Raw genomic sequence first — 57,671 nt, 5'->3', positions numbered from 1 at the left:
GTTACTCCTAAGCCAGATATGGCAAGGGCTCCTATATCCTTAATAGATCCTATAAAAGCTCTATCTACAGTGTTATATAAGGAAGTTACCATCATAGATAGTATAGCTGGTAGTGAATATTTTAAAAGTAATCTCCCTATTTTTTCATTCTTTAGTTCATATTGATTTTTCATAATAATGTCCCTATTCCTAATGTCCTATATTTCTTATGATGAATAATCATTTCATTTGTTATTAATAATTATTATCAAGTCTTGTTTATTATAGCATCTACTTATTCTTAGTCAATATTTTCTGTGCATAGTTTTAAAAATATTAAATATTTCTTCCATAACTTAAAAACAATAAATATGATTATAGGGATGGTTTGTTATAAACTTAAAATATCTTTCCTTATTTAAGAAAGGTTTAAACGCTCCTTAAGTTAAATATTTTCAAAATTACAACTCACTTAAAATATATCCTAAAATTAAAATAACCTACAAAAATCTATAAAAAGACTTTTGTAGGTTACAAGATAAAATCTATTCTACTTTTTCAATATACTTGCAATTTAAATATATGTGATTTAGAAAAACTAATAGTCTTTCATAAAGAGGATGTACTTTTTCACCAAACCTAGCCTCTAAAGCTTCACCAATTTCCTTAACGGTATTAGTTCCATTGATTTGTAAAAACACTTCACTACCATATTCATCTAAAGAAGTTCTTTTATACATTGGAATCTTAAATTTCAATTTTCTAAAAAACCTTTGAATCTTATGATCTTGTTTTTCTAAAATAGTAACTATTCCCTCTTCATCAACTTCATACTGAAGATTATCACAGATTTTAAATCGCATATTTAAAAGTTCATCATTATCCATTATAATTCACCTTAGATTTCATAATAGGCAATGTAGTTGCTAAAACTAAAAGAATAAGCACTATTATTGCCATTCCATTGCTAGCTACAAAACCAGTTGGTGTTCCAGGTGTTATTATTCCTGTTACTTGTAGAACTATTCCTATTAATCCCACAATAGATCCTCCAGCAACAAGACCAGAAGATAAACTTATTCCATTTGAAACCTTAACTTCTTTTTCATGATCACTCTTGCTCATTTTTTCAATAAATACACGTATTAATGCACCTACTAAAATTATAGAAGTTGTTGATATAGGTAAATAGAATCCTATTGCAACAGTCATTATTGGTAAGTCTACTAAGTATAAGAATAAAGCCATAACTACTCCAACAATTATCATAGGCCAAGGTAAGTTTCCTTCCATTATACCTGAAGTTAATGTTGACATTAAGTTAGCTTGTGGTAACGCAAAAGGTGCATCTGCTCCTGTTATTGATAATTGGCTAGAAAGTACTAATATTGTTCCAGTAACAACAACAACACCAACTATACTTGCAATCATGAAAGAGTTTTGCATTTCTTTTTTGCTTCCACCAATTATATATGTTACCTTTTGAGATTGGCTATATCCACCTGCTACAGAGATTGAAACAACCATAAATGTAGCAAATAAAAGTAATGCTTTGTTATCAGCTTTTCCAGTCCATCCCATTATAACGAATACTAGTGTTAATATTACTAATGAAGCTATTGTCATACCTGATACAGGAAGGTTTGATGTTCCTATTGTACCAGTTAAACGTCCTGCAACTATTACGAATAGTAATGATAGGATTATTGAAACAACTGCTCCTGTTATAGCCATTGCAATGCTATTAGAAATGAAGAATCCTATAACAAAAGCTAATACAGCTCCTACTAAAAGTATTATTATAGATCCGCTATTTTTCTCAGCATTTTCTTCGTTAACAGGACTTGCTTTTAATGTTTCTTTTATTGAAACTATTATAGTTGGTATAAGTTTTATAGCACCTATAATACCTCCACAAAGCATCATTCCTGCTCCTATGTACTTAACGTAACTTCCTGATATTGCATTTACGTCCATTTGGTGAATTAACATTGAAGCGTCATTCCATGAATGCATGCTCTTCTCTGCCATATCACTGAAATATCCTATTAATGGAGCTATACCAAAGTTAGCAAGTATAGATCCTGCAAACATAGTAAGGGATACTTCTAATCCAACTATAAATCCAATACCAAGTAAAAGTGGGTTTACTTCAGTAGAAAACTTCCACTTATAAAATTTGCTTCCTAAATATGTAACAGTATTGTTTATTAAGTTTAAAAATGATCCTGTTAAAACATTTATGATACCACTTATAACAAATCCAATACCCATAAATTTAATTGAGTCTTCACTTCCTTCAGAAGCAACAAGAGTTTCAGATATTGCCATTGACTCAGGATACATAAGTTTTCCATGTTCCTCAACTATTAGATAGTTATAAACTAGTGATAGACATCCTATACCAAATAGAACTCCTCCTACACCTGCAGCTACACCCTCTAAGAAAGTAAAATCACTTCCTATTAGTATAATTGCTGGTAATACAAATATCATACCACTTGCTATAGATTCTCCTCCACTTGCCATACCTTGAGTTATGTTTTTTCCAAGAATACCTTTACTACGTGCAAATATTCCTACAAAAACTGACCCTATAATAGCTCCAGGTATACCAGCAGCAACAGTTAATCCTGACTTCATACCTGAATAAGCAGTAGAAGCAGCAAAAACAATAGCTAATACTATACCTATTATTAGTACAGGAAGATTAACTCCATTTTTTGACTTACCAGTAAAATAAGGAACATAATCTTTACCGCTTACACCACCATAAGCTTCCTTAGGTAATTTCTTTTTCATACACCTAATCTCTCCTTTCCTTTATTCATATCAAGGGATAAAAGTATCTATTGATATGTTCTATTGTTATATTTTCTATAAAATGCACAAATATTATACTATATCCACATAAAACAAAAGTTATAATGCTATTTAAACTAATTATTGCGCATATTATATTTAAACTCATCTTAAAAGACAGGCTAAACAAAAAGCTGTCAATTAAGTTAACCTTTATATAGTAATTTATTATCACTATACTTTTAAAATGTTTTTAGAACTTTCTAAATACATAAAGAAGAAATGCTTATAATTAAGTATTTCATTGTTTCAATGAATTAATACTTTGCTTAAATCTACCTATAAAAATTAGATTTTTTTTATATTTTCATGGTGTATTTTACTATTAAAATATTTTTATCATGCTTATAATAATACCATTTTAACTTAAAAAAATCCATGATAATTCTTTCACATATACAAATTTTTTACATTTATTATTAAATAATATTGATTTTTTTGAAATTTAACATTTCATCATAAACCTTATATAAAAACCTATAAAAATATTTATATAAATAAAATTAAACTAAAAAGCTGCATAGACCTATAAATCTATGCAGCTTCTCATATAACTATTTTCTAAGACTTTTAACTTTTAAGCAAATTATCTTTTCTTTCTTTTTAATACAAAAGCTCCTGAAGCCATCATTACTACTCCTAATTGTAAGAATATTGATGATGAAGCTCCTCCAGTGTTTGGTAAATTACCCTCTGGTTTATCTGGAGTTTCTGGTTTATCTGTACCTTCAGGATTTTCAGGTTTCTCTGGATTCTCAGGATCAACTGGCTTTTCTGGAGCAATTGGTCCTTCTGGTTTGTCTGGATCTACTGGTCCTTCAGTCTCTTCTTTTTTAACTAATCCATTAAGGGCTTCATTTAAAGCTTTTATAGCATTATCTACCTCATCTTGAGTAGCATCTTCCTTAGATAATACCTCTTTAGCTAAATTTAACTTTTCTATTAAGTTACTCCAAGAGTCCTTTGTATAATCTTCCTCTTTAAGCTTTTCTACTTCCTTAATAGCTTCTTCTAATTTAGACTTATCTACTTGAACCTCTTCTTTAATTGTTGAAAGTCCTATTTCATAAATAGTAGGTGCAAATCCATCCCACTCTACCTTTATTTCAAAGACATTTTCAAAATCTTCTGTATTAAACTCATTAAAGCTCTTTCCTAAACTTCCTATCTCTTTCCATCCATTTTCATTTCTTATAGATACAATCGCATTAGAAATTGTATTTGGATTTTGTACTATTGTAAACTTCTTAATATCTGTTTTGTCAGAAATTCTATAAGTTAATTGGCCAGATTTAGGTGCACTTTCTAGTGGTTTAAATGCTGTATTTAATTTTCCATCAATTAAGTTCTTAGGCTCAAACTTTGCTTCTGCTGTTGGTCTAATATCAAAATTCACATCATTATTAGAGTATTCAGCTTCTAATTTATTTAAATTAAAAGTTACATCCTTATCCGTATTGTTTATAATACGAACATAGCGAGCATTTATAGTTTCTGATAAAGTTTTTGCTTCTACCCACTCAACTCCATTAATTGATGTTTCTAATGTTAAATTATCATTATTTGTGAAATCTGAAACTATGTTAGTTACTTCTCTAAGCTTATTTAACTTAATTCCAACATATTCTCCCTTTGATAAAGTAACATCATTTAAATCTGAAAGTGTAGCTTTTTCCTCTGAAATACTTACTTCATTCTTAGCTAAAGCTTCTACATTTGTATATGCATTAACTTTCATATTATTTTCATCTTTTTTATTAACAGAGAATTCTCTAACAGCAATCCAGTTATTTAAAATTTCTTTTGTAGGGATAAATCTTAAATATTTAGCTGTTAAATCTAAATCTTCAACTACAATCTTATGCATTTTTGGTCCATAATCTACACCATCTACATCAGTCCAATTTTCACCATCCATAGAATATTGGAATTTACCATAGTTAAATGCATCTCCTTCATCTTGTCCTTGCTCAAAAGTAATGCTATTAACCTTAGTTACCTCATTTAATTCTACAGCAACATAGTCTCCTTCTTTAGCTGAATTACGAATCCACATGCATGAATATCTAGTATTATCTCCATCAGCTATATTTTGAACATGTCCCCAATAAAGAGGTGACATATTTGTATAAGGACGAAGTGTTAACTTAGTAGTATCTGGATTTATAACTTGGTCAATATTATCTCCTATGATTTTAGATAAATCCTTAATAAATGGTATTAAGTGTCTTATACCTGGTTCTGGTCTAGATTGTCCATTTATTACAGGAGTTCTATGAGATCTTGAATCAGTGTACTCTTCTTCTCCTAGAACATAGTATTTCATAGCTTCCTCATAGTTACCTTTTTCAAAAGCTACTGCTGAATTTATATATGCTATAGTTGATTCTGCTAAATCTCTTAAAGAATCAACCCATCCTTTAATTTCACTCTTTAATAATTCATTCTTAGATTTAGTTGCAAAATTATTAGTTGCATCTAAAATCTCTTGATATTCATCTAAAATAACCTTACTGTAATCTAAAACAGATTCTTTTTCCCATAATCTTCTTGTAAACTCTTCAATTACTGGTCTTAACTCTTCAGATTCTTCTAAAGATAATCCATGCCAGTTTGGAGCTGGATCACTCATGTGTTTTGCAAAGGTATATAATTCTTCACTTGCATCTGGCTCTATATATTTGAAAGAATCTTTCCAACTCTTGTCCATATCAAAATCTGCTCTATTCCATCCATAATCAGCTATAGCAAATAAAGCTACCTTTGAAGCTTGAGCTTCTTGCATTGGATTTGTTACAATTCCCTTAAAGTTTGTAACTGTTGGATCTAACATCTCACCCTTACCCATTAGTAAACGTTTATTGTTAATATCATTTACTGGCCAGTTTAACCACATAAAGGCTTGACGTCCTACAGCTTCTTCAAAGAATTCAAATGTCTCTTGAGTTACATAACCAAGTATTACATCACCAGTCCACATGATATCAATAGTTTCTGGCATTGTACCAATAGTTTTTAAGTATTCATTATTAACATCTCCACCAGCTGATTCCTTTGTATAAACCTTAGGAACAAATATAAATTCGTATACATCACCTTTTTGTAAACGCCATTTTTCTAAGTCTTCCATAAGTTTTACTTGATTATTAGCTTCTCCCTCAGCATCATCTGCAAGCACACCAAATTGACGTACTCCCACACTATATAATTGTTCAAACTTAGCTATTATCTTTTCTAAATCAGCTTTATAACTTTCTTCTGATCCAAAGTTCATACCATCTTTTAAGAATGGGTGTATTGTCCATATAAATTTATTCTTTGTTGCTATTCCAACATCAACCATTTCCTTTATTTCAGCTAACTTCTCAGCAGGATATGGCTCTCTCCACTTAAGACTGTGATACTGATCATCCTTTGGTGCAAAGATGTATGAATTCATCTTAAAATCCCCACCAAATTTCATTAAGTCCTTACGATTTTCATTGCTCCAAGGAATTCCATAATATCCTTCAATAAAACCACGCCATTGACCATCTGAATAGTCCTCAATTAATAATTCCTTTAATTCATTTCCTTCTAATTGATTAAATATTGCTTTTAAAGATGTGATACCATAAAATGCTGAATCAGTATTTTTACCTAATACAGCTATTACATTTCCCTTAACTGATACTACATGGGCATCATGATTTTCAAAATGAGAATCATTTGCTAAATTATTATCTGTAAAGTACTTGTCTACAACTCCTTCTGAGTTATTTATTCCTATTAGAAAGTTTGTCTTATCTTCTTTTATTTCATTGCTCTCTTCATAATTAATTCCCTTAATTGATAAAACCTCTAATAGTCTGTTTTTTGTTGCCTCATCAATTCCTTCTTCAAATACAACATTAGCATCAGCCCCTAAAGTTACTGTGCCATTATCATATTTTATACTTTGAGGAATTGGATAGATTTCATACTCTTCTCCCTTTGTTTCTTTGCTCTCATTAGCTAATACATTTTGTACAGGTAAGCTTGATAATAAAGTCACTGCCATAACAAAAGCCATGATCTTACTAACAAATTCAATAAGTTTGTTACCTTTTTTCCGCATTGTTTTTCCCCCTTATTTCCCTTTTTATATTTGATATAATTTATTTCCACAACATATTACTATATTTATGTTTTTATGTCAATATATTACAAATAACTTAAAATATTAAAAATTATTTTAATGAAGATATAATAATATTTCCTTTAAAAAGCATTAAATATAAAATAACCACACACCAATTTAAGTACAGGTGTGTGGTTTATGATAAAAAACTCTTTAATAAATATATATTTAATTATGAGAAGACTTTCTTCCATGATTCCTTACTGGAACAAATTCTGAAGTTGTATCATTAGGGTCAATATACTTATAATCTCCATTTTCATCTTTTCTAAGACCTAAAGATGCCATTTTCTTTTTACTATTTCTATTTTTATTACCCATTTTTATCACCTCCTATAAAAATTACATTTATTATTAGATACCCTATTATTTTTAGTTTAATATTTAAAAATTATAAATAAAATTAAAAACTCCTTCTTAATTTATATTAAGCTTAGAATTGTATCATAAACAAAAAAATATAGAGTAGAATCCCTCTCTATAGACTCTACTCTAAACATATCTTTTCTTAAAATTATTTTAAAAAGTTAGTTCTTTTATATTATAAAATTAATTTATAAGCAAAATAACTTTATATTTTTCCATTTATTATACGTTAAATAAATAGAACATTACTCCACTAAAACCTTCATCTTCAAATAATACATGAACACCATATAATCCTGATGATAAATCCTTAGTGTTTATTGTGAATTCATCTTTAGCATCTTGTTCTAGAATTGTATTTCCATTTTTATCAACAACTCTAATAGTTTTAGCTACATTTTTTCCTTCTCTATTATATACTTTTGAGTCACCTATAACTTTACCATTAGAAGGCTTTAACTCTCCTGCTGCAATAAATTGCTCTTGTGCATTTAATGTATTAAGCTTCTTTAATTTTGATAAAGGTCTTAAGTCTTTAACTTCATTATAATCCATATTTAAAGTTTCTAAATTTTTAGCATTTTCTAAGCCTGATAAATCAACAACTCCGCTTAATGTTAATGTAGTTAAACTGTACATGTCCCCTAAAGTTATATCTCCAGTTTTATTTAATTGATTTTGAATTGACTTAAGCAAATATTTATCTGGTATATTAATAACAGCATTTAAATCTACTTTTACTAAAGAATCCATTGCCTTATTTAACTCTTCAAGGGCAGAATTTATTGTCTCTTTATCCTTAGAAAGTAAGGCTTCTTCTCCCTTTGATATTGCATTTTTTAAAGCTTCTGAACTTTCTTCTGTGTAATTATTTAAGTCTAATTTTTTAGCCTCTTCTAGTGCCTTATTTAACTCTGTTGTATCATACTCTGCTAAATTTCTAAACTTAGCATCTGCCCAGTCTGCATGATCCCAAGTGTTTCCATTATCAGCTACATCTACTACTAATTTAATCTCTTTAGAGTTTCTTACATCTACAACTAAACGTTTCTTTGGAGTATCAATTCTCATTACATCTGTTTCAGCCTTTAATTCTCCATCAACATATACTTTAAACTTAACACTAGAAACTTTTTTGTCTGCAACATGTCTATCAATACCTACCCAAGTGTCAAAGATATCATACCCTTCTGAATTATAAACTATTTCTGAATATGAGTGAGTTCCTATTCCTTTAGCAAAGGTTTCAACAGAATTATCTTCATTTAATAATCTTATTTGATTTCCACTTACTGCTCTATCTTTTCTTACAGAACCTGAGCCTATAGTTGCAGATTTCCAATTTAAATCAGATAATTGAGTTTCTTTATCTGTAACTGCTATAGTTCTTGAACATTCAGAGGTTAATCCATCACTATCTGTTACTGAGTACACAACTGTAAATATTCCTGACTTTCCTTCAACAAAGTCTGAAGATTTTATTTGTATTTTAGAAGTTATATTTCCATCTTCAATATCTGTTGCAGTTATTCCTTCCATTAAATCTACTTTTTCATCCATACTATAAGCTAAATTTTCACCTTTAATTATTGGTTTTGAAGATAAAGTAGCTAATTTAGCATCTCCAAAGCTTGCATGATCTGAACTATCTCCATCTCCAGCATCATTTACTATTAATTTTAGCTCCTTAGCGTTTTTTACATCCACCTTAACATATTTTTGAGGTGTTGTACTTCTCATTACTCCACTATTAAACTTTTCTTCTCCATCAACTAAAACTTTAAAAATAACTGAAGAGGCTGGTCTAGATGACATTGCTTTATCAACACCTACATAAGATTCAAAGTAGTCATAATCTTTTCCTTCTAAATCATATACATACTCTGCATTTGAATGAAGACCTAATCCCTTATTATAGTCAACAAAGTCTCCATCTCTTGTAAGACCTATTACTCCTCCACTTATGCTCTTATCTTTTCTAACAGTTCCCCATCCATTTGAAGATTGTTTAGGAGTTAAATCACTCATATACTCTTTTCTACTTACAACATTAACCTTAGAAGTTTTAGTGTATTCATTGCCTTTAGAATCTTCTAAGCTATATAAAACTTCATATTCTCCAACTTTAGAAGTATTTACATTACTTGATTTAACTTTTACAGATTCACTTAGAGAATTACCTTTTATGTCCTTAGCTACAATATATTCTTCTTCATTAAACTCCTCACCTAAAGCTAGTGTAATCACTGGGTTTACAGATAAAGTTGGTTGCAATGCATTTACCTCTATTGGATTTAAGGTATTTAACTTTCTATCATATGGTGTTACTACATATACACCATCCTCATCTAAATTAGATTTAGTATCAACAAAGCTATCATTAGAAGTAAATCCTACATACTTTCCATATCTGCGTATTTCATATCCAAGTATATTATCTTTATTTTCATCATCTACTGAGAATGAAAGTTTTATATTACCATTTGAACCACTTGTGCTTACAGATACCTTTGCATTCTCTGTGAATCCATCACCTTTATAATTCATTGCTAAATCATTTAAGTAATAGATCTTTTTATCAGGCTTTGGATACTTAGCTAAATCCTCTTTAACCTTATCATCAACACGAATACCATGTCTTGCAAAGAACTCAGTTAAATCTAACTCCATAGCATCTGATGCTGCCACAACCCAAGATTTATATATATCTTCTCTATTTTTATTTCCAAAATCTCTTTCTCTAAACTGTCTTTCAAACTTTCCATAGAAAGTATTATCATATAAATATAATTGCCATAATGGCGCTAACTGAGCTAAATGAGTACTGTCAGCCTTATTATATAACTCATTATTAGAATAATCATCTAAGCCAACTTTAGGGTAGGTATTATTTTCCCATATGTTTTGGTCAGTTATTCTTGTTTTAGTTTTATATTTAGACTCAAAGAATAATGGCATCATATTATTTGTTACTTCTACTATGGTTCTTCCGCCTGTATCAAAGTTATGTCCAAGTTCATGAGCAACACCCCATCCTTTATTAGCTGCAAGTATTGCATCCTGATTTCCAGGTCTTATACCTATAACACCATTTCCAGCATTCATGAATGCTCCACCACTAAGGTTCTTAACCATAGGCATTATTCTAAAATTAAAATCTGAATTAACATCTTTTGAGTTATCAAATCCCCAGAATCCCATAGCATCAGCTATATATTGATCCCATTGCTCCGCTGTGTACTTTGGAGTTTTGTTGTTTTTCTTATACCAATCTAAAGCATAGGTAGCTTGTACAAATTCTAATGACTTGTTAGAACTTACTGCAAAAATATTTGGAGTAGTCTTAGGTTCTGCTTTAATTTTTTCAACATAGGCTTCTAACTCTTTCATTACTTCATTTTCATCTGATTTTCCTAGAATAAATACAGGATATTTGCTTGCACCTTCTATTCTTACCTTTGGTGCTCTCTTTTGACTATCACTTTTGTAATTAGTGAAGAATAAATCTCCCCCTTGAATAACATCCTTAGGTATTCCATTAGATTCATAATTTATTTCTGGTATAGTTATTTCATTTTTACCAGGCTTTAATTGGAAGCTTGTTGCTCCACCATGTTGAGTTAAAGATTGTTTGTATAATAATGTTGGAGTAGGATCACCTTCTGCTACATCCACATATACAGTTATTTTATCTCCAGCTCTAGCAGATAGTCCTGTTATTTGCCAGTCTTGGAAATTCCATACCTTTCTCTTTTTAGCTTCACTTATAGAATCTCCTCTCATTTCTAATTCAAGTACATCCTCTTTTCTTGGATTAGAAATTAATGATTCGGCTAATTCTATAGTTTCGTTAAAGTCATTATATAATGGATGATTTTTAGCTTTTTCTTTAAAGGCATTTATTTTTTCTAAACTATTAAACTCTTCACTAAGTTCACTCATAGTACCATCTGTGAAAAGCTTAGGTATTGAAGAATAAACTTCATCTGGTTTATAAAACATTAATTCATTTAAAGTTGCAGAATTTTGTTTAGATTTCTTAAATTTAAACTTAACTCTTTTAAATTCTGTAGGCTCAAATTTAGCTTCAACTAATCCCTTAGTAGCTTCATGAGCCCCTGTAGCAACTAACTTATATGTATCCCCTTTACTTGTTCTAGAAGCATATATATAAACCTCTTCAGCAAAGCCCTTTAAGTCACTTTGTCTAGAACCATAAACTATTCTATCTAAAGTTACTAAATCATTAAACTCAACCTCAACTTCATTGTTAAAAGAAGAACTATTTAATGTTCCTGTTTCCCAATAAGTATTTACATCATTATCAATAGCCTTTTCAATATTTTGAGCAGCATAATGTCTTCCATTATTTTTTATTGCTTTTATATTTTTATAAGGCATTCTATATTGATTATTATAATCATCATTAAGATTATATGTTATTTGTCCTAAAGTTGCCTTAGTAGGATTCTCAGAAGTTTCTGTTAAAATAGCTCTAGCATTATTTAGTCCTTCCTTGTATAAATCATAAATTGGATGATCTTTTAATTCATTCTCAAAGGCATTTAATTTCTCTAATGTATTAAATTCCTCAGATACTTTATTCATACTAGAATCTGTAAATAATCCATTAAACTTTTCATTTAATTTATCTTCTTTATAAAACATAAATTCTGCTGCTGAAGCCCAGTTCTGGTCAGCCTTTTTAAACTTAAACTTTAATCTTTTAAAGTCAGTTGGATTAAACTTTATTTCAACTAAATCTCTAGTTGATTCTGTATATTCTCCACTGCTTACTAAATTAAAATCATCTCCCTCATCTTTAAGAGAAGCATATATTTCAAATTCTTTTGCAAAGCCTTTTCCCCTTGCAGAGTCTCTTCTTGCAGAATATACAATTCTATCTATATTAGTTATTTCATTAAATGTAACTACTACTTCGTTTGTGAAATTTGCATCATTAGGTTTTCCTGTTTCCCAATGAGTTTCTAGATTGCCATCTATGGCTTTATCAATAGTAGAACTATTATACTTTCCACCATTATTATTTATGGATTTTATATTTGATCTGCTGACTTGAAATTCTTGATTATAAGCGTCTAATTTATCACTATTATATAAATCAAACTTACTTACCCTTGCTTGATGTGATTCATCATCATGACTAACTTCTACCTTAGAATTGTTTTTAGTGTTTAATTCCTGTGCTAAAACATCAATTGTTGTAGCAGAAAGATTTGTAATCATCGTAGCTAAAATTATAGCTGCTATTTTTCTCTTATTCATTTTTTCTCTCCTCCTGATTGACTTTCCCCTCAGAAGTGCATTTCTACTTACAATTTAATATAAGCTTGTACAAAATAAATTTTAAATTTTTAACCTACACCCTCCTCCATAATTAATATAAAACAAAAAGCTTAATGCACTCTTTGGCAACTGGCTGACATAGTTATAAACCTTAGTCCCTATAGCTTTGCGTCATTAGATTTCTCTAATTTTGCCCATTTTTTTTAAAGTTATAATATCATAATTTCTTTTAATTTTATAGTCTTTATAATAAATTTAATATAAATAAGCATTTTTTTTAATAATTTATCCAAAAACTTAATAGATTTATAATCCACTAAAATTTTATAAACAAAAAACCTATAAGATAGTCTTTTAAATGGACCACCCTATAGGCTCTTTAACACTTAGTTTTTTAAAACTATTCTTTATAAAATTTTAAAGTTTTATTTATATGTCCTTTTTCTCTCTTCTTCCGATTAAAGTCCAGTATAATACAAGTGCTACTAAAGATATAACTGCTAATACTAGTAAAACATTACTATATTGTATAGCTACTAAGTCACTGAAAAGTCCAGTAAAGTTCTTTCCTAAATACTTAGTTTCCATAAATATTGCTACATATGTTATTCCTATTGAAGTAGCTATATTTAAACAGAAATTATAGAAACCAATAGCAGTTCCTGTTTTTTCCTTAGGTATTGTTCTTGTTAATGTATCAATCATAGGTGCATACATTAAAGCAAAAGAACTTGAGAATAGTATCATTACAAAAATAAATACTAAAACTGATGTTTTTACAAATAAAGCTCCTATAATAAGACTCACTATTATACCTACTATAGCCATTTGAATACATTGCTTACTTCCTATTTTCTTAGAAACCTTTCCTGATAAAGCTCCTACAGTAGCAGCTAAAACATATGAAGGAACTAAAAGTAATGAAATTTGGTCTAATCTATAATTGTATATAGATTCAACTAAGAATGGGAACATAAATATAAATGCAAGTTGTACACTGTATATAACAAAGGCTACAAGTAATACTGATATAAAATTTCTATTTGTGAAAAACTTAATGCTTATAAAAGCATTTTCATTTTTACTTATGTATATAAGGAATAATGCAAGTGCAACTATAAATCCTATTAAAACTCCCCATTGGAATCCTGAAACAAAGATCATTAATGTTGCTGCAACTGTTGCAACTAATATAAATCCTATATAATCCACATTACCAGCTTTATTCTTTTCCTTAGGAATATATTTTAATATAAAAGGTAATATTACTAAAGTTAATAATGGAATTAAAAATAGTACTTGCCAACTTAAATATGTTGAGATATATCCTCCAGTAATTGTACCAATTACCTGTGAAATAGCATAACTACTTGTACTAAATCCTAAGTATTTTTTATGTTCACTCTCTTTAAAATACTTTGCTATAAATATTACATATAATGTTTCTGCACTTCCTAATCCAGCTGACTGAATTATTCTTGAAATAACAATAATTAAAAATGATTTCTGAAAAATAAATCCTAATAGTGAACCAACACATATTAATATAATTCCTAGTACCAATAAGGTTCTAACACTTATTGAATCAGATAAAGAAGCATATACAACAGCTCCAATACCAATAACTAATCCAGCTAAAGTTACTTGCCAACTAACAGCAGTGGCTGATATGTTAAAAGCTTTAGCCAAATCTGGTGAAATAATTTTAAATGAGTTGTCAATAACTAAAGCAAAAATCATTAAAGCTAATACAGCAGGTACCGCTTTTTTTATTTTTACTTCTTCAACATTTTCTAAAGTATTAAGTGAAATGTCCATTTTAAATCCTCTCTTTTCTTTTTCATTTGTGCTTCTTAAATAATAGCTTACTAATAATCATTATAAACTTGTCTACTCTTTTTACTTCATCCTCCCTCAATAATCGTTTACAGAACATACTAAAATCAACTTGTTTAGCAGTAAGTAAACTTGTCTAAGTTTTGCTTATTTTTTAGACAAGTTAATACTATCATATCTTTATTTCAATTTCAATACCCTTTATAAAGCTTTATTTTATCCCTTATTTTTATGTTTTATCCTATAATATATATAATTTACCTTATTTTAACTTGTATATTTTTATCATCTCTACTTAAAAATAATTCTCTATTAATTCAAATAAATAGAAATTTATGATATACTATTTCTGTTAAAGGTTGTATATAATATAAATTTTATAAATAAGTAAGGTGTTAAGATGAAACTCACTACAAAAGATACTAAAACTTCAAAAAAATTGCTCTATACATCTGTATATGATAAGTTATATAAAATGATTATTAATGGGGAATACCCTTTAAATTCAAAATTACCCTCTGAGCCTGAACTTGCAAAAAGCTTTGGGGTTAGCCGAATGACTTTGCGTCAAGCACTTGCTTTACTACAAGATGACGGTTTAGTAAAAAATATAAGAGGTAAAGGGAATTTTATAATATCTCCAGAAAAATGTGCTAAAAGAGATTTCTTAGAGTTAATAGGAAATCCTATATACAAGTGTCATACTGAAAAAATTCAAGATATTGAATTTGTATTCCGCTTAGAACTTGATAGTGATTATACTAAACAGGTTTTAGAAAAGGATTCCACAGCAGTAGTTGCTTGTGAACGTTATTATAAAAGCAAAAATAAAGTTTTAGCCTACGCTTTTACCTTTATATCTGTTGAAACCATAAAAGAACTTAAAATAGATTTAAATAATGAAAGTGAGCTACTAGACTTTCTTGAACATAAATCCTATGAAATATCAGAAAGTTCTATATTAGAAATAAAGCATTCCTCTGCTGGTAACTCCTTAAATCCAAAATATAAGCTTGTTGGAGGAAATCAATGCGATTTAGTCTTAGAAACATTATATGCTAATGATTATTCCCCTCCTATATTATTTAACAAATACTATATCCCATCTCAATATAGTACTTTTAAAATTAAAGCAAGAAAAAAAGAATAATTTAAACTTTTAAAAATATTTCTACATAAAAAACAGCAATAATATTTTAAATATTATTGCTGTTTTCATTTCTCATTACATTTTACTATATAAACTAAACAAACTTAATTTATTTATATAATTAATCCAACAATAGTTGCTGTTAACATACTTACTAATGTTGCACCATATAGTAGTTTAAGTCCGAAACGTGCAACTACATTTCCTTGTTCTTGGTTAAGCCCCTTTACTGCTCCTGAAATAATTCCAATTGATGAGAAGTTTGCAAAAGAAATTAAAAATACTGAAACAATACCAATTGATCTTGCTGATAAATTTAAAGTTCCACTTGATAATAAATTCATTGCAACAAACTCATTAGATACTAGCTTTGTTGCCATTACGCTGGCAGCTTGTATTGACTCATTTAAAGGTACACCCATTAAGAATGCAAAAGGTGAGAATACATATCCTAGTATCTCTTGGAAGCTCATTCCAAAGATTGATCTAAAAATCATGTTTATTACAGCAATGATTGCTACAAATCCAACTAACATAGCTGCTACTATAACTGCTACCTTAAATCCATCTAAGATATATTCACCAAGTACTTCAAAGAAAGTTTGTTTCTTTTCATCCTCAACTACTAAAATATCCTCTTCTGCTGATACAGAATATGGATTTATAACTGATGCTATAATGAATCCACCAAATAAATTAAGAACAATTGCTGTTACAACATATCTAGGTTGTAATAAAACCATGTAAGAACCAACTATAGACATTGATACTGTTGACATTGCTGATGCACAAAGAGTATATAATCTATGTTTAGGTAATAAAGCAAGTTCTTTTTTCACAGAAATAAATACTTCTGATTGTCCAAGTATAGCTGATGCTACAGCATTGTAAGACTCTAATTTACCCATGCCATTAATTTTACTTAAAACTAAGCCTATGTATTTAATTACAAAAGGAAGTATTTTTAAGTATTGTAAAATACCAATTAAGGCAGAAATAAAGATTATTGGTAAAAGAACACTAATAAAGAACGAAAATTGATCATTATTAACTAGTCCACCAAATACAAAGTTTACTCCATCTCCTGCACATGCAAGAAGCACATCAAAACCATTTGCTATACTTCCAACTAAATAATTTCCTACTTGAGTATTTAGCAGTATAAATCCTAATACGAATTGTAAAATAAGCATTAAAAATATAGGTTTATATTTTATATTCTTCTTATCACTACTTCCAATCCACGCAAGTGCTAAAATAACAATTAATCCTACAACTCCAATAATATATTTCATTTTTTCCTCCTTGTTACATACCATAAGTTTAATATTATTATCTTGTGCATATGGTACAATAAATACACTTTTAGTAGATTGTTTTTAATATTTCTCAAAAAAATCCTTATTCAGTTTTATTTTTTAAAAAAATATTAATTCGTACATCTTTTCGACACATTTATAAACATTTCAATTATAAATTTCTTTTAAATATATGTAAAGGCTTAATAATATTAAAATTGAAAGAAGAAATAAAACTTATTTTAATTTTAACCATATGAATACGTTTCGAACATCCAAATACGCATTTTTATGCATTTTTAAAATTTTATTAAAAAATGTTCAACCTTAAATTTTAATTTAAAAGTTAAGGTTGAACATAATAAATAAACTCTATTATTTATGAGATTTAATATAAAATACCCTTTGTATAGAATTAAATTCTTCGCAAATTTGAGATATTTCTTTTATATTAGGAACCTTTTTAGGTTTTATATCTATTCCCTGCTCAATAGATATTGCTATTTTCTCTAATACAAGTAATAATTGGGCTAATTCCTCATCAGATAAATTTAAATATTTCTTAGTCTCACAATACTTAGAAAGTAAATAACTAATATGCTCTAAGGAAAAGAATACAGGCCATAGCATTTCAAGCATTTCCTCATTACGAGGAACTTCCCCTAAGGCAGTGTTATATGCCACCTTAAGATTCATTAAGTCTACACCCATTTTTTCTTTCATATCTTTTATCTTTTTATTGTTAATTTCTTTATCATTGGTTGATAGAAGAACTAATAAATTCTTTTGACTATGTATTAACTTTACTATTAAATCCTTTAATCTACTAGAAGCTGAGCGTCGTCCAAAAATATAAATACCTATTAAACCTATTAAAGAACCTACCATTATATCAGTAATACGTGCTATTGCAAAATAAGTAATATTATGTATTTGTGTTGAAGTCTCTGCTATAAGTAAAGCATTTGGCGTAATAAACATTACTGCTATGGCATAATTTTTTACAATAAAAAGCTCTGTTAAAGCTGTTAAAATCATATTAATTATAACTATTATAAAACCATTTGGATTTGTTTTTAAAATAATAGTAGCTATTATTACTCCAATAATTGTACCAAAGGATCTCTGAATAGATTTATGAAAGGTTGATATAATAGTTGAACCTGACATGACAGCAGCACAGGATAAAGGTATCCAGTAGGGTCTTGAAAAAGGAAAACTAAAGGCTATTATAGCTGATATAGAAAGAACAACCCCATATCTAATAGCATTAATAAATACTATTGAATCTTTATTACACGCTCTTTTAACCTTACTCATTAATGACGTCTTTGAAATTTTAATGCTTTTTCCAATATATGTTAATGGTAAGTTAATAATAGCTTCAGTATCATAAATTATTTGTAAAAACTTATTATAATCCATATCTAAGTTTTCATAAGAATCTATCTTAAGCTTGTCTCCATCCTTAAAGTCAATTGCCATAGCTAATTTTCTTATCATATTACTAAGTTCTTTTGGCAACTTCTTGTTTTTATTAACATGCAACTCAAGCATTTCTAAAAACAATTTATTACCCTCTTCATTTAAAAGGTATAATCTATTAAATAAGAATGAATTCTTCCATGGAATATATCCAGTTAAAAGAATTTCCTCTGCTTCCCTTAAAGCAATAACAGTTTTGTTTCTTATATCATTAATATCTTCATTTCCAATATCTTCACTAAAATCTGCTAAGGTTAAATAAAGTCTTTTAATAACTTTTATTTCAGGACCATGTGGATTTAAAAAATATCCCTTCATGCTCATTAACCATGCAAAAAGCCCTCCCATAAGAACAACAAAAAATCTTATAAATGCTTCTGACTGATTAACAGGCATTCCTGTTGACACTAAAAAACTTAATACAAAGAACATTGAAGAAGGTCCTGGTATTTTTAAAACACCAAATATAAAAATTGCAACTCCTCCAATTAAACCTACCGTTAATATAATAAGAATGGGATAGGGAGCTAATAAAGTTCCTAAGGCAACTGACAAGCTAATACCAAGGGCTGCAAAAAATATTTTTTTACCACGCTGAGCATAAGGCTCATTTATAACATATAAATATGAAAAACTTCCTATTCCACCTAATAATCCTAAAGGAATTTTTCCTATTAAAACTCCTATAAGCACTGGAAATCCTGCACAGATCCCAGCATTTATTGCTTTTTGCCAAGGAAAAGGAGTTTTATTAATCTTAAATAATTGCTTTATTATAGTTTTATCCATGTACACTCCTTTTTTAATTTAAATTTTCCATTAAACTTAAGTTTCTTAATCTAAATTGTTCATCATTTTCTCTAAAACACTATTAAAAATCTCTAATTCTTCTTTATTAATATTACTTATAGCCTCTACCTCTATATTCTTAGCTTCTTCAAACCATTTAGGAAACATTTCATAAGACTTTTCTGTTAAATTTATAATTCTTTCACGCTTATCCTTTCCCTCAGTTCTAATAACTAAGCCCATTTTCTCCATTCTACTTAGGGTTCTAGTAATTGTTGGAGCCTCTACTCCAAGATATTGGCTTAGTTCAATTTGAGTACACTGCTTTTTTTCATGTAAATATAATATAATACCCCACTGTGATGAATATAGCCCAAGAGGAGCAATCTTCTCATTTAATTTCTTAGTAAAATTTCTAGCTAGTTGATTCACTTTATGCCCATATAAATTCAATTTTATTCCTCCTTTCATTTAATTACCTAGGCAATAATTACCTAGGTAATTATATCATCTTAATTTATAAGAATCAAATTTCCATAAAAAAACCACATGAATATATTTATATAACATATTCATGTGGTTATAAAAAATTATACTTTAAATAATATTACAGTCTGCTTCTTTAAGAAATTGTGTATTTATATAATACTAAACTATTTGTGACTTTAGCTTAATATGCATTCTGGCATAGTTACATATGTTAAAAATTTTTTCTTCTAACTATTTTCCTCCCCTTTAGTTGTCTTATTGATAAATTATACATTTATATAATCTTCTATAGACTCTAAAAGAATCTCCTCTGGATAAAGGGCCATAACTAAATCATCTTCTATAAGTTTATAAAATCTTGTAGAATAAGTAATTACAAGCTTACTATTTGGAAGAGTAAGCCTTAGGATTTCCCCATAACAATTAGGCTTTCCTCCACTAGGTTCCCCTATTATTTTTGCATTAGTACTATTTTTAAAGGTATAAGCATTTAAAAGGGCTGAAGAAAAAGTTTCTCTTCCTATTATAACTTTTAAATTTTCCTTTTTATTTATCTTTTTATTATACTTTAAATAATCTATTAAGGGAGTAAAAAGTGTTGAATCTCCCCCTAAGTTATTTCTTAAATCTACAGTTACCTTTTCTATATTTTTCTTCTCAATTAGGCATAGTATATTTTCAATCTTTTTCCCTATGCTTTCCTCTCCCTGTTCCCTACAACTATTATATTTTATGTATAACTCTCCACTCTCCAAAACTTCAAACCAAAGATTCTCAGAATCATTTTTAGCATACATAGGAAGTCTTTCATTTGTATAAACTAAATCCTCAAAGGAACAGGTTGAAACCTCATATTCTCCCTCATCTAAGGTTATTTTTATTTTATCCATATTATCAATTATTAAAAGTCCATATAAAACCTCTGCTATTTGCATATATTTCATGCTTTGAGCCTTAAAGAAATACTCATTCTCAAAGGAAATAATATTAGAAAGTTCCTCTAAAACCTCTTCTATCTTCATATCACCAAGGGCTAAAACCTTCTTAAATAAGAGCTTTTCATACCCTTTGCAGGTATTTATAATATATACTCCCTCATTAAAATAATAAAACTTTAAAGGAATAAACCTTTTAGCAGGAAATATAAGTGAAGTATGAGCATCCTTTAAAGAAGCCACAACCCTTGATATTTCAACCTTCATCTCCTCATAATCTAAGTCATTAACCATGCTTTTTAAATTCTCTATCTTTTCATTGAAACTTTCTTCCGCTGTATAAGCAAATAGATTATTATGCCTTTTCTTAAGCTCTTCTTTTAAATACTCAATGTCCTCTACCCACTTTTTCTCCCATGTATTTTCCATAAGCTCTCCTTTACAGATAATATTAAAATACTACTCCTATAAATAAAATTATTTTTTCAAATATATATAGGTTATTTTTAATTTACCTTTAACTTTTTTATTTATCTCTTAATCTCTTTAAAACTAATTCTCTTTCTAAATCCTCTAAAGCAAAATTCGCTTAAATCCTCTAAGGCAAATTCTATTTCCTCTTTTCAAAATATCTTAAGGGAAAATCTATTTCCCCTGTAGAAACATCTTAAATCAAAATTTATGTCTCCTCTTTGGAATCCCCTTAAGCTAAAACCTATTTCTACTTTAGAAAATATCTATTGTAAACTATTTATATTTTAACACATTAATAAGTTGATTAAAGGTTTACTTTTGGATAAAATATTAAGGTACGATACAAAACATTAAGATTAAGTTTATAAGATACTAATGAGGAGGATATTTTTCTATGGACGTACTTGTATATGTGGCTATCAGTGTTGGTGTACTATCTGGAGTTTGGGCATGGATGGCAGCAGTATTTGGAATGGTAAGTTGGACTGGCTTTGTTGGTTGGACTAGTTATTATTCCTCAGGTGGAATGGCTAAAGGACTTTTTAGATCCCTTTGCTCAAATGCAACAGGAATTATTTACGCCCTGCTTATTATAAAAGGATCATCTATTTTCCCAAATGAATATTGGTCTTATTTTTTAACAGCCTTTTTCTCTTTTATGATGGTAATACAAGCCAAGCTTAAAAAATTCGAATTTATCTCTGGAGCATTCTGTGGCTGCTTCTCAACCTTTGGATTAAACGGAAATTGGCAAGCTGTAATACCAGCACTACTTTGTGGAAACGTATTAGGATATATATCACAAAAGATAGGAATCTACTGTCATAAAGTATTTAGTAAAAGTTAAATAATATTAGTTAAGAATTAATAAAAAACAAAGGTAATCAATTAAAATAAGTGACTGCCTTTGTTTTATTCTAGAATTGCTAATTTGGTAGTTGGAAAATACCCTTTTTAAATTCCAACCTACATTATTATATATTTTTACCTATAAGATAATTTACCTATTGAACTAAATGTTATAAATTTTGAATTATAATAATCATCCGATATTTTATTCTTTAATAAATTAAAAAATGATTCATCATGAGTAGAAATTACAATTTGCCATTTTCCATCCACAATTATATTCCTTAGTAGATCCACAAAAGCTAAAACATTAATATCATCAAAATGTCCTACTGGATCATCTATAAAAATTGTTTTTACTTTTAAATCCATAGATAATGCTTGTCCTAAAAATATACTTAATGCAACTGTATTTAATTGCGCAGTGCTAAAAAAATATTCTGGTAAAATTGTTTGATTATTTTCTCCGTAGGTCTTTAAATATAATTCTGGTATATCTTCTTCCTGGTTTTTTCCTTTATTAGAAAATCCCACTTCAATCTTTAATCTACTAAATTCCTTATTAGGTTCTATTATTGAATATATTTGATTCATTGATTTACTACCTAATACATTTTCTATATTTTCTTCTATATACTTTTTAAGATTAATAAATATCTTATCAATTTTATTTTTGCTTAGTTCATATTTTTTTAATTTTATTTTTTTCATTTTTATTAATTCATTTAATTCATTATACTTAATATTATAGTCAGAATTACATAATTCATTGTTTAAATAATCTAATATATCAACTTTTACTTTTATATCTTTTATTATTTTATCTTTATTAATAATATAATTTTTTAATTCATTGAATTTAATATAATTATTATTAAATATTTGTAGCATATAATCACTATAAGTAGATTCTATGTAAGTAAAATTTTCTTGCCCACACTGGCTATCATTTTCATATTTTTCATATCCTATAAGATAATCACTAATTATTGTATTTTCTTTTTCAAATTTTATTATTTGTTTTTTTAATAACTCATAGTATGATTTGAAATAACTCCATTCCATTATTTTATTATTTTTTTTATTATTAATTTGATTTACTTTATTAAGCAAAACTTTATTATATTCGTTTTTATAAAAATTATCACTTCTACTTTCTAATTCATCTATAATATTTTTAAAATTCTCAATATCTTTTTCTAATTTCCTCACCGCTTTTGATATTTCATTCATTTCTTTTATTTTAATACCTAATTCGTTTTTATATTTATCTTTTATTATATTTAACCATTCTTTTATTAAAGTTTCAGAAATTACTCCTTCATATTTATCTATTTCATTTAATTCTTCTTTAAAAATCTTAATATTTTGCTCTTCATGTTCAATTTCTTTTTTAATTTTTTTACTTTCATGTGTAATTTGAGCAAATTCACTTGCATAATCAGAATTTTGTTTTCCAAGACTAATTTTATAATCTTCACACTCTTCATTCCAATTTATTATAAGTATTTTTTTCTTTTTCAACTCTGCCTGCTCTGCTTCCAAACTTAATTTATATTTATCATATAATCTTTTACAATGCTTGCTTTGTTCATTTAAATTAATTTTCCCTAATAATATTCCGACATCATCAAATGGAGTATGACATACTGGACATGCACTTAACTTTTCTTTATCAATATATCCTTTAACCTCTATAAGTATTTTTTCTAATTCATCAAAGTTTTTCTTGAATAAATCATATATTTTTTTATTTTTAATTACTTCTTGAGACTTTTCATTAATTTGTTCTGTTATTTTTTTATATTCCATAATATATCTTTTTCTTAAATCCAAAAATTTTTCATCATATTCAGATATTGACATTATATATATATCAAAATCATTATTTTCATCTTTTATTTTTGCCTCTTCTAAATTGCTCATTATGTCTTGATTCTTTTGTTTTAAAGTTTTAATTTTCTCTAAATAATATAAATTTTCTCTATATTTAGATTGCTTATTTGATAACTCTTTTATTTTTTCTTCAATCACCCTAGTTTTATAGAGAATATTTTCTTCTTCATCTTCTATGTTCTTAATCTTATCTATTAAGATTTTAATTACTTCATTAACTTCAGTTAATTTATTATTCTTTAATTTAAAGGTTTGTTGTTTAATTTTAATTTGATTATTGTTAAGTTCAATATTAGATTCTGTTTTCTTCCATTCTTTATATTCTTCAAACCATAAAATACCTGCTTTATCCAAATCTTCATACTCATCAACTTCAACTTTAATTTTTTTCATTTTATATTCTATATTATTCCTTTTATCAGTGTAATACTTGTTATAAAATTTTATAAGATATAATACTTTTTCTTTAATTAAATCTTCTTTATCAATGACTTTGTTAAAGGTATTTTTATATTGAATTATTTCTTTCGAATCAAGAATATTAAGTATTTTATTTCTACTTTTCATCAATTTACTTAATTTAATTTCACTCACTTGTTCTATTTTATTAAAATCTTCAATTTTATTATTTATTTCCTCTATTTTTTCATCACTTAATAATAACTTTTCTAACTCACAACTAGCTTCATTAATTAACTTTTCAATTGTTTCTATTCTTTTTGTAATTAACTTTTTAATACTATATATCTTAGCAAAAAACATTCGTTGACTTTTATCACTATCCCAAAAATTACCCCAATCTTCATATTTCTGACTAGGAGTCTTTGCAAAAACAAAACTATCTATTTTATCATGTGCTAATATTTGCTTCTCATCTATATAAATCTTATTTATATTATTACCACTCAACTTCCCCCTATTATAATCTCTATATCCCTTTTCTTCTATATCTTTCTTTGCTCTTCTTACAGTTCTTTTACTTATAGATTTATTCGAATATTTAACTTCAACATATGACTTAACATTATTATTTTCTATTTTTCTATTTGAAAGAATATATCCTTTATATTTTTTTATTTCTTTATTTATATCATTTTCTTCAAACCTATATAACTTCCCCGTAGAAAACCATTCTACACCATCAAAGAAAGATGTCTTTCCCATCCCATTTTGTCCATAAATACATATAAAATCTGCTGGCATTCCATCCTTATTATTAAAATCCACAGTATTAAACTTGTCTTCAAATGCACGAAAATTAGTTAACTTTATTTGCTCTATTTTAGTCAATTAATTCACCACCTGTTTCATTTGAATTTAATATTTCTACGATTTCATCAATATCCTCTTCTTTTATACTTTCTTTGTTTTTTAAACACTCATAAAGTTTCCTTTCATTTTTTGATAATATATCTGCTATAGAAAAAAAACTATCAGCTTTTTCTATATTAAAATAAAATAATCTATTACTTATAATGGATTCTATTTCTTCTGTATTTTCTGGCATATCACTTTTAATTACTATTTTTCTTGATGAATACTTATCTTGTTCTATTCTAGATACTAACTGCTCATCAATATTATTCATAAAAAATATTACATATACATTATATAGCTCTATGTATTTTTCTAAATTACTTTGTACATATAAAGCAACATTATCAACTATCATTTTCCAATTATCACCTAAGTCTTTTTCACTACTAAATTCACAACTTATTATATTAACTGTATATTCTCCTTTATTATTGCATTTAATTTTTTCTTCAAAATGATATACTCTTAAATTATTGCATTCTATATTTTCTTTTATTAATTCAATATACTTACTTATAACATTCATAATTATCTTTCTCCTATTTTAATTCTGTATAGTGGTTTTGATAATATTAATCATATCTTCTAATGTATCTTCATCAATATTTTCAATTAATTCTATTATAGGTATAACTGATAGCTGTTGTGTTTGAATAAATCCTTTTTTTATATCAAATTGGTTTTTTGAAGCAGTTGGCTCTTTGATATCCCTTACAATTTTTTTAAATTGTTTAGCCGTACAACATTTTTCCTTACCTTTTATTCCTTTTCTAGTCCCCCACAATATTAAACTAAAATCATCAACTTTATTCCTTTTTAAATAATCTGTTTTTAAAGATTCAATAAAATTAGATAAAGTAACTCTACTCATACTACTATCACCATCACAACATATATATTTTATGGGAATTAATTTTTCTTGTTCAGTCAATTTTAGTTTTGAAAATTCTTCAACTTTATTTATATACTTTAATATACATAATATAATTAATAAATTATTTCTAAATGTTTGACATTCATAATGACAATCCTTTTTTTCACATTCTTTTGATATTCCACAAAAATCACTTTTAATTAATTCTTCATAATTAGAATTAATTATTTCTTTCATAACGTCTTCTAAACAATCATTTTCAATTTCTTCTTGAAAATTATAAACTGCATCAAATAACTCTCCGTTTATATTACCAGCTTCATCTGGAATGTCCCAATTATTATCCTTACATATTTCAATTAATAATTTTGCATCCATTCCACTACAAGTATTTAAAGTTACATCATCCCCTAAACTATTGCTATGTATCCCTAAAAGTAGCAATTCAGAATTATCATTTAAAAATATTCCCGATCCAGAAAATCCGATTATCTGATCATTAGCCTCAAAAGGTTTAATTCCTAAAGAAGTATCTAATCTATATGTAAATCTATTATTAATTTTTTCAGGAGTCTCTAGTACAGCATAAGCTAGCTTATTAGATGAACAAAATGAACTTATTTGATGTAACGAGTTCGGATACCCTCTAAAAATTAGATTTCTATTACCACTCAAATTATCTATCCCATTAATTCTATATGGATAATGAATATTTATATTTATATTTTTACATCTTAAAATCGCAACATCTTTATATGGTAAAATCTTCTCCCCAAATTTAGCCTCTTTGTGGCACGCTATATTATTTTCATCAATATTAACAGTTTTCTCTTCTTCATCTTTATCAAGATATCTAACAACTATATTTTTCTTTTTATTCACAACATGTGCTGCAGTAAATACATACATATATTCTGAATCTTTTTCAGGTTGCCACCATACTCCACTTCCTAATATTTCGTTTCTTTCTTCTCCAACATCTTCTTCTATTCTAACTGAAAGATATAATAGTTTATCATCTATCACCTATATATCCTCCCCATCAACAATCTCTATTAAATTCTTTTCTAGTATAGTCAATTTATTATTATCAATATAATTTAACTTATCATTTTTATTAAAATAACCTACTGAATCCCACCAATTATAATTGCAATATATCGTCGATTTTTCACAACAATTAACAATTCTCGCTATTGTTTCCTTATGAACAATACTCTTCTTGCTAATAATAAAATTATGTGCACCTAATTTCTTTATTAATTCACAATTAGTATTTCTTTTACTACCATGATGTGCAATCTTAACAATATCTACTTTAGAATTCTTATAATATTTATCAAATCCATTAATTATATCAGTAGCAACTGCATCTCCTAAAAACGCTATTTTTTTATTATTATATTCAAATATAAAAGCAATTGAAGCTTTATTAGTACTTGTATTTTCCTCATCATAACTATCTTCTAGATATAAACTATCTAAACTTTTAACGTATTCTATACTCCCATTCAGGTTATATTTATCAACCAATTCAGCCACATTAATTAACGCTTCTTTTTGTGGCGAAATAACTTTTAATTTAGCTTCGTTAATTTCCTCTTCATATCCTTCATACACAAGAGTTTCTAAGAATATTTTTTTCTTTTTTATTTCATCAACCAATGTTCCTACATTTTTAGGTGAAAGTAATTGATTTTTTTTATATACGCTAATTCCATTCCCATTCAACCATATTTTTTTTATAATACTACAATCATTATTTTTTATATAATTATTAAAACCTAATATATGATCATTATCTATATGAGTAAATATTAGTAAATCTACCTTCTCATTTCGATTTTTTATAGTTTCAATTACTTCTCTAAAGCCATTAACAAACATTGCTGGTCCAGAATCAATTATAATATTAGTTTTTTTTTCTTCTCCAAAATGTAACCAAATACATTCACCATTAAATGCTTTTTCAATCCTGATTTCCAACATCTTATACATTCCTTTCTTTATTTATATTATAAAAATATTTTTTAGTAGTCTTTTTATATTATACAATAATTTCCCTTTATTTTCTTTAATATTCCATTTATTTTATTAATATCTCACCTCATATGAATATAATATAAAGTCTTTGACAATTTCTTTATTATTTTAAGTTATACCTTTTAATTCTACTTACAATCTAATTCCTACAGAATTTTAAACAAATAAAAAGACACATTAAATAAAACTTTAACGTGTCTTTTATAAATAATTGCCTCATTAATAAAATCCTATATGATTATTTTTTACATTATCTTGTTTTAATATCTTTTTAACATCTTTTTTATATTACATTCCTTAATATAGATATGCTATAAGTTAAGAGTAATTATATGATAGAAAGTTAAACGGTGGTATATAACTGAACTTTTAAATGCTAACCTTAAATTTTATAATGAATTTATGACATTAAAATAACCCACGAAAATTAAACAAAATAATTTTCGTGGGTTTTTATATGGTGGAGGCGACGGGTGTCGAACCCGTGTCCGAAAGCAGACCAGTAAGACTTTCTACGAGTGTAGTCTTGTGTTTTAAAATTCCCTCAGAGAACGTCCACAGACAAACTTTCTCCTTGGTAAGCTTCATAAATTCCGTTCCTAGCTCAAAGCTTTGCTAGGCTCGGTTCCCCACTTTTAAATGACACCCTTACTCTCAACCGTGGGCAATTGAGGAAGGATGAGCAGCGCTAAATTAAGCTGCTAATGCAAAATTATCTTCTGCGTTTATCTTTAATGCATACTTTATTATCGAGGCACCATGCTTCCCTCGACTCGCTTATCAAACCCATCTTACCCCCGTCGAAGCCAAAACGCCCCCATGTATGAGATAATAATATGGTCTAAACGCTAAAAATTCCATATTCAATTTTTAAATTCAAAAGTTTTAATCAAACTTATGTTCTCATTATATATTAATTAATTAATTTAGTCAAGGGACATATATTTTTGTTTGTAAGAGATAAATTCCTTGACTAATTAATTAACTTTTAACATTCTAAAACAGACAATTTATATAATACCTAATTCTACTTAAAATATCAATGGTTAATTTTACCTAAATTAAAATTTCTTATCTTTTGCTCTCTTTAGGCTTAAGGTGTTACTTTTTAGCCCTATTTAGCTAATAAAAATAATCTTAAAAAAATTATTTAAAGTAAACTTCTCCATCTTCTATCTTATCTATAGTAACTAGAGATTCAACTCTTATTCCTTTGTCTTCTAAGTGAGCTCTTCCGCTTTGGAATCCTTTTTCTATAACTATTCCTACTCCAACAACTTCAGCTCCAGCTTGTTTAACAACATCTATTAATCCAAAAACTGCACATGCATTTGCTAAGAAATCATCAACTATAAGGATTTTTTCTCCTGGTTTTATGAATTTCTTATCAACAACAACATTGTATATTGTTTTTTTAGTGAATGAATAAACCTCTGAGTTAAATACCTCTTCTCTCTTGTTTCTTGGTAATCTTTCTATTTTCTTACCAAAAACAACTGGTACATTATCAAAGTATTGAGCAGTTATTATTCCTAATCCTATTCCTGTTGATTCTATTGTAAGGATTTTGTCTATTTGATCATTTTTAAATCTATCTTTAAATTCTTTTCCTACTTCGTTAAAAAATTCTACATCCATTTGGTGATTTAAAAAAGAATCAACCATTAAAATATTATCTTCTGTAACTCTACCTTCTTTTTTTATCTTATCTTTTAATAGTTCCATTTGGTTACATCCTTTCTTACTATTAATTTATAGTATTAACTTCCTATATTATATCATAATAGGAAAACCTATTGCTATCTAATTTTATTATACAGTATTCTTATTATTCATGTAATCCTTTTTAGTAATTCTTTATATAATAATAGTAGAAGAATATTTAGGAGAGATAAATATGACTTCATTTCAATCATTAATAATAATACTTATATGTATTTTATCCATAATTATAATTTTATATTTAATCGAGTCAGATAATTTTCTGCCAGAAAAACAAATAAGGAAATATGTCTCTCTAGGGAAATTTAAACATGCTCTTTATCTTTTAGACAAGTATTCAGCAAAATTAGATCCTCTATTTTTCTACAATAATAAAATTTTAGTACTATCAAAACAAAAAGATTTTGATGCAGCCTATGAACTTTCCATAGAGGCAATAAAAAAGCTTAAAGAACCTAATTATGAGCTATACAATAATATTTCATTTGTATATTACAATCTAAAACTTTATCATAGAGCCATAGATTTTTCAGAAAGAGCCTTAAACTTAAATCCTATAGATACCTTTGCTTTAAACAATAAAGGCTTCTCTTATATTGAAATAGGGGAATACTCTAAAGCTGAGGAGTGTTTTGATAAAGCATTAGAATTTAATCCTTATTTTAAAAATGCCTTATCTGGAAAGGCATATTGCGCTTTTGAAAAGGGTGATTATCTTCTTGCTACTAAATATCTTCAAGATTTTGTTTCAATTGAAAAAAATAATGCCTCTGCCTATAAAAGATTAGGAGAATGTTACTTTCTTTTAAATGACTTAAAAAATAGTTCTAAAATGTATGAGAAATCCTTAGAAATAGACCAAGAAAATGATGCTTCTTATTGTGAATATGCAAATGTACTTCTTTGCTTAGGTCACTATGATAAAGCCTTAAACAATTTAAACAAGGCACTTGCCATATCACCCTATAACTTTATGGCCTTTTACTATAAAGCAAGAGCTTACTCCTTAAAGAAAGATTTTGATAATGCCTTTTATTATTTAGAAAGAGCCTTTAACTATTGTGATTCCTTAAAAGAAATGGCCCTTAAGGATGAAATGCTTACAAACTTAAAGTTTTTCTCAAAGTTTAGTGAGTTATTAGAGATTCATAATATACAAAACTAACTTTTAAAGTGAAAAGCTAAAAATTATTCTAATTAATTTTTTCATAGATTTAGAATCACTCTAAAAAACTCTTAAATCTTAAAAATTACACCTATTAATTTTAAAATTTTAAGAGTTAATATAAATTTATACTGATTAATTTTTTAACTATTAATTTTTAATTATACTTCCTTTTAAATTTCTATAGAAAAATATTATATAAGAAGTTTAAAATATGAGCCTTAATAATACTTAGTTTCTATCCTAACTTTATTAAGGCTCTAAATTCTATTTATAAACTACTAACTTTTATAAGGAACATTTACTCTTTTAGATTTATTTTAATCTCTAAAATAAATTTATAAACTACTCACTATAATCCTCTACACTTATACTTAAGAAAATACAGTCCTTACTTTTATTAATAGCTTCTTTTATTTCCTCTGAATCCATGTCCATTCCTATAACATTACTACTAATTCCATTTCCTGAAGTTGCATAATAAAGACAAACTCTCTTTCCTTTTTCAAGCTCTAAATCATAATCTCCAGCAAAATTAGCACTTAAATAGTCCTTTATATTTTCCTCAGCCTTGTAATTATGATGACTATAAACTCCCTCTCCTCCTAAAAGACAATTTATACTATTATCCTCTTTAAAGTTTATCCCTAAGGTTATATTCTCTTTCCCCTTTTCATAGGTTTCACTTACACTTGTTAAAATAGGCTCATTTTTAACTTCTTTCCCCTCTTTATAAACCTCATAATTTAAATCAATCTTATACCCCTTACCTTTAGAAATATTTTTCACATTATAGAAAAAAACTCTATTGTCAGTTAAACTTAAAATCTGCTCCTCTTTTTCTGAAAGCGGCTCAAAACTCACCTTTACAACATCCTTTTTAGAAAGCTCTCCACATCCCACAAACAAGACTACTGGAATCATAGCTAAAATTACCCCTTTTAAAACTCTCATTAAAACACCCCTATATTAATTTTTATATTATAATTTTAAAATGCCTATTTATATTAATTACATTAATTGTAACTATTTTTATATTATATGCTAACTTCCTAACCCAGTATTTTAAAATTTATTCTTACTTAAAGTCTTGTATATTTTTAATTTTCAAGTTTTTCCTAAGGCACTAACTATTTTTAATTTATAAATACTGCCTCCTTTTAACTTGTATTTTCCTAAATTACTACCTCTCTAAACTTTAACCTCCTTCCCCCTTATAAAATTTCTCCTTTACATAAGTTAATAAAAACATATAATAACCTAATTTAATCTAAAACTTTATAAATTAATAATAAACAAAAGTTACTTGACTTAAATATAAAAAAGGTACTTAAAAGATAAAGTTTTAAAATTAAAATAATAACTTTTTCTTCTAAGTACCTTCTAGAAAAGAAACTAATATCTATTTCTTTCCTTAAGTTGTCTATCCATCTCTCTCTTATGAGCCTTTTCAAGCATTGTATCTCTCTTGTCGTAGTTTTTCTTACCTCTACAAACACCTAAGTTAACCTTAACTCTTCCATTCTTTAAATATAAAGAAAGTGGTATTAAAGCAACCCCTTGTTGTTGAACTATTCCTATTAATCTTTGAATTTCACTTTTATGAAGAAGTAATTTTCTTTTTCTTAAAGGATCAACATTAAAAATGTTTCCTTGCTCATAAGGACTTATATGCATATTATTTATAAATATCTCTCCATTATTTATATCTGCATAACAATCCTTTAAGTTAACTCTTCCGTTTCTAATAGACTTAACCTCTGTTCCAACTAAAGCTATACCTGCTTCCATAGCCTCATCAACAAAGTAATCATGTCTAGCTTTCCTATTCTCTGCTAATGTCTTATTGTCTTTTCTCTTTGCCATACTTCTCACCTACTATGGTTATATTAAAAGCAATTTTACTTACCCAAAGCAAAACGCCTCTTATTTCTTTTCTTTGCTTATTATTTTAACATATTTACTATTTAAATGTAAATTCACAAAACTGTACTTATTAACCTTAAGCTAATAAGCCCCTATATCCGCCCCATAAAACCATAAAATCTTCAAATCACGTTATCATATCCCTCTATACTTTTCCATATAAAAAGTTTCAAATCACCTTACTCTTTAACTAAATAACTATTAAACATACTAATTTTCTATGTGAATTATTCTAATATTTAATAAGCTAATAAATAGTCTAATTTTAGATTTTATCCTATTATACAAGTTTATCTCCTAAAAGCCTTTAAACATATGAAGAAATTAATAAACCTTATAAATATAATATAGAAAATATCTATATAAGTTTTAGACCTTAAGAAATTATATAGATATTAATAAAACTTATAGATAGAATGTAGAGAATATCTACATGAATTTTAGAATTTAAGTAGTCACGTAAAGTAAGTTACGTTAATAAACCTGAATGTCCGAAGCGCAGCAAGTTTTCAGGTTTTAGTAACTTACTTGAAGTGACTACTATAAATTCTTAATGAAATGTAGTAATTCTCGAAATCTATCTATAAGTTTTTTATCTTCCTATTATTAAAGCTCTTCCTCAGCAGTTTCTTCTCTTGGTTCTATTATTTCAACCTTTCCCTCTGCTTCAAGCTCTTTTTTTACTTCATCAAGTAAATTCTCTCTCTCTTCAGTTTCAGCTTCCTTTTCCTCAATAGTGTACTTATCCTCAACTATTTCAAAATAAACTTCTCTAGTATCCATTTCTACTCTTGAGCAAAGAACCTTAACCTTTTCTCCAAGTTTATAAACCTTCTTAGTTCTTTCACCTATTAATTGAAGGTTTTCTTCATCATAGATGTAATAATCATCTCTAAAGCTTGTTACATGGACAAGACCTTCCACAGTATTTGGAAGTTCAACAAAGGCTCCAAATCCAGTAACTGAAGAAATAATACCATCAAATATTTCTCCAATTCTATCTTTCATATATTCAGCTTTCTTAAGATCATTTGTTTCTCTTTCAGCTTCTTGAGCTATTCTTTCCATTTCTGAAGATTGCTTAGAGGCAGAATCAACAATGCTTAAAAGTCTCTTAGCTCTCTTAGGATCAATCTTCTTATTTATATATTCTTTTATTATTCTATGAATTTGTAAGTCTGGATATCTTCTAATTGGTGAAGTAAAGTGACAGTAGTATTCAGCTGCTAATCCAAAGTGACCTGCACAGTCTGGAGAATATCTAGCTTGCATCATACTTCTTAAAAGTAATGTGTTTATTACCATCTCTTCATTTTTGCCCTTAACTTCTTCAACAACCTTTTGTAAATCTCTAGGTTCAATAAGTTCTCCAAAGTTAAATGAATATCCTAAGCTATATGCAAAGTTTTTAAATCTTTGAAGTTTTTCATTATCTGGCTCCTCATGTATTCTATATACAAAAGGTATTTCAGCCTTATTCATATATTCTGCTATAGTTTCATTACATACTAGCATAAATTCTTCTATGATTCTGTTTGCTATAGCTCTTTCATATGGTTTTATATCTATTGGCTTTCCTTTTTCATCTAAGATTATTTTGCTCTCTGCAAATTCAAAGTCAATAGCTCCTCTTCCCATTCTTCTATTATTTAAGATTTTGCATAACTCTTCCATAGCCTTAAAGTCATCTACTAAATCTTTATATCTTTCAATTAACTCTTTATCATTATCTCTTAAAATCTTAGTTACATCAGTGTATGTCATTCTCTCATTAGTTTTAATTACACTTTCATGTATTGAATGGTTAACCACATTTCCTTTATTATCTATTTCCATAAAGCAAGTTAAGGCAAGTCTGTCTACCTGTGGATTTAATGAACATATTCCATTTGATAACTTTTTAGGAAGCATAGGAATAACTCTATCAACTAAATAAACAGAAGTAGCTCTTTTAAAGGCCTCTTTATCTAAAGGATTATTTTCTTTTACATAGTGAGTTACATCTGCAATGTGAACTCCTAATTTATAGTTTCCATTTGGAAGTCTTTCTATAGATACAGCGTCATCTAAGTCCTTAGCATCTTCACCATCTATAGTAACCATTTTTAAATCTCTTAAGTCTGTTCTTCTCTTAATTTCTGACTCTGGGATTTCCTCTAAAATTTCTTCTGCAAAGGCTAAAACTTGTGGAGGGAATTCTTCTGGAAGAGCATATTTCTTAATTACAGTTATAATATCTAAACCTAAATCTCCTCTGTTTCCTAGTATTTCTACTACTACTCCTTCTGGATTCTTTCTTCTACCATCTGGCCACTTAGTTATTTCAACAACAACTACATTGCCTTTTTTAGCTCCATTTCTATCCTTCTTAGATATGAATATATCATTTTGAATTCTTTGATCCTGTGGAAGTACAAATCCAAAACTCTTATTATCTTCATATATTCCTATTACCTTTGTGTTAACTCTCTCAGTTATTCTTACTATTTCACCTTCACGTCTTTTGCCTTCTTGGCTTTCCTTTACAACCTTACCTAATACTCTATCTCCGTTCATAGCGCCATTTAAAGCATTCTTAGGTATAAATACATCTGTTACACCTTCTTCATCTGGTATTAAGAAACCAAAGCCTTTTTGATGTATTTGGATTTTTCCAGGTATTAAACTTACTTTATCTATTAAGCCAAATCTATCTTCCTCATCTCTAGCTATTAAGCCCTCTGCCTCTAATGCCTTAAAAACTTTTTTAAATTGTTTATATTCAGCTTTATTTATGTTAAATATCTTTGATAATTCTAACATTGTCATTGGTCTGTATGCTTCTTCTTTCATAAGACCTAAAATTATATCTTTTATTTTCATGCTTTTTCCTCCGTTCTATATATAGATTTAAATGCAACTTTTATATTTTAGCTCAAAGCCTGTTTCTCTTAAATTCTAATGGATTAACTCACCTAATTATCTAAGATACTGCCAGGAAACATTGATTTATCATCCTACTAATATGATATGTTTAAATCCTCTCTTTGATTAAGGAAATTCAATCCAATATTAATCTAAAACCATTCTTGTAAAATGTTAAATATGAATTTTTAATCAATCCAATATAATTTAAAAGCCACCCTAATTATATGGGTGGCCAAAAAATAACTATTTAACTAAATTTATAGCTAATGTATTTATAGCAAATAATACAGATGCAAAGATAGTAACTTTTATAAGTCTAGCTTCTCTTGTTCTACCTTTATTTCTTGAGAAGAAGCTATCTTGACTTCCTTGGATTAATCCACTTAAGGCATCTGCTTTACTTGGTTGCATCATTATTGAAACCAAAATTACTATAGCTAAAATAGTTTGGACCACTACTAAAATTGTGTTCATAAGAAAACCTCCTAAGCTTTGTATAGTTGCATAATTCCATGCAATTATCATATCACACCAATGAAAAATTTACAATATTTATATCCTTGACTATCACACTTTTATAAAACAATGCATATTATATAGTTTGACTACTTTTCTTATATATATTTTCCCCATCTTCCTATTATTATATAATTTATCTAAATTTCTATCCTCTTATACTATAAGAGGCTCTTCTTAGAGACTTTTCTACAATTCTATATAATACTAGTCCTATAACTGTATTTAAAGCAATTGAAGGCACTACAACAGTTAAAAATAGTATTGAAAAACTTGCTGGAAGTCCTACAATTATTTTAGCAGTTCCTAAAAACAAAATTCCACTTACTAAAGTTCCTAAAGGTAAAACAATTGCAATTAATATATTATTTCTCTTTTCTACTGATAATCTTCCTAATATATTAGATTTTTTTATTAAAGCTATAAATAAAAATACTATAAGTGCAGTAAAAATCTTATCTACTACGTTAGGTAATTGTCCACCTGGAAACTTAGTTGTCATAGCTGTAAATATCCCCATTAAAGTTCCTGAAACCATAGTTATCTTAAAGTTATCATTTAATATAATTATTATAAATAACATAGTAAGAGCAAAGTCTGATTGCATTGGCAAGCCTAATATTGGTGTTATTTGATGTAATATTACTCCTATGGCTAATAATAAAGCATTTATTGTTATAAGTTTTGTATTATTTCTTACATTCATTTTAAAATCCTCCTAATAATCCATTTCCTCCTCAAGGGAGTTTTTAACTTTAAATTTTCTATATTATTTTCATATTGATTTTTTAAACTTCATTTCATATTTAACTCCCCCTATCAAATTTAAACTCAATTATCATTCTTAATAAGGTCATAATCCCTAATTAAATCCCTAACTAAGACTAAAACATAATATTTATTAGATTATAGTAATAAAATAATAAATAGATTTATTACTTTTTAAAGCTCCTTGATTCATAAAATAATCAATACATCCTAAAAATAATAAGTAGGTTTACTACTGTTTATAGATTTTAAGTGAGTGTACCAAAAGTTTAGTAATAAAAATGCTAAGTAGGTTTACTAATTAAGAAGTATATTGCTCCCTCTTTTAAAAATTCTGTATCATAAAAACAATAAAAACCTTTATTAATTTTTAAAGCTTTCTATTTATATGAAACTATGTTTACTTATCTAAAGAACATTTAAAAATCAAAACTATTTTTAAACTTACCTGTATATTCTTAGTTCTATAAGATTTTACTCTTTAGCTAAATGTAAGCTTTTTCTTTTTAGCTAAAAATATAAACTTTACCATTCAGCTAAATATATGGTGTTACTCCTTAGCCAAATAATTTCTAGTTTTATTTGTAACAAATAAAAAAACTCCGCCCTAAAAATAGGACGAAGTTGAATCCGCGATACCACCTAATTTATATTAGTATTGTATTTTAATTATAACTAAATAGACCTAGCTAGGGTTTTAAACTTAAAATACTTACTAATATCTCTCATTTTCAAGTACTAACATACTCTATCTGCTATAAGGTGCAGCACACCATTCCACTACTTTCTCTTAAAGAGATTTCATTTTATTCCTCCAAGGTCCATTCACTAAACTCTTTCTTGCCAAATTTCCACCACCATTGACTCTCTTTATTGAAACTAAGCTTAACTACTTACTCCTCTTCAAAGGATTATTTAATATTTTCTTTTTTCCTATATTACTTTATTAATGTATTATTTTCAATAGTTAAAATTATTTTATCGTTTTTTATTATTATATAATATACAATTACTAAATGTTACTTCCCTTTTGTTATAGCCTCTATTTAAAATAAAAAATTCAATTTTCTTTTTATTTATTAAAGCTATTTATTTTTTATACCCACCTTTTGTTATTTTTACTTTTTCTTTTTTACTATTTTATTTGTTATCATTTACGAGTATATTATTTAAGAATAATCAATATATAAGTTGCTATTTATAATTAATATAGCTTTAATAAATCTTAAACTTTTAAAGTCATGACAACCTAAAAAATATTTATGTTCCACTAAAGTTATAAGACTTAAAATAACCTAATTATTTTTTTCTCATATTCCATATTATTTAGCTTTATTTATTCAAATAAAAATTTCTATTTTTTCAATATAAAAAAATACTATAAAACTAAATTTTAATATAGAAGTAATTTCTAATGTAGGACTAATTTCTAATATAAAACTAACTTATAAATATACGAAAGCAAAAAACCCCTAAGAAAGCTTAGAGGTTTTTTATTTATAAAATTTTATTTTTTATCTTTTAATATAATTATTTTGAAAGGTTGAAAAATGCATTTCTTCCTCTGTATTCAGCTACTTCACCTAATTCTTCATTTATTCTGATTAATTGGTTGTATTTAGCTACTCTTTCACTTCTAGCCGGAGCACCAGTTTTTATTTGACCTGCATTAACTGCAACAACTAAGTCTGCTATAGTTGTATCTTCAGTTTCTCCTGATCTATGAGAAACAACAGCTGTATATCCTGCTCTATTAGCCATTTCTATAGCATTTAATGTTTCTGTTAATGTTCCTATTTGGTTAAGTTTTATTAGAATTGAGTTAGCAATTCCTTTTTCTATACCAGTTTTTAATCTTTCTGTATTTGTAACGAATAGGTCATCACCAACTAATTGAACTTTTTTACCAAGTCTTTCAGTCATTAGCTTCCAACCTTCCCAGTCTTCTTCGGCCATACCATCTTCTATTGAGATTATTGGATATTTGTTAACCCAATCTTCAAAGAAGTCAACCATTTCAGCAGCTGTTAAAGTTTTTCCTTCATGCTCTAAAACATATTTTCCATCTTTGTAGTACTCAGATGAAGCTGCATCTATTGCTATGAAGAATTCTTTTCCTGGCTCATAACCTGCTTTTTCAATAGCTTCTAAGATAACTTCTATTGCTTCTGCATTTGATTTTAAGTTTGGAGCAAATCCACCCTCATCACCAACACCAGTTGAGTATCCTTTTGAATTTAAAGTTTTCTTTAATGCATGATAAACTTCTGCACAAGCTCTTACAGCTCTTTCAAAGCAATCAAATCCTACTGGCATAATCATAAACTCTTGGATATCTACTGAGTTATCAGCATGACTTCCTCCGTTTATTATGTTCATCATTGGAACTGGTAAAACTTTAGCATTTACTCCTCCAATGTATTGGTATAAAGGCATTCCTAAATAGTTAGCTGCTGCTTGAGCTACTGCTAAAGAAACTCCTAAGATTGCGTTAGCTCCTAATTTACCTTTATTTTTAGTTCCATCTAACTCTATAAGAGTTTTATCTATGTAAGCTTGATCTAATACATTTAATCCTATTATTTCTTCTGCAATTGTATCATTAACATTTGCTACTGCCTTTTCAACACCTTTTCCTAGGTATTTATCTTTATCTCCATCTCTTAATTCAACAGCTTCATATATCCCTGTTGAAGCTCCTGAAGGTACTGCTGCTCTTCCAACTGTTCCATCTTCTAAATAAACTTCAACCTCTACTGTTGGGAAGCATCTTGAATCTAAAATTTGTCTTGCTACCACGTCAATTATTTCAATATATTGTTTCATCTTTAAATTCCTCCTTAAGAAAATTCAAGTTAATACTCAATTATTTTTTATTCTTTACTTTTCTAATAAATTTTATGCTTTAATTTTAATCTATTTTTTATATTAAAAATATGATTTAAATCACATTTATTGAAAATGATTATCACTTTTCATCTTTTTAGAAAAATAATCCTTAAATACCTATAAAATTTATAATTTAATAAGCAAATGTTCATTATACTTAATACAATAGTGTTTTATTATGAATTAACTATAATATTAATAATTAATACTCCCAAAAAAATTTTTATAAAATTTTGTTTTTTAAATTCAAATACTATTTAATAATTTAAATTCCTTAAAAGAAAAATGAGCTATTTAAAAGCTCATTTTTCTAATTTTAAAGTCCTTTTGTATTTGCTATTCCTGGTTCTTTAGCTGTATTACTTCTCTCATTAAATCCAGTTTTTGAATTTGAAGATTCAGCATTGTGCTGTTTCATACTTTGTTGTATTCCATTTAAAGTTTTTTTCTTGCTCATTTTTTATTCTCCTTGTCCTCTGTAATTAAGTAATTTAAATTCTAGTTTTATTATTTACACTTATAAAGGAATTTATAAATTAATTTTAAAATTTTACTTTAATATTATTTTGCAGAAATAATTTATATAAACTTAAGTTATAACTAAATAAAAAAGGCTCTCCTAAACAAGCTGAGTTATCAACTCTTTAGGACAGCCTTCTTTAAATTAGTGTTTATGACCTGCTACTGCATGATGGATATTTCCTTCATGAGAATGCATGTATTTTTGACATAAATCATAAATAGCAAATGGTAATATTAATGATATTACATAGCTTATAATAAGCATCCACATGTACTCATGTGATTGAACTGCATTTCCTGCAATTGATGTAGGTGGAACAAAAGATATAAAGAATGCAAATATAGAAGTTGCAAGTCCAATTATGGCTACTATAATCTTAACTGGTTTTCCACCAGGAATTTGATAAGCTCCATTTAATCCTTCTCCTAATATAGCTTTTATATATCCTGCAAAGAATAGAATATATCCACTTAAATAAATTACAACTGTTAATGACATTGCTGCTAAAAATGAAAGATTACTTCCACCTGCTCCAAAGGTTAAAACAGCATCCCATATACTAACAATTATACCTTGTGCTATAACTAAGTAAACTGGTACATCATGTTCATTTGTTTTAGCCCATGATTTTGGAATAGCGCCTTCTTCAGCTGCTATAATCATTCCTCTTGTTGGTCCTACAACCCATGAACTTACTTCTGCAATTACACCAAAGGCAAGTAATAAAGCTATTATCTTAACTAAAATTGTATTGTTAGCTGTAAAGTGACCTAATAAAACAGCAAAGGTTTGAACTACCCCAGCACTTAAATTTATTTGATCTTGAGGAATAACTGCTGCTATTGCAAGACCTCCTAAAGTACTAACAACAATTGCTACTATAACTAATAAAAGCATTGCTAATGGATATTCTTTCTTTGGATTATCCATTTCATTTGCATGAGTAGCTGATGCTTCTACACCCATGTAAGATAATATAAAGGATACAAATACAACTAAGGTATTTACCTTTGTAAAGTCTGGAACAAAAGTATCTTTACTTGATATATATATAGAATTTCCTTGAATTATATATACAAGAGCTAAGATTATTAAAATAGCTGCTGGTAAAAGTATTCCTACTATAAAACCTATTTTAGCTATTTTAGCAGTGTATTTTGTTCCTCCAAATTGAGATAATGCTAAAATCCAAAAGATTACTAATACACCTATAAATTTTATCATTGGGTTACTATTTAGTGCTGGCCAGTCAAATACATATGATAAAGCCCCAAGGATGAAATAAATCATGGTTACAAATCCAACTGTTATTTCAAAGAATTCAAAAAATAAGTTTGCAAAACCATATTTTTTACCTAAGTTCTTTCCAGTCCAAGTGAAAACTCCACCTTTTTCCCATCCATCTACAGTTGCCATTTCAGCAGCGCATAAAGCAACTGGAATAAACCATAAGAAACCTCCTAAAAGTAGATAAAATACTAAGTGCAATTTAGATGTTGCAAAAGTAGGATATTCATATACAGCCATAACCATGGAGGCTGTCATTGCGAAAAATCCAAAAAGTGTCAATGATTTTTTTGTTGTTCCTTCCTGTTTCATTTAAATTCAACTCCTTTTAAGTTATTTGATTAGCTCAAATAAATTAAAAAGTTAGTTGCTTCAAATAGAAGTAAGAAACTTTTAAATTTTTGAGTTATAAACATAGTTAACATTTTGTTAATGTTTTGTTTATATATATTATAACTCTTTACTCCTTATTTGTTAAATGTTTTTTGAAAATATTTCAAACTTCCATTATTTAATTTTAATCTTTAAAAATAAGACAAATTAAATGATTTAAATTACTATTAATATAAAATAAAGATATATTTTTTAACATATTGACTTTTCTTATATTAAAATTATTTTATCATCAATATTAATAATCAAATTTAAGTGTTAATAAAATAAATATTAATCTTAAAAGATAAAAGCCTTAAGCTTAAATCATATTGAATATTAATAAAAATAAATAGTAATTAAACCTTTATCTATAGAGCTTACTTAATAAAAAAATAAAGCCCTATATGAGTAATAAAATCACAAGCTAAAAACTTATTTTATTATAAAAAAATAGTATCCTTCATGAAGAAGAATACTATTTAAAATATATAACTAACTTATATTATTTGTTTAAAAGACATGTTCCAGTCATTTCTGATGGAACTTCTAATCCCATAACAGTTAACATAGTTGGAGCTATATCAGCTAATTTTCCACCATCTTTTAATGATTTTCCTTCAGCATCTTTTGATACCCATAAGAATGGAACTGGATCTGAAGTATGAGCAGTCATTGGTTTACCAGTTGAGTAATCTATCATTACTTCTGCATTACCATGGTCAGCAGTTATGAATAAAGTACCTTCTTTTTCTAATACCTTATCAGCTACTTTTCCTAAGCACTCATCAACTGCTTCTATAGCTTTAACAGCTGCTTCTTGTACTCCAGTGTGTCCAACCATATCTGGGTTAGCGAAGTTTAATATTATCATGTCATATTTGTCTTGATCTAATCTATTTATTAATTCATCAGTTACTTCATAAGCACTCATTTCTGGTTTAAGATCGTATGTAGCAACCTTTGGTGAAGCTATTAATGCTCTATCTTCATTAGTGTTTGGTTGTTCTACTCCACCGTTAAAGAAGAATGTTACGTGAGCATATTTTTCAGTTTCAGCAATTCTTAATTGGTTTAATCCTTTAGATGCAACATATTCTCCTAAAGTATTTGTGTAACTTTCTGGTCTATAAGCAACATCTACACACTCTAAAGTTTTGTCATATTGAGTCATACAAACAAAGTTTACGTGTAATTGCTTTCTTTCAAATCCTTTGAATTCTGGATCAACTATAGCTCTAGTTATTTCTCTAGCTCTATCTGGTCTAAAGTTAAAGAATATTACTGAGTCTCCATCTTTAATTCTAGCAACTGGGTGTCCATCTTCTTCAATTACTGTAGGTAAAACGAACTCGTCAGTTTTGTTATCATGGTAAGATTTTTCTATAGCTTCAACAGCTGAAGAAGCTTTTTCACCTTCTCCTAAAACCATAGCGTTATAAGCTAATTCTACTCTTTCCCATCTGTTATCTCTATCCATTGCGTAATATCTACCACTTATAGTAGCTATTTCACCAACACCAATTTCCTTCATAGCATTTTCTAATTCAACTATGAATTCTTTACCTGATGATGGAGCAACGTCTCTACCATCCATGAAAGCATGAACGTAAACTTTTTGAAGTCCTTTTTTCTTAGCTAACTCTAAAAGACCTTTTAAGTGATCTATGTGAGAGTGAACCCCTCCGTTTGATAATAATCCCATTAAGTGTAATGAAGTATTATTTTCTTTAGCTTCATCCATAGCCTTAACTAAAGCTTTGTTTGTGAAGAAAGTTCCTTCTTTTATTTCTTTAGTTATTCTAGTTAACTCTTGGTATATTATTCTACCAGCACCTATATTTAAATGACCAACCTCTGAGTTACCCATTTGTCCTTCTGGAAGACCAACTTCTAATCCTGAAGCTTGTAATTCAGTGTGTGGATATTTTGCAAATAATCTATCATAATTTGGTTTATTAGCAGCAGCTACTGCATTACCTTCTTTGTTTGGAGAAATTCCAAATCCGTCTAATATCATTAACATTACAGGTTTTTTACTCATAATAACCCTCCAAAAACTAAATTTCTATTTATACATTTATTATAATGTGTACCTAATTAAAAAACAATAGCAATAGACAATTGGTATTACTTGCCTATTGCTACTATTTAATTACTAATATTTATTAGTAGTTTACGATTTGAGCAAAGTCAGCTGCAACTAAGCTAGCTCCACCAACTAAAGCACCATCGATGTCTGATTTAGCCATTTGCTCTGCTATTGTGTTAGGCTTAACTGATCCACCGTATTGGATTCTTACTTTATCAGCAACTTCTTGTCCGAACATTTCAGCAACCATAGCTCTTATAGCAGCTATTGTTTCATTAGCTTGGTCTGAAGTAGCAGTTTTTCCAGTTCCGATAGCCCAGATTGGTTCGTAAGCTATAACAACTTTCTCAGCTTGCTCTTTAGTTAATCCTTCTAAATCAGCAGTGATTTGAGCTTTTATAACGTCGTTAGTAGTTCCGTTTTCTCTTTGCTCTAAAGTTTCTCCACAGCAAAGGATTGGAGTTAAGTTGTGTGCGAAAGCAGCTTTAACTTTTTTGTTGCAAGTTTCATCTGTTTCGTTGAAGTATTCTCTTCTTTCACTATGTCCAATTATAACGTAATCTATGTTCATAGCTTCTAACATTCTTGGAGCGATTTCTCCAGTGAATGCTCCTTTTTCTTCAAAGTGCATGTTTTGAGCACCTACTTTTATGTTTGTTCCTTCAACAGCTTTTTTAACTGCGTCTAAGCAAACAAAAGTTGGGCAAACAACAACTTCACATTTAGCATCTTTAACTAATGGCTTTAATTCTTCAACTAATTTAACAGCCTCGTCTATTGTATAGTGCATTTTCCAGTTTCCTGCGATTATTGGAGTTCTCATCTATATTCACCTCTATTAATATTTTAAATATTAAATAATATATATAAGGCTCAATCCCCTACTATATATTATTTCTCTAAAAGCTTTGAAAATATTAAATAATAAGCCTAAGATTTTCTTAACTTTTAGCATAATAAGGCTAAGATTCAATGAAAAATAAATTTCATTGAACTTAGTCTTATTTTTTTATAAAACAACAATCTTTATACTTCAATCTAAATATCTACTTTAAGGTTTATAATATTATTTATCGTTTAAAGCAGCTATTCCTGGTAATACTTTTCCTTCTAAGAATTCTAATGAAGCTCCACCACCAGTTGAGATGTGAGACATTTTGTCACCGAATCCTAAGATATTTACAGCAGCAGCTGAATCTCCACCACCGATTATAGTAGTAGCATCTGCTTCAGCCATAGCTTTAGCAACAGCTATTGTTCCTTTGTTGAAGTTTTCGAATTCGAATACTCCCATTGGTCCGTTCCAGATAACTGTTTTAGCATCTTTTATAGCTTCAGCGTAGATAGCTTCAGTTTTTGGTCCGATATCTAATCCCATGAATCCTTCAGCAATGTTTTGATCTTCTGTAACTACAGCTTCAACATCTTTGAATTCTTTAGCTACTCTGTGATCTACAGGTAATAATAATTTAACACCTTTTTCCTCAGCTTTAGCTAACATTTCTTTAGCGTATTCAACTTTATCTTCTTCTACTAATGAACTTCCTACAGTATATCCTTGAGCTTTTAAGAATGTGTAAGCCATTCCTCCACCTATTATTAAAGTATCAACTTTTTCTAAAAGGTTGTTTATAACGTTTATCTTGTCTGAAACTTTAGCTCCACCTAAGATAGCAACGAATGGTCTTTCTGGAGTTTCTACAGCATCTCCTAAGAACTTAAGCTCTTTTTGAATTAAGTATCCACATACTGCTGGTTTTAAGTATTCAGTTACTCCAACTGTTGAGCAGTGAGCTCTGTGAGCAGTACCGAATGCATCGTTAACAAACATTTCAGCTAAGCTAGCTAATTCTTTTGATAACTCTTCACCATTTTTAGTTTCTTCTTTTCTGTATCTTGTATTTTGAAGTAAAACTACGTCTCCATCTTTCATTTCAGCTACAGCTTTTTTAGCATTTTCTCCAACAACGTTGTCGTCAGCAGCAAATACTACTTCTTTACCAAGCATTTCACTTAATCTTTTAGCTACAGGTGCTAATGAGAATTCTGGTTTAGCTTCTCCTTTTGGTTTACCCATATGTGAGCAAAGGATTACTTTAGCGCCGTTATCAACTAAGTATTTTATAGTTGGCATAGCTCCGTTTAATCTGTTTTCATCAGTTATAACACCATCTTTTAATGGAACGTTAAAGTCGCATCTTACTAATACTTTTTTACCTTTTACTTGAACGTCTTCTATAGTCTTTTTATTGAAGTTCATTATATTCACCTCTTAAATAATATTTTATAATTACCTTTAATATAAACAAAAATCATTTATATGTTAAAGTAGTCTGGCCTCATAGCTTTAACTATAAAACCAGACCCTTTTATATAATCAGTCTAAATATTTAATTTTAAAAATTACTTAGAAACTAAGCATTTTAAAGTTCTGATTAATTGGTTAGTGTATGAAGCTTCGTTGTCATACCATGAAGCAACTTTAACTAATTGTTGTCCGTCAACTTCCATTATTTTAGTTTGAGTAGCATCGAATAATGATCCGAAGCTTATTCCGATAACGTCTGATGATACTATTGGATCTTCAGTGTATCCGAATGATTCGTTTGAAGCAGCTTTCATAGCAGCGTTTACTTCTTCTACTGTTACTTTTTTATCTAAAGTACAAACTAACTCAGTTAATGAACCAGTTATTACAGGTACTCTTTGAGCGTTTCCGTCTAATTTACCAGCTAATTCTGGGATAACTAAACCGATAGCTTTAGCAGCTCCAGTTGAGTTTGGAACTATGTTAGCAGCAGCAGCTCTAGCTCTTCTTAAGTCTCCTTTTTTGTGTGGAGCATCTAAAGTGTTTTGGTCATTAGTGTAAGCGTGGATTGTAGTCATGAAACCTTTGTTTAATCCGAAGTTATCATTTAAAGCTTTAGCCATTGGAGCTAAGCAGTTTGTAGTACATGAAGCACCTGAGATAACATCTTCGCTTCCATCTAATATGTCGTGGTTTACGTTGTAAACAACTGTTGGTAGGTCGTTTCCAGCAGGAGCTGAGATAACAACTTTTTTAGCACCAGCAGTTAAGTGAGCTGAAGCTTTCTCTTTTGATGCGAAGAATCCAGTACACTCTAATACTACGTCTACTCCTAATTCTCCCCATGGTAATTCAGCAGGGTTGCTTTTAGCAGTTACTTTGATTTCTTTTCCGTTAACTACGAAAGCTCCTTCTTTAACTTCTATTTCACCATTGAATCTTCCTTGTGCTGAATCGTATTTGAATAAGTGTGCTAAAGTCTTAGCATCAGTTAAGTCGTTGATTGCTACAACCTCAAACTCAGGGTTGTCGATCATTAATCTTAACGCTAATCTTCCTATTCTTCCAAATCCGTTAATAGCTACTTTTACCATTATAAATACCTCCTAAAAGATGTTGTTTTTTATATATAAAATATTTAAAAATATTTTAAACAAAGTTATTTTTAGAGATTTCATATTTTTTTATTCATCTCTATTTAAAAAATTTAAAATTTCATTAGCTGCTCCTTCATCAGTAATAAGAACGGCATTTTCATTGCCATAAACAGTAGTTAAAATAGCTTCTGCTTTATTCTTACCACCAGCTACAGCTATGTGATTTTTTATTTTTCTAAGATCATTTATTGTAACCCCTAAAGTTGGCATTACATAAACAACTTCTGACTTATCATTAAAGTAGCATCCAAAAGCTTCTCCTATAGCACCTAAATCTAATAACTTTATTATTTGATCCTTAGGCACTCCTCTTTTGTTAGCCATCTTTTTAGCCTGACCTATACCATATATTAGCATATCTGCATTTTTAATATTTTGTATAAGTTCCTTCATATCTTCCTGCTTCATTAAAGCATCCATTACTTCTTTGCTTATATTATCAGGAACATGAAGCATTTTATAGGTTCCATTTAACTTTTTAGCTAAATTTGCAGCTAATGTATTTGACTGCGTCTCAACCTTCTTACCCATACCACCTCTTGCAGGCACCACTAACACATTTTTTAGGTTTGCCATTTCTGGTAATTCGTCTATAACTTCTTTTACAGTACTTCCACCAGTAACAGCAATAGTATAGCCATCTTTAATGATATTCTTAGAATAATTTGCAGCGGCTTTTCCAAGCTCTTTTATAGTGTTTTCATCCTCACTGCAATCTCCTGGAACAACAATTACATTTCTTACATGAAGCATATCACATAATTGCTTCTCAAGATTAGATAGCCCTTTTATTTCATGTATAAATCCCTTTAAAGATTCTAACATGAACTCTCCTTCTTGGGTTACAGACATACCTGGAGTGTTTATTTGTATAAGGTTTTGAGATTTTAAAAAACCTATTTCTGTTCTTACAATTCTTTCACCTAAATTTAAATTGTTTGCCAAAGCTCTTCTACCTATTGGCTGATTATAATAAATTGTTCTGATTATATTGTATCTTTTAACTAATAGTTCTACCATTTCAGGAACTATTATCTTTTGCAATTTTAAAATCTCTAGCAAATCTAACAACTCCTTTGGACACTCTAAGTCCCACTCGCTTCTCAAATGTCCCGCACGTTTATTATAAAACATATTAAGAAAAAATTAAAGGGTTTTTAGAAAATTTTTTCTTATTTTTTTAAAAAATATAAAAAAATATAGAGATATTACCCAGTCTCTCTATATTTTCACTGAAAATAAGCACTTTATAACCTCATTTACCACAAGATAGAAATTCTTTTCTATTTTAAAATCTTTTTCTCTTGCTAGATGACTTTATGCCTAACTCTTCTCTGTATTTTGCCACAGTTCTTCTTGAAATAGCCATTCCTTTTTCTTTTAAAATTTCGCTTATGGCTTGATCTGATAAGGGCTTCCTTTTATCCTCTTCCTTAATTACTTCTTCTAAAGCCTTTTTTATATTTATAACTGTAACATCTTCTTCTCCATGACTCTTTTCCTTATTACTTATTGAGTTTACAAAAAGATCCTTTATCTTTATTGTTCCCATGGAAGTTAAAATATACTTATCTCTTATGGCTCTTGAAATAGTTGATTCATGCATTTCTAGCTTCTCAGCTATTTCTTTTAAAGTCATAGGTTTTAAATATTTTTCACCCTTCTCAAAATAATCCTTTTGCTTTTCAAGTATTTTTTGGAGAACTTTGTGTAGAGTGCTTTTTCTTTGTTCTATACTTTTAATTAAAAACATAGCTTTATCTATTTTTTCCTTTACATACTCTGTAGCCTCTTTATCATTAGTACTATCTTTTAATATATCTTTATATAAAGGGTTAACTGAAAGCATAGGTAAAACTCCATCCTTCATTAATATAAGGAATTCTCCATCTATCTTTCTTATTTCCGCATCAGGAATTATAAATCCCACCTCATCACCAGTGTAAAAGCCTCTTGATGGTTTTGGTTCTAAAGTTTTTATTAAATCTCCATAATCTTGTGCTTTTTTAGGAGTAATGTCTAAATCCTTTGCAATAACTTGATATCTATTATCTGCTAAATCGTCTAAATGATTATCTATAATCTCTTTAACTATAGGGTCATTTTCACCTTTTCTTTCTAACTGAATTTCTAAGCATTCCTTTAAATCTCTTGCCCCTATACCAGCAGGTTCTAAGTTTTGAATAACTATTAAAGCCCTATTAAAAGTCTCTTCAGAACACTCTAGCTCATTCATTAATTCTTCTTTTTTTATATCTAAATATCCCTTTTGATCTAAACACTCGACCATATAACTACATACACTTCTCATATATTCGTCTATGGGTAGTTCTAATATTTGACCTTCTAAATAATCTGTTAAAGATTCTGGCTTACTTATGAAAGTAAAAGGTGATATTCCTTCCTCATCATATTCACCATAACTTTGAGAACCATAGTTATCTGACTCTAAATATTTTACTAACTCTTTATATTCTAATCTATCTTGCTCTTTTGATACCTCTTTAATATCCTCATACTGAGCTTCTAATACAGGATTTTCTGAAAATTCTTTTTCAATATATTCTCTTAAATCATATGTTGACATTTGCAAAAGTTTTATTGAAAGTTGCATTTGCTGGGTCATAATAAGCTTTTGCTCTTGGGTTAAATTCAAATTAAAATCCATTAACATATATATATCACCTAAAATTATCTAATTCTAACCTATTACTTTTATCTTTTAACCTTTCTTATATAATTATCCATCAAATAAAATTATTTTTCAATAATTTAAAATTTTAGCTAATTATAAAAGAAAGGCATATACCAAAATAATTTTTAATAAAACTTACAAAACTTCTTAGGAAAATCTAATGATTTTAAGAATATTTTTTAAGTTTTATTAAGCTTTGATAAATGCCCTTACTATTTTTATATTTAATTTAAATAATATTTCCTATTTTTATTATAGGAGTTTTTATTTTTCTCTTTATATCTTCTAAAGAATTATTTCTTAAAATAAATAATAAAGCTGTAGCAGGTCCTGCTGATTTTCTTAAATAATCACCTTCATAGGATAAGTTTATCCTTATTTTATTACTCTTTTCTAATTCACTTATTTCATGAATAATCCCCTTTGATCCAATAGGTAATATATCTTTAACATCCTTATTATCCATTAAAATCTTAAAGTCTTTAAAAGTAACGATTTCTCCAATATTATTATTTATATCCTCTAAAACTTCTTGTCCAACTTTAGGTATTCCTAATAAACAAATGGAATCTCCCTTTTCAAAATTAACCTTTAAGTTTTCTTCTTTTTCTCCTATTATAGTTAATCCCAAAAAGGTTTGAATAGTTTTAAAGTTATCCTCTGTGCTTCCTGTTACACACTCTGATAAATTGGATTTTTCATAGAAAAAGTCCTCAGCATTATACTCTTTTATGGCTCTATTGATTCCTTGTATTATTTTTTCTCCTCCATTATTCATAGACATACCCAAGTTATTAACTATTACTAATGGTTTTGCCCTAAAAGCTAAAAGCTCAAAAAGACATACTCTAGCTGAGAAATATGATACAATCTCATTTTCGGCTTTTACAAAGTCTCCTTCATTTTCACCAATTCCACCACAACTATCGCAAGCTATTACTAGTTTATTTTTTTCATTTTCTAATACAGTTAAGTCTCTAAACTTGTATATTTGCATTTTTTAATCCCTTACTTACTATAAATGCTATAACTATATTAACTAAGCTTGCTAAAGTAAGTGGTAATCCTAAAAGTTTTAAAAAGTCTACAGGATTCATTCCTCCTAAAACAAAATACATAAATACTCCTGTTATAAAAGTAAATCCTATTCCATTTAAAAGAGTACCAACAATTCCTGCTAAAATTACTTTTCCTCTGTTAAATATTATTGATGTTATGTATACAACAACAAACATTTCTAATGCTACTAAAATATGTACTGGTAAACTTAAAGGAAATCCTGTTCTTAAAGCTACAAATAAATGAGCTAAAAGTCCTATTATTCCTCCAACTACAGGTGATATTATTATTCCCCCAACAAAAGCTGGCATTGAATCTAATGCTATACTAGAGAATATAGGGAAGTTAGCTAATATAACACTTATTGCTATAAGTATAGCTGAAAAACACAAACTCTTAACATCTAATCTCTTTTTTTCCTTAGTAAAATTCATAATTATTTTACCCTCCTAATTAATATTATTTTCCTTCTCTCTACATTATAAGGCATCTATTAACTAGTAAGTTATACTTTTAATATTAAATAAAATTTCATACCCAACAAAACATAAATTATAATTTCAATTTTTCATAATTATACTAAAACATAATATCTTTGTATAACCTTAGAATAATTGATCCTTAATTAAATAGAGTTAAAATTTTTAATTAGAAATCTCTATTTCTAATTAATCTTTAGAAAAGCTTATACTCATTCTTTCTGTAAATATTTTTTCAAAATAAAAAACTGGTACGGATAACTATCCCCACCAGTTAAAATAATTTACATACTTTTAAACTTATATAATGCTTCCCTCCGAAACAATAAGAATAGCATACTAGGCAGGTCTCCTGGCTAATAAATCATCCTAAAACAATCCTTTCCATGACTATTTATCACAGTGGCTTTTTGTTCTCGTCCTTATCAACAGTAGCGGGGGCTGCAGTTTTTAACTTTCCCTATTAAGTTACTAAGCACCTAATGCTCTTATTTTATTTTCACTTTATAATTACACACTTATATACCTTTTGTCAACCTTCATATTTATATTGCTTTTACTTAATATTAAAATTTTCAACCTCATCTAAGGTCTTTGGCACATTAAATTCTCCCTGTATAATAGAAGTTCTATATTGTTCTACTTTATCTAAAACTTCTTTAGAAACTAAATTGCTTGTTGTCTTAGCTATCTCAATTCCATTATCCTTAAGCCCTATTTCCATTTTATTCTTTGGGCCAGCTTTAAAATCACTATTTATAACTTCTTTTGCTGTAGTATATACTGCATCATCTAGATTCTTTATCATTGATGATAATATAACATCAGCATACTCTGGAAATCTTTCTGCCCAATCAATATCAGCTCCAATAGCATACTTTCCTTTTTCCTTAGCAGCTTTAAAAAGTCCTTTTCCAGCTTCTCCTGCTGATTCAAATATTATATCTGCCCCTTCATCATACATTTTTTTAGCTATATCATTTGCTTTCTTTTGATCATTAAAGTTTCCTATGTACTGAACTAAATTTCCTTTTCTTATATTTTTATAGGCTTCCTCATTTGAAACCTTTAGTCCAGCCATAAATCCTGATAAAAATGTTTCTATTAATTCTTCCTTTATTGCACCTATAAAACCTACCTTGTTTGTTTTAGTAGTATTACCAGCTATTATTCCCATTAGAAATGCACCTTCTTCATCCTTAAAATCTATAGATTTTACATTTGGAAGGTCTGATACAGTATCTACTATAGCAAAGTTTTTATCTGGATAATCTTTAGCCACATTATTTAAACTCTCTAGAAATTTAAAGGCTGAAGCAAAAGTTAAGTCATTATTTTGAGCTGCTTCTCTAAGTCTCTTCTCATAATCCTCTGATGAATTAGTATCAAAAACTTCTATTCTAGCACCATATTCTTTTTTTATTCTCTCTAATCCATCTACAGCTAAGTCAGTAAAATAATTTTCCTCATTAGAAAAGTCATCTTTTACTAAAGCAAAATTATAAACTTGTTTTTCTATAACATCTACTTTTTTTAAAGCTGATGAATTGTTTGCACCACACCCAGCAATTATTGAAGTTACTCCTAAAAGCAAAGCCAAAACTTTAAACGTTTTTTTTAATTTCATTTTTAGTCCTCCTATTTTTTTAGTCAAAATTATTATTTCTTTAAGTAAGAAAATTTATGTAAAAAAAAGAAACTCCCTTAGGAGTTTCTTTTAATATTCTTCTACATAAAATAATGCACAAACTTTAGGACCAGAATGAATTGCTACTGAACATCCTAGAGGAAGTTTTAAATATTCAATATTATTATTTTCTAAATATTCCTTTATAGGTAAGTAAATGTCCTCATTTTCAAGTTCAACTAATATAATAGGCTCTCCTTCTTTTTTAGGGATTGAATCAAATTGTTCAATCATAGCCTTTACCATCTTTTTAGTTCCTCTTATTTTTCCTTGAACATTCATTTCCCCATCTAGTACATTAAGCATAAGTTTTATGCCTAAGGCATTAACAAATAAAGCTTTCCCTTTTGAAAGTCTTCCCCCTCTTACTAAGTTGTCCAAACTTTCAAAGGCTATAGTACTTTTAATATGATTCCTGTATTCTAAAATTTCTTTTTCTAAATCCTCTAAAGTTATTCCTGATTCTATTAATCTAGCTGCTTTTAATACAATTAATCCAAGTCCAACTGTTACATTTCTTGAATCTATTACAACTATATCATCACTTTCTAACTCAGCTTTAGCTAAACATGCTGATTGATAAGTACCACTCATATTAGATGATATATGTATAGATATAACTTTGTATCCCTCTTCTAAGTAACCCTTATATTTCTCTATAAATCTAGTTGGAACTATTTGAGCTGTAGTTGGAAGAGTATCTTCTCTTTCAATTCTCTCCATCATAGAGTCTACTTTTATTTCAACTCCATCTAAATAGCTCTCTTCTCCAAAGTTTATTAACATAGGCATTACGTCTATGTCATACTTTTCTATAATCTCCTTAGATAAGTCACAGGTACTATCTGTTATGATCTTTATTTTATCCAAAATATATTTCCCCCTTATTTCATGTTTGGAAATCCAATTTGTCTTAAAGCTTCATAAGCTATAATAGCTACTGTGTTTGATAAATTCAAACTCCTAGTAGTTGTATTTATCATTGGTACTTTTATTCCATGGTGAGCATTATGAACGTCCTCTGGAACTCCAGCTGACTCTCTTCCAAACATTATAAAAGCTCCCTCTTCATACTTTACTTCATCATAATGATCCTCAGCATGAGTTGTTGATAAGTAAATTTTCTTATCTCCATACTTTTTCATAAAATCTTCATAACTTTCATGAATTTCAAGATCTAATTGACTCCAATAATCTAATCCAGCTCTTTTTAAATGTTTATCATCTATAACAAAGCCCATAGGTTTTATTATATGAAGCTTTGAATTTGTTAAAACACATGTTCTTGCTATATTACCAGTGTTTTGTGGTATTTCTGGTTGATATAATACTATATTAAGATTCACCTTTGTCCCTCCAAATAAATGTAAAAAATTATAAATTTTTAAGTTAAGTCACAAGTATATGATATTATCTAATGAAATAAAATGCAAGTTAATCATTCTTTAATACAAATTCATATATTACCTTTGCTACCCCATTTTTATCATTACTTTCAGTTATATAATCTGCTTTTTCCTTTAAAGAATCTATGGCATTTCCCATAGCAACACCTAAGCCTGCATAAGTAATCATAGATAAGTCATTTTCATTATCACCTATACATATAATCTCTTCTCTTTTTATCTTATATTCCTCTGCTAAAGCCTTTACAGCCCTTCCCTTTGATACCCCTTTATTATTTACTTCTAAGGCATATCTTCCTGATTGAGTAATTTCATAATTACCTTTTTTAATTAAATTTTCTCTTATTTTCTTTAGCTTTTTAGTATTTAATTCTATTATTATACACTTACCTATGTTATTGCTTTTAAAGACCTTTCTCCACTCTTCTTTTTCTTTCACATAAATATTCTTAACTCTATATTTTTCAGGTATTTTTTTATTCAAAATAATATCACATAAATATTTTCTAAATCTTGATGGCCAATACACACTATCCCTTGAATGAAAACTAGGAACCCCTTTATACTCTTTACATATGCTCATAATATCCATACATTGATTTTCATCTAAAACATCCTTTGATATTATAACTTCCTTATCTTCATCAATTACCCAAGCTCCATTATTAGCTATTACAGCACAGTTTACTCCTAAAAATTCTGAAAAATATATTGCATTTTTAGGATTTCTTCCTGTGCATATTATTATGTGTACTCCTTTTTCATAAGCTTTTTTTAATGCAATTCTATTTTCTTCACTTACAACTTTCTTTGAATTTAATAATGTACCATCCATATCTATACATATCATTTTATACTTCATAAATTCTCCTCCCAAAATAAAAGGAGAGAGTTAATTTATTAACCTCTCCCCCTTTTAGCATATTAAATTTATTTTATGGCTTAAGTTTTAAAATAAATTTTTAATTCACTTTAAAACTAAAAATTATTTATTTTATCTTTTAATTTATTCCTGCATTTTACTGCGCTGGTGGTGTTTGCCCTGCATTAGGTGTTTGAGGTGTTGCATCAGGTGCTTGATTTGTAGCAGGTTGTGATGTTGATGGCTGAGTTGCCTCTTGTTTTGGCTCCTCTGGCTTTGCAGTAGCTGGCTGTTCTTGTTTTGGTGCTTCTTGCTTTGGTTGCTCAGCTTTTTTTGTTCCAACCTTTATAATTTCATCCTTTTGTTTATATACATCATGTCCTATTAATTTCTTATCTATTTCTTTTCCATTTTGATAAGTTACTAAATATCCTGATGACTTATATCCTGTAACTGGTCTTTGCTCAACAACTTTTTGTCCCTCTGGCAAATTAGGATCATCAACTGTTTTAACTGATGGTTTTAGAGTTTCATTTACTACAGTTTGTAATTCATAAGTTTTTCCATCCATACCTTGTACATTTCCATATATATTAAATGTTACATGTTTATTACTTGTATATCCTTGTATATATATTGGGAAATCATAAGGGTTTTTAAATTGATAGTCTAAAGATCCCCATGAAACTGTAGCATCTTCACTTGGGCCTGAATAAGTAGTTGTCATACTATGATTATGTCTCTCTGTTGGCATTATTCCAGCTCTTAAAACAGCTCTGTATAATGTTGTAGAAACTTGACAGATTCCTCCACCAGTAACCATTACTACTTTATTTCCTACGTAAGCCGCTCCATCTCTATATCCCTTAGCTGTGGTTCTTTCCCCTAAAGTATTATTATAACTAAATGTATCTCCTGGCATTAAAATAGTTCCATTAACCGTTTTAGCTGCAATTTCAACATTAGCACTTCTATTAGCATCTGAGCTTGTATAACTTGTTGTAAAACTTCCTATAACGCCGTCTATTTTTGAAAGCATTTCCTTAGTTATTTTTGGTTTTGTAACCTCTACAGGTACTTCCACAACTGAATTATCCTCTGGATTTGCATTTATAGCTTCTTTTACTAAAGAAACCATTTTATCTTCTTCTATGGCTCTTCCATCTTCGCCTTCTATTACACTTATATTACTACCATTTATACTTATGGTAGCATTTTTAGCATTTTGATTTACCATTTCAGTAAGTTTTTTCTCATAATCTGTTAACTTAGATTCATCATATTTAAAATCTAAATTTAATTCCTTTTTATCTTTTCCATTTATAAGGTTATTTTTCTCAAAAAGATTTAAATCTTTTCCATAATTCATAGCTTCATTAACAGTTTCATCTATATTATATTCTGGTGATAAATCAGAATATTTTATTTCAATACTTTTATCTGCCGCCTGAACTTTTATAGTTTTATGTTCTACAGGTTCTTTTACATCCTTCTCTAAAACCTCAATGGCCTTTTCCTTTGTCATTCCTGATAAATTTACATTTTCAACATATACGTTAGGATATATCTTATCATTCCACTCTTCAACTTTTTTCTGAATACTAACTATATATGCAACAATAGAACCTATTATAATTGCTAATACAATAACTATTGATATTATTATTTTCTTTTTGCTTTTAAGTAAGCCTGTGCTTGATTTCTTCTTTTCTTCTTTCACAATTACTCTCCTCTCTAAAACCT

40 protein-coding genes, 1 other RNA gene and 2 riboswitches (1 of these 43 only partly in view) are annotated in these 57,671 nt (G+C 28.2%); of the genes, 3 read left to right on the top strand and 38 right to left on the bottom strand.

The features are described from left to right. The 7 genes from I6G60_RS09010 to I6G60_RS08980 all read right to left on the bottom strand — a co-directional run. Window positions 1–173 carry the start of an MATE family efflux transporter gene (locus tag I6G60_RS09010; RefSeq protein ID WP_003467272.1) on the bottom strand. 1,198 nt of this gene lie to the left of the window's left edge, so only the first 173 of its 1,371 coding nucleotides appear in the window; its start codon is at window positions 171–173; its stop codon lies off the left edge, out of view. Window positions 174–524: 351 nt separating this feature from the next. After that, window positions 525–866, bottom strand: a complete 342-nt coding sequence (locus tag I6G60_RS09005; protein WP_003465826.1) for a PqqD family protein — start codon at window positions 864–866, stop codon at window positions 525–527. Continuing rightward, a complete protein-coding gene (locus I6G60_RS09000; protein WP_003467370.1) occupies window positions 859–2,781 on the bottom strand; it encodes an OPT family oligopeptide transporter in 1,923 nt (640 codons plus the stop codon). Before I6G60_RS09000 ends, I6G60_RS09005 begins: the two co-directional genes overlap by 8 nt. Before the next feature lie 646 nt (window positions 2,782–3,427). Beyond that, window positions 3,428–6,937, bottom strand: coding sequence for a hyaluronidase NagK (nagK, locus tag I6G60_RS08995; protein WP_164786758.1), 3,510 nt, complete (start codon window positions 6,935–6,937; stop codon window positions 3,428–3,430). A 231-nt stretch (window positions 6,938–7,168) separates the two neighbouring features. Further along, window positions 7,169–7,321: a hypothetical protein gene (locus I6G60_RS08990; protein WP_003456466.1), complete on the bottom strand. Its 153-nt coding sequence runs from the start codon at window positions 7,319–7,321 to the stop codon at window positions 7,169–7,171. A gap of 267 nt (window positions 7,322–7,588) precedes the next feature. Continuing rightward, a complete protein-coding gene (locus I6G60_RS08985) occupies window positions 7,589–12,652 on the bottom strand; it encodes an NPCBM/NEW2 domain-containing protein (RefSeq protein ID WP_197925243.1) in 5,064 nt (1,687 codons plus the stop codon). Window positions 12,653–12,794: 142 nt separating this feature from the next. Beyond that, window positions 12,795–12,878: riboswitch (cyclic di-GMP riboswitch) on the bottom strand. Window positions 12,879–13,102: 224 nt separating this feature from the next. Further along, window positions 13,103–14,491: an MFS transporter gene (locus I6G60_RS08980; protein WP_003465811.1), complete on the bottom strand. Its 1,389-nt coding sequence runs from the start codon at window positions 14,489–14,491 to the stop codon at window positions 13,103–13,105. 418 nt (window positions 14,492–14,909) lie between these two features. Between I6G60_RS08980 and I6G60_RS08975 the strand changes: the two genes are divergently transcribed. After that, the gene (locus I6G60_RS08975; RefSeq protein WP_003477901.1) at window positions 14,910–15,659 is read left to right on the top strand and encodes a GntR family transcriptional regulator; all 750 of its coding nucleotides are present in this window, start codon (window positions 14,910–14,912) and stop codon (window positions 15,657–15,659) included. Between the two features lie 113 nt (window positions 15,660–15,772). Here the strand turns inward: I6G60_RS08975 and I6G60_RS08970 are convergent, their stop codons facing one another. From I6G60_RS08970 to I6G60_RS08955, 4 genes are all read right to left on the bottom strand, one after another. After that, window positions 15,773–16,954, bottom strand: a complete 1,182-nt coding sequence (locus I6G60_RS08970; RefSeq protein ID WP_011590735.1) for a NupC/NupG family nucleoside CNT transporter — start codon at window positions 16,952–16,954, stop codon at window positions 15,773–15,775. A gap of 378 nt (window positions 16,955–17,332) precedes the next feature. Further along, on the bottom strand, window positions 17,333–19,231 hold the full coding sequence (locus I6G60_RS08965) for an FUSC family protein (protein WP_110016235.1): 1,899 nt from the start codon (window positions 19,229–19,231) through the stop codon (window positions 17,333–17,335). A gap of 45 nt (window positions 19,232–19,276) precedes the next feature. Next, window positions 19,277–19,684: a MarR family winged helix-turn-helix transcriptional regulator gene (locus I6G60_RS08960; RefSeq protein ID WP_110016234.1), complete on the bottom strand. Its 408-nt coding sequence runs from the start codon at window positions 19,682–19,684 to the stop codon at window positions 19,277–19,279. A 302-nt stretch (window positions 19,685–19,986) separates the two neighbouring features. Next, complete coding sequence (locus I6G60_RS08955; protein WP_110016233.1) at window positions 19,987–21,084, bottom strand: S41 family peptidase; 1,098 nt, start codon at window positions 21,082–21,084, stop codon at window positions 19,987–19,989. Window positions 21,085–21,523: 439 nt separating this feature from the next. Here I6G60_RS08955 and I6G60_RS08950 point away from each other — a divergent pair, with 439 nt between their 5' ends. Next, window positions 21,524–21,976, top strand: a complete 453-nt coding sequence (locus I6G60_RS08950; protein WP_057231503.1) for a DUF1097 domain-containing protein — start codon at window positions 21,524–21,526, stop codon at window positions 21,974–21,976. 137 nt (window positions 21,977–22,113) lie between these two features. Here I6G60_RS08950 and I6G60_RS08945 read toward each other — a convergent pair whose 3' ends face one another. The 6 genes from I6G60_RS08945 to I6G60_RS08920 form a co-directional block, all read right to left on the bottom strand. Further along, window positions 22,114–25,164: an AAA family ATPase gene (locus tag I6G60_RS08945; RefSeq protein WP_057231505.1), complete on the bottom strand. Its 3,051-nt coding sequence runs from the start codon at window positions 25,162–25,164 to the stop codon at window positions 22,114–22,116. Beyond that, on the bottom strand, window positions 25,157–25,717 hold the full coding sequence (locus tag I6G60_RS08940) for an ABC-three component system middle component 1 (RefSeq protein ID WP_057231507.1): 561 nt from the start codon (window positions 25,715–25,717) through the stop codon (window positions 25,157–25,159). Before I6G60_RS08940 ends, I6G60_RS08945 begins: the two co-directional genes overlap by 8 nt. A gap of 18 nt (window positions 25,718–25,735) precedes the next feature. Next, window positions 25,736–27,091 (bottom strand): serine protease, encoded by a 1,356-nt coding sequence (locus tag I6G60_RS08935; RefSeq protein ID WP_096071516.1) that lies wholly within the window; start codon window positions 27,089–27,091, stop codon window positions 25,736–25,738. Beyond that, window positions 27,092–28,054, bottom strand: coding sequence for a ComEC/Rec2 family competence protein (locus tag I6G60_RS08930; protein ID WP_057231512.1), 963 nt, complete (start codon window positions 28,052–28,054; stop codon window positions 27,092–27,094). It lies immediately after the preceding gene. A gap of 512 nt (window positions 28,055–28,566) precedes the next feature. Continuing rightward, window positions 28,567–28,927, bottom strand: a transfer-messenger RNA (tmRNA) gene (gene ssrA / locus I6G60_RS08925). A 327-nt stretch (window positions 28,928–29,254) separates the two neighbouring features. Continuing rightward, a complete protein-coding gene (locus tag I6G60_RS08920) occupies window positions 29,255–29,833 on the bottom strand; it encodes a xanthine phosphoribosyltransferase (RefSeq protein WP_003465824.1) in 579 nt (192 codons plus the stop codon). A gap of 172 nt (window positions 29,834–30,005) precedes the next feature. On the opposite strand from I6G60_RS08920, the gene I6G60_RS08915 reads away from it, so the two are divergent. Continuing rightward, entirely contained in the window at window positions 30,006–30,995 is a 990-nt protein-coding gene (locus I6G60_RS08915) for a tetratricopeptide repeat protein (RefSeq protein WP_110016230.1), read from the top strand. 345 nt (window positions 30,996–31,340) lie between these two features. Here the strand turns inward: I6G60_RS08915 and I6G60_RS08910 are convergent, their stop codons facing one another. From I6G60_RS08910 to I6G60_RS08810, 21 genes are all read right to left on the bottom strand, one after another. Beyond that, window positions 31,341–31,949: a hypothetical protein gene (locus I6G60_RS08910; protein ID WP_025648011.1), complete on the bottom strand. Its 609-nt coding sequence runs from the start codon at window positions 31,947–31,949 to the stop codon at window positions 31,341–31,343. Between the two features lie 441 nt (window positions 31,950–32,390). After that, on the bottom strand, window positions 32,391–32,861 hold the full coding sequence (smpB, locus tag I6G60_RS08905) for an SsrA-binding protein SmpB (RefSeq protein WP_003456486.1): 471 nt from the start codon (window positions 32,859–32,861) through the stop codon (window positions 32,391–32,393). A 666-nt stretch (window positions 32,862–33,527) separates the two neighbouring features. Further along, on the bottom strand, window positions 33,528–35,783 hold the full coding sequence (gene rnr / locus I6G60_RS08900) for a ribonuclease R (RefSeq protein WP_110034774.1): 2,256 nt from the start codon (window positions 35,781–35,783) through the stop codon (window positions 33,528–33,530). A 288-nt stretch (window positions 35,784–36,071) separates the two neighbouring features. Beyond that, the gene (gene secG / locus I6G60_RS08895; RefSeq protein WP_003477916.1) at window positions 36,072–36,302 is read right to left on the bottom strand and encodes a preprotein translocase subunit SecG; all 231 of its coding nucleotides are present in this window, start codon (window positions 36,300–36,302) and stop codon (window positions 36,072–36,074) included. 190 nt (window positions 36,303–36,492) lie between these two features. Beyond that, the gene (locus I6G60_RS08890; RefSeq protein WP_111744228.1) at window positions 36,493–37,050 is read right to left on the bottom strand and encodes a tryptophan transporter; all 558 of its coding nucleotides are present in this window, start codon (window positions 37,048–37,050) and stop codon (window positions 36,493–36,495) included. Window positions 37,051–38,642: 1,592 nt separating this feature from the next. Continuing rightward, window positions 38,643–39,938 (bottom strand): phosphopyruvate hydratase, encoded by a 1,296-nt coding sequence (gene eno / locus I6G60_RS08885; protein WP_003460354.1) that lies wholly within the window; start codon window positions 39,936–39,938, stop codon window positions 38,643–38,645. A 379-nt stretch (window positions 39,939–40,317) separates the two neighbouring features. Further along, a complete protein-coding gene (locus I6G60_RS08880; RefSeq protein ID WP_003450461.1) occupies window positions 40,318–40,458 on the bottom strand; it encodes a hypothetical protein in 141 nt (46 codons plus the stop codon). A gap of 207 nt (window positions 40,459–40,665) precedes the next feature. Continuing rightward, on the bottom strand, window positions 40,666–42,123 hold the full coding sequence (gene gadC, locus I6G60_RS08875) for a glutamate:gamma-aminobutyrate antiporter (RefSeq protein WP_111744229.1): 1,458 nt from the start codon (window positions 42,121–42,123) through the stop codon (window positions 40,666–40,668). Between the two features lie 565 nt (window positions 42,124–42,688). Further along, the gene (gene gpmI / locus I6G60_RS08870; protein WP_011590746.1) at window positions 42,689–44,227 is read right to left on the bottom strand and encodes a 2,3-bisphosphoglycerate-independent phosphoglycerate mutase; all 1,539 of its coding nucleotides are present in this window, start codon (window positions 44,225–44,227) and stop codon (window positions 42,689–42,691) included. A 124-nt stretch (window positions 44,228–44,351) separates the two neighbouring features. Further along, a complete protein-coding gene (gene tpiA, locus I6G60_RS08865; protein ID WP_003450470.1) occupies window positions 44,352–45,098 on the bottom strand; it encodes a triose-phosphate isomerase in 747 nt (248 codons plus the stop codon). Between the two features lie 243 nt (window positions 45,099–45,341). Beyond that, window positions 45,342–46,535, bottom strand: coding sequence for a phosphoglycerate kinase (locus I6G60_RS08860; protein ID WP_003450483.1), 1,194 nt, complete (start codon window positions 46,533–46,535; stop codon window positions 45,342–45,344). 143 nt (window positions 46,536–46,678) lie between these two features. After that, window positions 46,679–47,677 (bottom strand): type I glyceraldehyde-3-phosphate dehydrogenase, encoded by a 999-nt coding sequence (gene gap / locus I6G60_RS08855; RefSeq protein ID WP_003460339.1) that lies wholly within the window; start codon window positions 47,675–47,677, stop codon window positions 46,679–46,681. A gap of 90 nt (window positions 47,678–47,767) precedes the next feature. After that, window positions 47,768–48,802 carry a sugar-binding transcriptional regulator gene (locus I6G60_RS08850; RefSeq protein WP_003450474.1) on the bottom strand — a complete coding sequence of 345 codons (1,035 nt, stop codon included), beginning with the start codon at window positions 48,800–48,802 and terminating at the stop codon, window positions 47,768–47,770. 226 nt (window positions 48,803–49,028) lie between these two features. Continuing rightward, window positions 49,029–50,414, bottom strand: a complete 1,386-nt coding sequence (gene rpoN / locus I6G60_RS08845) for an RNA polymerase factor sigma-54 (protein ID WP_011590747.1) — start codon at window positions 50,412–50,414, stop codon at window positions 49,029–49,031. A 250-nt stretch (window positions 50,415–50,664) separates the two neighbouring features. Then, the gene (locus I6G60_RS08840; protein WP_011590748.1) at window positions 50,665–51,432 is read right to left on the bottom strand and encodes a hypothetical protein; all 768 of its coding nucleotides are present in this window, start codon (window positions 51,430–51,432) and stop codon (window positions 50,665–50,667) included. Beyond that, on the bottom strand, window positions 51,413–51,928 hold the full coding sequence (locus I6G60_RS08835) for an ECF transporter S component (protein WP_003450471.1): 516 nt from the start codon (window positions 51,926–51,928) through the stop codon (window positions 51,413–51,415). Before I6G60_RS08835 ends, I6G60_RS08840 begins: the two co-directional genes overlap by 20 nt. A 370-nt stretch (window positions 51,929–52,298) precedes the next feature. Further along, a riboswitch (cobalamin riboswitch) is annotated at window positions 52,299–52,471 on the bottom strand. Window positions 52,472–52,529: 58 nt separating this feature from the next. Further along, window positions 52,530–53,600 carry a BMP family lipoprotein gene (locus tag I6G60_RS08830; protein WP_003470182.1) on the bottom strand — a complete coding sequence of 357 codons (1,071 nt, stop codon included), beginning with the start codon at window positions 53,598–53,600 and terminating at the stop codon, window positions 52,530–52,532. Between the two features lie 90 nt (window positions 53,601–53,690). Beyond that, window positions 53,691–54,530 carry a DegV family protein gene (locus tag I6G60_RS08825; protein WP_003470185.1) on the bottom strand — a complete coding sequence of 280 codons (840 nt, stop codon included), beginning with the start codon at window positions 54,528–54,530 and terminating at the stop codon, window positions 53,691–53,693. Window positions 54,531–54,544: 14 nt separating this feature from the next. Next, window positions 54,545–55,006 carry a tRNA (cytidine(34)-2'-O)-methyltransferase gene (locus tag I6G60_RS08820; protein WP_003450463.1) on the bottom strand — a complete coding sequence of 154 codons (462 nt, stop codon included), beginning with the start codon at window positions 55,004–55,006 and terminating at the stop codon, window positions 54,545–54,547. Between the two features lie 88 nt (window positions 55,007–55,094). Beyond that, window positions 55,095–55,928: a Cof-type HAD-IIB family hydrolase gene (locus I6G60_RS08815; protein WP_003473016.1), complete on the bottom strand. Its 834-nt coding sequence runs from the start codon at window positions 55,926–55,928 to the stop codon at window positions 55,095–55,097. 157 nt (window positions 55,929–56,085) lie between these two features. Beyond that, window positions 56,086–57,648, bottom strand: coding sequence for a VanW family protein (locus I6G60_RS08810; protein ID WP_011590749.1), 1,563 nt, complete (start codon window positions 57,646–57,648; stop codon window positions 56,086–56,088). Between the last annotated feature and the right edge of the window lie 23 nt (window positions 57,649–57,671).

It is taken from the genome of Clostridium perfringens (assembly GCF_016027375.1).
Lineage (GTDB): Bacteria > Bacillota > Clostridia > Clostridiales > Clostridiaceae > Sarcina > Sarcina perfringens.
The sequence above is the reverse complement of the archived record's forward strand: the minus strand, read 5'-3'. Positions and strand labels throughout refer to the sequence as shown.

Bases quoted from the DNA above. Each gene is read 5' to 3' on its own strand.
- I6G60_RS09005 (WP_003465826.1), bottom strand. From the start codon at position 866: ATGGATAATGATGAACTTTTAAATATGCGATTTAAAATCTGTGATAAT.
- I6G60_RS09000 (WP_003467370.1), bottom strand. From the start codon at position 2,781: ATGAAAAAGAAATTACCTAAGGAAGCTTATGGTGGTGTAAGCGGTAAA.
- nagK (WP_164786758.1), bottom strand. From the start codon at position 6,937: ATGCGGAAAAAAGGTAACAAACTTATTGAATTTGTTAGTAAGATCATG.
- I6G60_RS08990 (WP_003456466.1), bottom strand. From the start codon at position 7,321: ATGGGTAATAAAAATAGAAATAGTAAAAAGAAAATGGCATCTTTAGGT.
- I6G60_RS08985 (WP_197925243.1), bottom strand. From the start codon at position 12,652: ATGAATAAGAGAAAAATAGCAGCTATAATTTTAGCTACGATGATTACA.
- I6G60_RS08980 (WP_003465811.1), bottom strand. From the start codon at position 14,491: ATGGACATTTCACTTAATACTTTAGAAAATGTTGAAGAAGTAAAAATA.
- I6G60_RS08975 (WP_003477901.1), top strand. From the start codon at position 14,910: ATGAAACTCACTACAAAAGATACTAAAACTTCAAAAAAATTGCTCTAT.
- I6G60_RS08970 (WP_011590735.1), bottom strand. From the start codon at position 16,954: ATGAAATATATTATTGGAGTTGTAGGATTAATTGTTATTTTAGCACTT.
- I6G60_RS08965 (WP_110016235.1), bottom strand. From the start codon at position 19,231: ATGGATAAAACTATAATAAAGCAATTATTTAAGATTAATAAAACTCCT.
- I6G60_RS08955 (WP_110016233.1), bottom strand. From the start codon at position 21,084: ATGGAAAATACATGGGAGAAAAAGTGGGTAGAGGACATTGAGTATTTA.
- I6G60_RS08950 (WP_057231503.1), top strand. From the start codon at position 21,524: ATGGACGTACTTGTATATGTGGCTATCAGTGTTGGTGTACTATCTGGA.
- I6G60_RS08940 (WP_057231507.1), bottom strand. From the start codon at position 25,717: ATGAATGTTATAAGTAAGTATATTGAATTAATAAAAGAAAATATAGAA.
- I6G60_RS08930 (WP_057231512.1), bottom strand. From the start codon at position 28,054: ATGTTGGAAATCAGGATTGAAAAAGCATTTAATGGTGAATGTATTTGG.
- I6G60_RS08920 (WP_003465824.1), bottom strand. From the start codon at position 29,833: ATGGAACTATTAAAAGATAAGATAAAAAAAGAAGGTAGAGTTACAGAA.
- I6G60_RS08915 (WP_110016230.1), top strand. From the start codon at position 30,006: ATGACTTCATTTCAATCATTAATAATAATACTTATATGTATTTTATCC.
- I6G60_RS08910 (WP_025648011.1), bottom strand. From the start codon at position 31,949: ATGAGAGTTTTAAAAGGGGTAATTTTAGCTATGATTCCAGTAGTCTTG.
- smpB (WP_003456486.1), bottom strand. From the start codon at position 32,861: ATGGCAAAGAGAAAAGACAATAAGACATTAGCAGAGAATAGGAAAGCT.
- rnr (WP_110034774.1), bottom strand. From the start codon at position 35,783: ATGAAAATAAAAGATATAATTTTAGGTCTTATGAAAGAAGAAGCATAC.
- secG (WP_003477916.1), bottom strand. From the start codon at position 36,302: ATGAACACAATTTTAGTAGTGGTCCAAACTATTTTAGCTATAGTAATT.
- I6G60_RS08890 (WP_111744228.1), bottom strand. From the start codon at position 37,050: ATGAATGTAAGAAATAATACAAAACTTATAACAATAAATGCTTTATTA.
- eno (WP_003460354.1), bottom strand. From the start codon at position 39,938: ATGAAACAATATATTGAAATAATTGACGTGGTAGCAAGACAAATTTTA.
- I6G60_RS08880 (WP_003450461.1), bottom strand. From the start codon at position 40,458: ATGAGCAAGAAAAAAACTTTAAATGGAATACAACAAAGTATGAAACAG.
- gadC (WP_111744229.1), bottom strand. From the start codon at position 42,123: ATGAAACAGGAAGGAACAACAAAAAAATCATTGACACTTTTTGGATTT.
- gpmI (WP_011590746.1), bottom strand. From the start codon at position 44,227: ATGAGTAAAAAACCTGTAATGTTAATGATATTAGACGGATTTGGAATT.
- tpiA (WP_003450470.1), bottom strand. From the start codon at position 45,098: ATGAGAACTCCAATAATCGCAGGAAACTGGAAAATGCACTATACAATA.
- I6G60_RS08860 (WP_003450483.1), bottom strand. From the start codon at position 46,535: ATGAACTTCAATAAAAAGACTATAGAAGACGTTCAAGTAAAAGGTAAA.
- gap (WP_003460339.1), bottom strand. From the start codon at position 47,677: ATGGTAAAAGTAGCTATTAACGGATTTGGAAGAATAGGAAGATTAGCG.
- rpoN (WP_011590747.1), bottom strand. From the start codon at position 50,414: ATGTTAATGGATTTTAATTTGAATTTAACCCAAGAGCAAAAGCTTATT.
- I6G60_RS08840 (WP_011590748.1), bottom strand. From the start codon at position 51,432: ATGCAAATATACAAGTTTAGAGACTTAACTGTATTAGAAAATGAAAAA.
- I6G60_RS08835 (WP_003450471.1), bottom strand. From the start codon at position 51,928: ATGAATTTTACTAAGGAAAAAAAGAGATTAGATGTTAAGAGTTTGTGT.
- I6G60_RS08830 (WP_003470182.1), bottom strand. From the start codon at position 53,600: ATGAAATTAAAAAAAACGTTTAAAGTTTTGGCTTTGCTTTTAGGAGTA.
- I6G60_RS08815 (WP_003473016.1), bottom strand. From the start codon at position 55,928: ATGAAGTATAAAATGATATGTATAGATATGGATGGTACATTATTAAAT.